The sequence below is a fragment of the Clostridium sp. 7_2_43FAA genome, from assembly GCF_000158375.2.
GTDB lineage: Bacteria > Bacillota > Clostridia > Clostridiales > Clostridiaceae > Clostridium > Clostridium tertium.
Genome location: NZ_JH815222.1, coordinates 2,052,472 through 2,110,142, shown reverse-complemented (window position 1 = coordinate 2,110,142; position 57,671 = coordinate 2,052,472). Strand labels below are relative to the sequence as shown.

The window sequence follows — 57,671 nt, the reverse complement described above, 5'->3', positions numbered from 1 at the left end:
TATTGGAATAAAGGGAGAACTGCTGAAATTGGAGATAGAGTGTTACATTTATAAGGAAGGTTTGCTAAATGAATTATTCTAAAATAAGAAAATTTGATGTTAGTAATGGACCAGGTATAAGAACTACATTATTTGTAAGTGGATGTACTAATAATTGTGAGGGTTGTTTTAATAAAGATTTACAAGATTTCAATTATGGTGATAAGTGGACAAAGGAAACAGAAGAAGAATTTATAGGATACGTTAAAAATCCAAATGTAAATGGAGTTAATATTTTAGGTGGAGAACCTATGGAACAAATACAAGATAAAGATTTGTTTAATTTATTAAAAAGAATAAAAGAAGAAACTAAAAAAAGTATTTGGTTATGGTCTGGCTATTTATATGAGGATATAATAAAAAATGAAGATAGATTATCTATATTGTCTTTGGTAGATGTACTTATTGATGGAAGGTTTGAAATAGATAAAAGAAATATATCTTTAAAATATAGGGGATCAAGTAATCAAAGGGTAATAGATGTGTTAAAAAGCCTTGAAAAAAAAGAAGTAGTAGAAATACAATTATAAGTATTAATATTAAAGAAAAGCACTTAGTAAATAGATTCTTTACTAAGTGCTTTTCTTATTTTCTATAAAGTATTTTGACAATTATTATAAAGTTTTGACAATGTTAAAGGAATATTTTGACTATAATGAGATTATAATGGATAATTAAATTGTACAAAATTCAATTATGAACGGGGTGGATATATGATTAAAAACTTAAAAGTTAGAGTGAAAATATTTATCTTAACAACTACGTTAACTTTAATGATGCTTGTTATAGGGGGAATAGGAATATTTCAACTTAATAAAGCTGATGAAAGAATGCAAAAAATGTATAATGAAAATTTTTCATCTGTATTAAGCTTGAATAATAGCATAAATGAAGAACGTAGTATTGAAACAAGTATTTATAAAATTATTTTAAACGTTGGCAATAAGAATTTTCAAGAAGAAGAAAAAGAGAAAGTAATTAAGAGTAAGGAAAACTTTGATAAAAATTTTAGCAATTATAAAAATATATATATTGATGATCATACAAGTAAAGCAATAATAGGAATTGAAACTAAATTAAAACCTTATAGAGATAAGCAAAATGAAATCATTAATTTAGCTATTTCAGGAAATGGGGATGAGGCTAAAAAACAACTTGAATTAGTTGAACTTGATTTTGGTGAAGGGTTTAGATACGAATTAAACAAGCTTGCTAATTATAGTAATACTATAGCAGAAAGTATAAAAATTGAAAATGAGCAGGCTATAAAAAAATTAATTTCATTACTGCTTACAAGCATAATATTGGTATTAATTACTGGAATTATTGCAGCAGCAGCTATAACAAGGAATATAGTTAAACCTTTGAAGGTAGCTGTCAATGAAATGGAGATAATTTCAAAGGGAGATTTCTCAAAAGAAATAGATAAAAAAGTTTTAAATAGAAAAGATGAACTTGGAATTATATTAAAGTATATAACTATAATTCAGAATTCACTTAGTATTTTATTAGAAAATGTTAAAATAGAATCAAAAAATACAGAGTATTCTATTATGAATATTAATTCAAATATATATGATTTAAATATTAGCTTAGAAAATATGGCAGCTACATCTGAAGAAGTAACGGCAATTATGGAAGAAACATCTGCATCAACTCAAGAAATAGGTCATTCAATTGAAGCTATAGAAATATCTGCTGAATCAATTGCAAATAAGGCAAAGGATGGGTCAAAGATTGCAGGAGAAATAAGTAATAGAGCATTAAATAATAAGAATTCTGTTAATTTGGGCCTTAAGAATACAAATGAAGTTTTGGAAAGTACTAAAATAACATTGAAAGATGCCATAGAACAAACTAAAGTAATTAATAAGATATATCAACTATCAGAAATAATTATAGAGATTACAGAACAAACTAATCTTCTAGCTTTAAATGCATCAATAGAAGCTGCAAGAGCAGGAGAGGCAGGAAGAGGATTTGCAGTAGTTGCCGAAGAAATAAGAAAGCTTGCGGAAGCTTCAAAAGAATCTGTTATTAAGATAAAGGAGACAGGAAATGATATATCTGCAGCAGTTAACAGTCTTATAGATAGTTCAAATAGTTTAATTAGTTTTATGGATAAGGATTTACAAAATGAATTTTCTAATATGATAAGAGTAACAGAAACATATAAAGATGATGGAATATTGATAGATAATATAGTAAATGAGTTTGATAAAATTTCTAATGACTTATTAATATCTATTAAGGAGATTTCAGACATTATGAACGGTGTATCTAAAGCAACAATAGAAGGTAGTAGTGGAATAGCTAATATTGCAAATAAAATTGTGGATGCAAGTAGTAAATCAGACAAAACCATAATTAACTCAAATAATGCTATGGAGAGCTCAAAAAAATTAATTGAATCTATCAATGTGTTTAAAATAAGAAAGTAAGTTAAATAAGCAAGGTATTATTAAATATATCTATATTTAATAATACCTTGCTTAAACACTAATTAGATTTAACATCATATTTGTAACTAAGCATTATTTCTTTTTTTGAATTAGATTCAATTGTAGTTTGGAAACATGGATTTCCATTTTTATCAGTTTCATATCTATCAGTAGCAAAAGTCATTTCCCAAGGTGCATATATAGGCTCGCATATTTTTATATGAATGGTCTCATTTTTTGTATTAGTAACTATATATTGTACTTCTTTAAGAATATAATCTGCATATTTTTGATAAGCAATTATTTTTCTTTGTGATGTGACATCAAATGCTTTTCCTATTATATAGGAAACCTCCCTATCCTTGGGGATATCTTTTATTGAGCTTCCTCCTACAAATTCTAAATTACCATCAAAACGAGTAAAAGAATTTATATTGCCAGAAGGAAGTGGAATACCCAAATTGTTTTCAGCTGTATTTTGAAATTTAATTATTATATTAGCATTTATAGAATCATATCCAAAGTCATAAAGTTTACTATATAAAATCCCATTTTTATAAAAGCTTTTTATTCTCTTTAGTGTATTGTTAAGAAAATTATATTTATCTGGTACTGTATAAATATAGTAATCAGCAATTCCGATATCAGCAATAGGAGTACTACTTTCTAATTTAGTAGCTTGAATTGGAGCATTAGAAATATAAAGGTTTTTGTAAGCTAAATTCACATCTCCAGCAATAACTTTTAAAGTAGCATTATTATAATCTATACCAGATTTATTTATAAGATTGAACCAACAGTGAATTTCCAATGTTTTCTCATCTAAAATTATTGTATAGCTACTAGACCATCTAATATTATCAGTTAAATAATATGTTTTTATTTCTTTTGAATCAATGTTATTTCCCTTAATTAATATTGAATTAGGTATTAAATTTTCACATGTATCGCATGGAGATAGATTAGGATTTTTATCATTACAACAAAGATAGTTAAATATCATTATAAAGTCATCCATGCCTGTAATTATAACAGATGTTTCATCTATATAATTGCTTATATCAAAGTATTCAATAGAAATATAAGGATTAGAATCAGATTTATATCTTGGAAGATCTCTAGTTTCATTTATTAAAGCTATATTATTATATACTGTTAGCGAAAGACTTGTAGTTTGTGCACTTGTGGATTTTCCGTACATTAAAACCTCTTAGAATAATTGTTATAGTATTATGATATAAAAATTTATATAATAAGTGAATAGATATTTGATATTAAAGACAAAAAAGATATTATATAAGTTTATTTATTTTGATATTTTTTGTTGGATTAATTTAAAAATTTATTTTTATATAGAAATAAAATAGCCGATAAGATTTAAAATCCTATCGGCGTTTTATTAACTAATTATTTAAGATTTCTTTAACATAATTTGGAATCATAAATGCTCCTTTATGTAGGTCTGTGTTATAATATTTTGTAGTTAAACCTAATGAGTTCCAGTAATTAGCATCAAAATCCTTTAATGGATGCAATTCTTTAGAAGCAAAGCAGAACATCCAATGTCCAGAAGCATATGTAGGCATATGATATTGATATGCTTCACATATATTGAATATTCCCTTTAGTTTACTAAATGATCTTTTCATTTCTCTTGAATTATGAGGGTAATAAGGGCTTTCACATTGGTTTATGAGAATTCCTTTTTCAGTTAAAGCAGAGAAACAATCTTTATAAAATTCACTGGTAAATAAGCCTTCTCCAGGTCCTATTGGATCAGTAGAATCCACTATAATTAAATCATATAAGCTTTGCTTGCCTTTAACGAATTTAATTCCATCTTCAAAAAATAAGTTTACTCTTTCATCATCTAGCTTATTTGATGTAAAAGGCAAAAATTCTTTTGAGGCTTTAACAACAGACTCATCTATTTCAACCATATCTATATTTTTAATGGTTTTATATCTAGTTAATTCTCTAACAGTACCTCCATCACCAGCTCCTATTACTAAAACATTTTTAATATCTTTATTAGTAGCCATAGCTACATGAGTTATCATTTCATGATAAATAAACTCATCTTTTTCAGTAACCATTGTCCAGTTATCAATTACAAGTACTCTTCCAAATTCATAAGTATCCAATACATCAATTTTTTGAAATGGACTTTGCTCAGAATACAAGTGATTTTTAACCTTCATAGAAAAATTTACGTTTTGAGTTTGATTTTCAGTGTACCATAATTCCATATCCATATCTTAACCCTCCATTTTATGCTTTACTTGAATATTATCGTATGCTCCATTAGAAAAAGTTTTAACTTTATCAACTAAACCTCTTGCGACTTCAGTAGATTCACTTCTTTCGGCTTTTAATGCATCTTCAAGATACTTAAATGCAAGCCAAGGATTAACAGTATCACCACAAGTAAATAGATCTACTGATGCATAACCATATTCAGGCCATGTATGAATTGTAAGATGAGATTCCTGGATTATAACAGCACCGCTTACTCCCCAGGGATTAAATTTGTGGAAACAACTTGTAACTATAGTTGCATTAGATACAATAGCAGCTTCTTTCATATGCTCTTCAATGATAGAATGATCTTTTAAAATATCCTTGTCACAGTTATAGTATTCCACCAAAATATGTCTTCCTAGTTGTTCAATTTTCATAAAAATCCCTCCATAAATTGTAAAATTTAGTTCCATCCAATAGATAAATATTTAATTAGCAAAAATGCTTCACTCATGAAACCTCCTAAAATCACACAAAAGTTTAGTAATAGTAAACTTAGAGTTAAACTATACTAACTATATCATTTTAGCAATAGGGGGAAATGTTGTCAATCAATATTTTTATATAAATAAAGTGCAAATTTAAGTAAAAAATTGAGATGATTATGATATTATATAAGATTTTAATTACTTATTTATTCTTTAAGCTAAATAGAATTATCAGCATTTTCATATAGTTCATTTAAATCCTCTAAATTTTCTAAATTATCTGAGTTTGAATAATATTTATTTTCATTAAAAGAATTTTCAGATTTGCTAATTATAATAGTACATATGCAATCGCCCATTGTATTGACTGTACTTCTACACATATCTAATATTCGGTCAATACCAAGAATTAATCCTATACCTTCAATAGGTAATCCAACTGACTGAAGGACCATTGAAAGCATCACCATACCAACACCAGGTACCCCAGCGGTTCCAATTGATGCTAATGTTGCTGTTAATATAATAGTTAAAATATTTGTGATACTTAAATTCATATTATAAGCTTGAGAAATAAATATAGCAGCTACACCTTGCATTATAGCAGTGCCATCCATATTAATAGTTGATCCTAGAGGAATGGTAAAGGAAGAAATTGAATTATCAACTCCCATTTCATCCATTGCTTCCAATGTAACAGGTAAAGCAGAGTTACTTGAAGCAGTTGAAAAAACTATAGAAGCTGGTTTGATAAATTTTTTTAAGAAGGGTTTTATACTTAGTTTAGTAAATACCTTAAACAATCCTCCATATATGAAAAAGGAGTGTATAAGTAAAGATAGAAGTATAACTATCATATATTTAATAAGTGGGATCATTGCATTAAATCCAATAGTTGCAAAAGTATTTGTCATTAATGCAAAAACACCAAAGGGTGCAAAATTCATAATTAATTGAACTAATTTCATTATTACTTCATTTAATGAATCAAAAAAGTTTTTTACTAAAGAGGATTTTTTTCCAACCATACTTATAGATAAACCAAATAAAATTGAAAAGAAAATAACCTGAAGCATGTTACCTTTAACAAATGATTCAAATGGATTAGTAGGAACTATTTCAATTATAATATCTATAAAAGATTTATTTTGTGAAATTACTGGTTCATTTACTAATAGATGAGACATATCAAGTCCAGTACCAGGTTTTATTAATATAGAAAAAAGAATTCCTATAGTTATTGCGATACATGTTGTAGTGATATAAAAGAAAAATGTTTTTCCACCAACTCTTCCAAGTTTTTTTATGCTTTCAATTGAAGCAGCACCACATGTCAATGAAACAAATACAAGAGGAACTACCATCATCTTTATTGATGATAAAAATACACTAGATAAAACCTTTACAAATCCATTTAAAATAATAGTGTCCCGAATGAATTCAGATTTTAAACTTTGTACTAAAATTCCAAATAGTGCACCTAATAACATTGAAATAAATATTTTTTTTGTTAAACTATAAGTTTTTTTCATAAAATACCTCCTAAATTTTCCCTTTTAAATACCATAATAATATTATGATAGATATAAATAAAATTGACAAGCTATTATAAAAAATAAGTTGTCAGAATTAATATTATTTAAGTTTGTACTAATATACAAAAAAAATAAAATCTATAGAAAAAAATGTAGTAATCATTTACAATTGGGGTAAGAAATGTTTCTATAATTATTTTTATATAAATAAAAGTAATTACAAGCTTATTGGAAACGTTTCCGAAATAGATCTTTGATAATTTAATAAAAAGGAGGATTTTTATGAGGGTAAATAGTGTTTTAAAACACAAAGCTAAGCTAAGCATATTTACAGTTATACTATTTTGTTTAACATTAATACCTATTCCAAACAATGTAGTTAAAGCAGAAACTACTGGAGATCAAAAAGTTAAAGTTAGATTTTTAAAAGAAGATAATGATTATTCAGGATGGAATATTTGGACTTGGTGGCCAAGTAAGGATGGACATGTAGTTGAATTTACACATAAGGATGAAAAGGGTGTGTATGCTGTAATTGATGTACCTAAATCAGGTGAACTTGGAATGATTATAAAAAAGGGAGAGTGGGAAAATAAGGCTACAGGAGATGTTAAATATGATTTATCTAAAGGTGAAAAAGAAATTATAATAACATCGGGAGTTCTAGATAAAGGCAATCCAGAACCGAAAAGTATTGAATATGAAGAATTATACAAGAATTTTTCAAATATTAATATAAAAGTAAATTATAATAGACCTAATAAAGATTATGAAGGGTGGTCCTTATGGAATTGGATTACAGGTGGTCCAGAAGGTAAAGAAGGACTATTTAATAAAGAAAATGAATTTGGAGTAGAAACAACAATTTCTTATACAGGAATTACTAGTGATTCAAGGACAATAGGTACAAAGGGGAAATATGGTAATTGGGAAAAAGAGGATAGTTTTGAAAGAATAATAGATTTAGCATATCTTGATTGTAATGGAAACTTAGAAGTTTATTATAAAAAAGATGATAGTAAAACATATTATGTAAAGCCTGTTACAAATGTTGAACCTCCAAAGGAAGAGTCTCCAGAGACTGGAGAAATAATAGCTGATGAATTAGTTAATCAGCCAGGAGGAAAAAATAAGTGGTTTATAGCAGGATCATTTCAAAATTGGAATAATAGTAACCCTGAAACTCAATTAAAACATTTAGTAGATGGATTTTTTGAATATTCAACAGTTTTAGAAGCAGGTAAGCATGAATTTAAAATTGTTAAGAATGGAACTTGGGATGGATTTAGCAATAATGGAGATAACTTTATTTTGAGTTTAACTGAAAAGACTAAAGTTAATTTTTATGTTAATGAAGAATTAAATCAAGTTAAGATAAATGTACCTGGAGTTAATGGAATACCTCAATATATTTCAGAATTAAGTAATGACAAGTGGCCAAGATTAGTTGGAGATATTCAAGAAATATTTGGTGAAGGAAAATGGTCTCCAGAGAACGCTAAGCAAATGTTTGTAGATTATAATTTTGATGGAAGTGTATATAAGCTACAAAGAAATCTGCCAGCAGGAAAATTTGAAACAAAAGTAGCTTTTGGGGCAAATTGGGATGAGAGTTATGGAGTAGATGAAGGTGGAAGTAATTTAATAGTAAATACTTTAGACCCAGCAGATGTTATATTTACCATAAATTATAAAGGTGATAAAAAGTTAACTCATAATTATAAGGTAGCAGAAGGAAATTTTGATGGGCTCATAAATAAATCAGCAATAACATTTGATTCAAGAAGTATTACTTATAAAAAGCCATTTGGAGCAATAAAAGAGGAAAGTGAAGATTTAACTCTAAGAATTGGAGTAGCAAAAGATGATGTTCAAGTTGCAAAGGTTGAACTTATAGATGGTAACGGAGTAGCAAAAAGCTATGATATGAGAAAAGCAACTACAATTAATGAAACAGATTACTATGAAGTAATAGTACCCAAAACAGATTTTAAGGGGATTGGAATTTGGGGCTATAAATTTATATTAGTCGATGGAAAAGCAAAGCTAGAATATGGTGATGATGGTTTGAGTGGAGGAAATGGTACAACAGCAGAAGAAGGTGCATTGCCATATAATCTAACAGTATATGATAAAGATTATAAAACTCCAGATTGGATGAAGGAATCAGTTGTATATCAAATATTCCCTGATAGATTTTTTGATGGAAATGAAGAAAATAATAGAGCTAAACTATTAGATGGATATAGAGGTTATATTGATGCTGATGGGAATCTTAAGTCATATGATATTCAATATTATGATGGAGGAGTAAAAAATGATCCAGCATCATCAAAGGTATGGGGGGAGTGGAGTGATTATCCTGAAAATCCAAGACATGCAACTCCTGAAAATAAACCATATTATCCCAATTCAAAAACAGATAATATATGGACTAATGAATTTTATGGAGGAGATATTCAAGGAATAGAAGAAAAACTTCAGTATTTAAAATCAATAGGAATATCAGCTATATATTTAAATCCAGTGGCTTGGGCTGCATCTAATCATAAATATGATGCAACTGATTATAAATCATTAGATCCAATGTTTGGACAACCTGTTTATAATAAAGAAGGTGATCCTACTTCAGGATTAAATTATGAAGCAACTAGAGCATCTTCAGATAGAGTATATCAAGCTTTTGCAAAAGCTGCTGAAGAGAATGGAATTAAGTTAATAGCAGATGGCGTATTTAACCATGTTGGCGATGATTCTATATATTTTGATAGATATGAGAAGTATCCAGAAATTGGGGCTTATGAATATTGGAGAAAGGTATGGGATAAAGTTAATACAGGAAAATCTCAGGAGAAAGCAGAAAAAGAGGTTATTAAGGAATTTGAAAATACAAAAAACCCTTTAACTGATAAAAATTATTCTTATCCAGAAGACTTTAAGTTTACAACTTGGTTTAAAGTAGAAAATGAATGGGTTATAAGAGATAAGGATGGAAATGCTTTAGATGCAAAAGATCAGCATTATAAATATGAAGGCTGGTGGGGATATGATTCATTACCAGTAATGGAGGCAAAAGCGCCTCAAGAAGGTGATGAGTTAGCGATTTCTGGAAATCATGAATGGAATAATGTTGATTATAGAGAAAATGTTATTGGATACGATTTAACAGGTATGAGTGATAGAGAAGCAGAAAAAAATATGGAATATGCAGCATCTCAAAGATGGATGTGGATGGGTGCAAGAGGTTGGAGATTAGACGTTGCACCAGATGTATCAACAAGTACATGGCAAAAATTTAGAGAAGCTGTAAAATCAACTGCTGGAAGACTAGATGTTAATGGGAATGTAATAGATGATCCAGTTATATTAGGAGAAGAATGGGGAGTTGCAACTCATTATTTACTAGGAGATCAATTTGACTCAGTTATGAATTATCAATTTAGAGCTGCCCTTCAAAATTATATAATAAGTGGTAATGCAGTGAATTTTAACAATGCATTAGAAGTAATAAGAGAAAACTATCCTAAAGAAGCATGGCAAGCAATGTTAAATTTAGTAGATTCTCATGATACTATACGTAATATAACTAAGATAGATAATCCTACATGGGAAGAAGAAAACACTAAGATTGCTCCAGAAGCATCAGACAATGCATTAAAACTACAAGCACTAACAGCTATATTCCAAATGGGATATGCAGGAGCACCTACAATTTACTATGGTGATGAGGTTGGTGTAACTGGAACAAAGGATCCGGATTCAAGAAGATCATTCCCATGGGAAAGAGTTTTAGAATCTAATGGAGAGTATTCTGCTGTAGGTAGATATTCAGAATTATTCGATGTTTATAAAAATGCAGCAAGAGTCAGAAATGAAAATCTTGATTTGTTTGCAACTGGTGAACTTCAAACTGCTTATGCAAATGATAATGTTATTGCTTATGCAAGAAAGAATTCTGAAAAGGGAGCATTATTAGTTTTAAATCAATCAAACTCAGATAAAACTATTGAAGCAGATGTAACAGGATTCTTACCAGAAGGCTTAATTTTAAAGGATGAGTTATATGGAAATATATCTGCAACTGTAAAAGATGGAAAAGTAAAAGTAAAAATTCCAGCTCAAACGGGATTAATGATGGTATCTAACAATAAAATAGTAACAGTTGATAAGGTACAAGGACTTAAGGCAAAAGCTGAACAAGGAAAGGTTACTCTTACTTGGAATGAAGTTTCTGGTGCTACAAAATATAATATCTATAGAACTAATCTTGAGGGTCAAAAATCTGAAAAGGTTGGAGAAGAAACTAATACAAGTTTTATTGATGAAAATGTTGTGGATGGAACAAGATATTATTATTATGTTACAGCTATTAAAGAAGGTGGAGAAAGTGAATTTAGTGATTCCGTAACTGCATTACCATCATTTAATATTAAATCAATTAGTAAACCTAATGTCGTAAAAGATTTAACTATTGGTGTAGGCAATAAAACTGATGAAATAGTTGTTAATATTAATATTCCGGGATTAACTGACAATAGTGAATATAGGGGAAAAGAAATTCCAAACTTTGAAGCTAGACTTATGTATTATAATGATGAAACATCAAAAGATAATGCCAATAGTACTAAGTTAAGATACAGAGCTGATTTAGATGATGGATCAAAAGCTTATTATGCAACATTTGAACCAACAGAATCAGGAATATATAAATACTATGCTAAAGCAACAACAAATGCTGGAGATAATTATACAGAGTCAGATGAAGCATCAATGAATGCAATAATGAATAGTGAAGATAATACTGCACCAAAATCACCTATACTTAATGATATTCTTGTAGAATCTAATAGAGCAAAACTTAATTGGGAATCAGATGGAGTTGATGTCGAAGGATTTGAAGTATATCGTAAAGAAGGTAATGGTGAATTTGTAAAAGTTTCTGTAGAAGATAAAGCTTCTAGAGAATTTGTAGATTTTACAGTAAGTAATGATAAAAACTATACTTATAAAGTTACAACATATGATAAATTCTATAATAGAGCGTATTCAGAAGAAAAATCTGTTACTCCAACACTAGTTATGGTAGATGTAACATTAAGACTTCATATTCCAAACTATACACCAGCTACAGATGATATTTATATTGCAGGAGATTTAAATGGGTGGAATGCATCAGGTGGAAGACTTACAGTACCAAGTGGAGCAACATCTAGAGATGTAGTAGAATATAAATTTAAAATGATGGCAGGAAAGAGCATTCAATATAAGTATACAAGAGGTTCATGGGGTACAGAAGCATTTACAAGTCATAATCGTGTTCAAAATGACACTGAGGATTATGGAAATTGGGCATATAGTTCAACTGATACTAATATGAAGTTAACAGTTAAGAATCAAGGTGGAAATTCAATGATTGTAGATGATTATGTACTTCGTTGGGTAGATATGCCTATGATGGTTTCTATGCCAAGAATATCTTATGGAGATAGTATAGAATATGAAACTGATAAAAAGGAATTTACATTAAAAGCTACAGTGCCATATGGAGTAGAGTTTACAATAAATGATGAAGATATTAATAAATTATACACTGGTGCTATGGACGAATATGGCAATGTATATGTAGAGAAAATAGGGTTAAAACCAGGAATGAATGAATTTAAGCTTCATATTGAGCCTACACAAGAAACTATTGATTTACCTTGGTATACCGATGACGGTAGAGCTGGACAAGCGACTAAGACAATAATAATGAAAATTAATTGTACAGCAGAGCCAGAAGAGGAAAAGCCAGAGGATGTGAAGGTAACAGGAATAAGTTTAGATAAGACATCAGAAGAATTAAATATAAATGAAATCTTAGAATTAAAGGCAAGCATTTCACCATCAGATGCAACAAATAAAGAAGTTACTTGGACTTCAAGTGACGATAAGATTGCAAAGGTTGATGCAAATGGAAAAGTAATAGCAGTAGGAGCAGGAAAAGTAACAATAACAGTAACAACAAAGGAGGGAGGCTTTAAAGCTACATGTGATATCACTGTGAAAAATGAAGAAGTACCAGTAGTAAAAGTAACAGGAGTAAGCTTAGATAAGACATCATTAGAGTTAAAGATAAATGAAAGTTTAAGGTTAAAAGCTAGCATTTCACCAGCAGATGCAACAAATAAAGATGTAACATGGACATCAAGTGATGAAAAGATTGCAAAGGTTGATGCAAATGGAAAAGTAATAGCAGTAGGAGCAGGAAAAGCAATAATAACTGTTACAACAAAGGATGGAAACTTTAAAGCTACATGTGAAGTTAATGTAAAAACTGACAAAGAAGATAATGGAACAACTAATCCTATAGAAAATATAGTAGAAAAAGTAGAAAATCCTAATGGAAAGAATGAAGTAGTTATAAAAAATCCATCAAATGAAATTAGACTTGAAATAAAAGATATTGAATCTATAAAAGCTGGAAATGGATATTTTGAAATTAAGAATGGAGAAAATACTATAGTAATACCATTTAGTTTAATTGATAAAGATCTATTAAAAGAAGGGTCAAGTATAATTTTTGAAATGAAAGCTAATGAAGATGCAACTATTATGGCTGGAATTAAAGGAGTTAAAAAAGTATTTGAATTTAATTTATTTGTTAAGACTGGCGATAATTTAGTTAAAATTCATAATTTCAAAAATGGAGTTGCAACTGTAACATTAAAGTTAACAGATGAAGATTTAAAAGGATTAAATAGAGGCAACTTAGCTGTATTTTACTATAATGAAGAAACTAAGACTTTTGAACAATTAGAAACAACTATAAATGGAAATGAAGTAACATTTAAAACATCACATTTTAGTAAGTTTATAATTGCAGAAAAAGTTAATAATGAAAGTGGAGTAACATTACCAGCTACTGGTGGAAATAATCCTATAAGTGGAATAATATTCGGATTTCTATTAGTACTAGCAGGAACATTTTTTGTATTTAATAAAAAGAATAAATTAACAATAAAATAATCAACTTGAGAAGGGTTATATTTAATAATAAAAATATAATCCTTTTTTAAATTTCTTTAATATATTTAACTGAAGATTTACTTAACATAATAAATCTAAATTGATTAACATAATGTAGAAAAGTTTAATATAGGTTGCTGTATAATAAATAAATAATAAAAATAGTATAATATTTTAAGAATATTAATTAAAATACTAAATATTATGTCGATATATGAATAAAAATAATTATTATATATAATCATATTCGACTTGAAGAACAGAAACTAAATGATAAAATTAAATTAGTAAAAGATGGAGGGAGGAGTTTTTTGGGGGAGGTACAAAGAAATTCTATTTAAAATTTGCATTATAAGTTTGACATAATTAATCAGAGGTATAAGTAGAAATACTTATATCAAGAGCTTATTAAAATATTTTAAGGGGGATGAATATGAAAAAGCTTTTAAAAAGCAGAATATTAAGCTCATTTATGACACTTACAATGATAGTAGGACTAATAACTGTACCAGTAAAAGAAGTTAAAGCAGAAAAAGCAAGTGGCGTAGTAATAAGTGAAGTATATGGCGGCGGAGGAAATTTTGGGTCTAAATATAAAAACGATTTCATAGAGCTTTATAATCCAACAGATAGTGATATAAATATTGATGGATGGAAATTACAGTATGCAAGTGCTACTGGAGAATTTGGAAATAATAATTGTGAGTTAAGTGGATTAATTAAAGCAAATAGTTATTTTTTAACTCAACAAGCAGCTGGAACAAGTACTGATGGTGGAAAAGAACTCTTACCTGATCCAGATATTCTAGGAAACTTAAATATGGGAGCTACAAACTTAAAGGTTAGATTAGTAAATGCAGAAGGGGCATCTATAGATTTTGTTGGAGTTGGAACAGCGACAACTTTTGAAGGAGATAAGGCTGCACCTGCAATTAGCGCTAGTTTGAGTGCTCAACGCAAAGATAATGATGGTTCAAATAATGGAATAACTAATGGTTGGGATACTAATAATAATGGAAGTGATTTTTACGCAAAAGAACCAACTCCTAGAAATTCAAAATATTCATCTGTGGACATTGCATTAATTGGATTAAGAATTGATGAAAGTATATCTCTTGAAGTTGGAGAAAATAAAAGTTTAACACTTGCTTATATCCCTGAAAATACAACAGAAAAAGGTGTTGAATATACAAGTTTGAACCCTGAAATAGCAACTGTAGATAAAGATGGAAAAGTGGTTGCTATTAAAGAAGGGGAAACAACTATAAAAGTAAAATCAACAATAAAACCTGATATAAAAGCAGAATGTATCGTAATAGTAAATAAAGCTACAGACAAGGTTGGACCAACAGTTAATGATTTAAAGCCAGCTAATGGAGAAAATATAGGAAGTTTAAGACGTCCTGAAATTAGTGCGACTTTTAATGATGAATCAGGAATAGATAAGGATTCAATTAAGGTATCACTTGATGGAAAAGATGTAAGCGCTAACATATCTAAAGATGATAAAACTATAAAATATTCTGTAGGAGAAGATTTAGCTGATGGTATTCATACTGTTTTAGTTGAAGTGAAAGATTCTTTAGGAAATTTAACATCTCAAGAATGGAAGTTTACAATTGGAGAAGTTAAGAAAAACTTATATTTTGGACAACTACATTCACATACTAATATATCAGATGGTACTGGTACAGTTGATGAGGCATATCAATATGCAGAAAATAATGCAAAGGTAGATTTCTTAGCTGTAACAGATCACTCAAATTGGTTTGATAATGATAAATTAGCGAGCATAGCTGATGGATCAATGAGTGAAGCTTGGAAAAAGGGTTTAAATGCTGCAGATAGGTATAATAAAAATGGAGATTTCGTAGCTATTTATGGATATGAAATGACTTGGTCAGGTTCTACTGGTGGATATGGTCATATTAATACTTTTAATACGCCAGGATTTGAGACAAGAACAAATAGCAAAATGGATTTGAAAAATTACTATAATGCTTTAAAAACCCAAAAACAATCCATGTCACAATTAAATCACCCAGGAAAAACTTTTGGAGATTTTAGTGACTTTGCCTATTATGATGCTGAAATAGATAAGCAAGTTACATTAATTGAAGTTGGAAATGGTGAAGGAGCTATTAGAGGATCAGGATATTTCCCTTCATATGAATATTATACAAGAGCACTTGATAAAGGATGGCACGTTGCACCAACTAATAACCAAGATAACCATAAAGGTAAGTGGGGGAATGCAAATACTGCAAGAACTGTTGTAGAAGCATCTGATCTTTCAAGGGAATCTGTTTATGATGCAATAAAAGAAAGAAGAGTTTATGCAACAGAAGATGAAAATTTAAAAATTTCTTATGAGGTTAATGGAAATACCATGGGATCAATAATACCACAAACCGATTTATTAGAGTTTAATGTTAATGTGGAGGATATAAATTCTGGAGATAACATTAAAAAGATTTCAATAATAGGTGATGGTGGTAAAGTTGTTAAATCAATTGATAATATAAACTCTACAACTAAGAACTGGTCATTTACATTAGATAAATCAACAAGTTCATATTACTATGTAAGAGTAGATCAAGCAGATAGTGATATAGCTGTTACATCTGCAGTTTGGGTTGGAGAAAGAGAAAACTTTGGAATTTCTACAGTAGATTCTGACACAGAAGTGATTATTGCTGGTGAAGAATTTAATATAGGAACTACTATATATAACAATGAAGCGACACCTATAAATAATATTAAAGTAGAATATTATTTAAATAATGGAACTGAAGCTATAAAAACTGAAACTATTGAAAAAGTAGATGCAGGTTCATCAATTGTTGCAAAGTTACCACATAAATTTGAAAAAGCGGGAGATTATTCTTTCCAAGTAAAAGTGACAGCTACTATTAACGGACAAGTTAAAGAGTTTAAAGGAGCTATTGAAGTTGAAGTTTTAGGAGTAAATGAAGTTTCTAAAGTTGTTATAGATGGCGCACATCAAAATCAATATGTTTCAGGAGATTATTCAGGAAAAGTTACAACTTTAACTGCATTAATGGCTCAAAATAATATTAAGTCAGTAATAAATACTAAGCCTATAACAGATGAAGTACTAAAGGGAGCATCACTACTTATAATGTCAGATCCTCAAAGTACAGTAAAAGATACTTATGGATTGACGCCACAAAAATATACTGAGGATGAATTAGCTGCAATAGCTAGATTTGTTCAAAATGGTGGAAATATTGCAATAACTTCTAAGGCAGATTATGGAGATGCTAAGGATGAGTATGGAAATGCAAGGCAAGGAAATTCTGTACTTGAAGCAATAGGTGCAAAAATAAGATTTAATGATGATCAGGCAACTGATGATAACGAAAATGGTGGGCAAAATTATAGATTGTATTTTGATGACTATAACACAGAAAGTAGCTGGATGAACGGAATAGACATTACTAAAAAATATAGTTTTTATAGTGGATCAACACTTATAATGCCATCTGATACAACAAATATTGATATTTTAGTAAGAGGACATGCAACTACTTATGGAAATGATGCTGATAAACAAGGTGATAATGCAGCTGTAGGAAAAGGAGAAGTTATTGGATTAGCTGTTGAGACATTAAGTAATGGATCTAAAGTTGTAGTATCAGGAGCTACATTCTTCTCAAACTTTGAAATGGATGGATTAGATTATTCAAACTATCAAATAAGTGAAAAAGTACTTAAAGAACTTGCTCCAGCTCCAGAACTTAAAGTTAGTAAAATTGCTGATGTTAGAATAGATAATAATAACGATAACATTCCAGATAGATTTGGTGAAACAGTAGTAGTTGAAGGGTATGTAACAGCAGCCTCTAATGTAGCTGCACCTGGAAATTCATTCTTTGATGTTATTTATGTTCAAGATGAAACAGCAGGGTTAACTATATTCGGTGTTTCAACAACAGCAGTAAAATTAGGTCAAAAAGTAAGAATTAAAGGAAAAGTTTCATCATATTTAAATGATGCCCAAGTAGCTCTTAAGAATGAAAGTTTAGGATTACAGATAATTGATGAAAATATTAATTTAGTACAGCCGATAAAACTTTCAACAAAAGATAGTATGCTAGAAGGAAAAGAAGGTCTTTTAGTTAAAGTTGAAGGAAAAGTAATTAGGATTGAAGGACAAAGTATATTTGTAGATGACGGTTCTGGAGAATCAAGAGTATATGTTGAAGGTTATGTACGAAGTAGTAAAAATCCAGGTGTAGATGATGAATGGAAAGCTAGAATTAATGTAGGAGATAAAATTTCTGCAATAGGACTTGCATCTGAAGATCCAGAAGGTCATAGACTAAGAGTTAGAGACTCAGCAGAAATAGAAAAGTTACAAGATAATGAGGATGTGAATGTAACAGGAGTAAGCTTAGATAAGACATCAGCAGAATTAAAGATAAATGAAAGTTTAGGATTAAAAGCTAGCATTTCACCAGCAGATGCAACAAATAAAGATGTAACATGGACATCAAGTGATGAAAAGATTGCAAAGGTTGATGCAAATGGAAAAGTAACAGCAGTAGGAGTAGGAAAAGCAACAATAACAGTAACAACAAAGGATGGAAACTTTAAAGCTACATGTGATATCACTGTGAAAAATGAAGAAGTACAAGTAGTAAAAGTAATAGGAGTAAGCTTAGATAAGACATCAGTAGAATTAAAGATAAATGAAAGTTTAGGATTAAAAGCTAGCATTTCACCAGCAGATGCAACAAATAAAGATGTAACATGGACATCAAGTGATGAAAAGATTGCAAAGGTTGATGCAAATGGAAAAGTAATAGCAGTAGGAGCAGGAAAAGTAACAATAACAGTAACAACAAAGGATGGGGGCTTTAAAGCTACATGTGAAGTTATTGTAAAAGATGATAATGGAACAACTAATCCTATAGAAAATATAGTAGAAAAAGTAGAAAATCCTAATGGAAAGAATGAAGTAGTTATAAAAAATCCATCAAATGAAATTAGACTTGAAATAAAAGATATTGAATCTATAAAAGCTGGAAATGGATATTTTGAAATTAAGAATGGAGAAAATACTATAGTACTACCATTTAGTTTAATTGATAAAGATCTATTAAAAGAAGGGTCAAGTATAATTTTTGAAATGAAAGCTAATGAAGATGCAACTATTATGGCTGGAATTAAAGGAGTTAAAAAAGTATTTGAATTTAATTTATTTGTTAAGACTGGCGATAATTTAGTTAAAATTCATAATTTCAAAAATGGAGTTGCAACTGTAACATTAAAGTTAACAGATGAAGATTTAAAAGGATTAAATAGAGGAAACTTAACTGTGTTCTACTATAATGAGGAAACTAAAACATTCGAGCAAATGGAAACAACTATAAATGGAAATGAAGTAACATTTAAAACATCACATTTTAGTAAGTTTATAATTGCAGAAAAAGTTAATAATGAAAATGGAGTTACTTTACCAGCTACAGGTGGAAATAATCCTATTTATTTAATAATTATAGGTATGATTATAGTTGGAGCTGGAGCATTTATGTTATTAAACAAAAAGAAAAAAGAAGAAAATAAATAAATTATATTAAAAAATTGAGGCTGCTAAATTATTTTTAGCAGCCTTTAAAATGCTCTTAAAAAAGCTAAAATTATAAGCATTGCACCTGACAGCCATGAAAGATTTATATTTGTAGTTTCAACAAATTTCTTTCCAATAAAAGCACCAAGTAAAATAGCGACTATACCAATTAAAAGAGCAACTGCAAAAACTTGTATATAATTGATAGATATAAGACTACTACCAAATCCAACAGCTAAACTATCTAACGATAGGGCAAATGCAAGGTATAAAGCTTCCTTTGATGTAAGTATTTTAGATTTATCGAAGTCAGCTTTTGTTTCGTCAGCATATACTTGCAGAACAACATTAAAATCAAATAATTTAAAAGTTAATGGAGATAAATTATTTGATTTATTTTTTATATAAGATTTTAATAAGCTTTCAAAAAGTCTATATACTCCTAAAAGAAAAAGTACAAGAAAACTTATAATTCTTGCAACACTAGCAGATATATAATTTTGAAGGAATCCACCAACTAGAAGGGAAAATCCTAGCATGCTAGCTGAGATTATATCCACTATAAAAGCAGAGGTCAGTGGGATTTTGATTTTACTAGTTCCATATGCAATACTTGCTAGGAATGAATCTATTGATACTGATAAAACTAATAATATTGTTTCTAGCATAAATTTGTCCTCTGAAATTATTATTACTTCATAATATGAAAAAAATATGCATATAGTTACAAAAGTTGATTGTATATAAAATAATAAAGTAAAAAAATAGTGGTAAAAAATCTTTTTTAAATATAAAATATTATTTGATAATTAAATTAAAGGAGAACAAAATGGATAATAAAGAACTAAATTTAGATGATAATGAAAAGAAGATAATGAGCTTTTTAGATGAAGATGGTAATAAAGTAGATTTTGAAGCTGTAGCAAGAATTTACTTAGAAGAAATAGAATATTTATTATTAGCCCCAATGGATGAAAAGAGCGAAGATGTATATGTCTTTAGAGTAGATGATGTAAATGGAAAAGAAGAGTTAAACTTAGTAGAGGATGATAAGGAGTTTTTAGCTGTTAAAAAGGAATATAAAAAATTGTTATATTAATTGGAGGAAATTATGAATTGTAGTAAGATTATAGAAATATTAGATGAAAATTTTTTAACTGAAATTGAAGAATTAAAAAAAGAAGATGGTATATTCCTAGTAAAATTCTTTTTAGATTTTGATGAAGATGTTTTAAAGGCAGCAAGAAGTTATTCAAATGAAGAAAGCGATTATGAAGAAGAAAGTATTCAATGGTATAAAGAATACTTCATTCCTTACCTTTATGAATATGGAAATGATGAAGTAGTTGATATAATTGAAGAAATAGTTGAAGAGTTAGAAATTTCAGGAGAGGTTATGGCTTTTCAAATTGATTCAGTAAATTGTGAAAGCATTCAATTTATGGCATTATTTACTGAGGAAGATAGTGATTTATCTATTGAGGATGTTGCCAAAGAATTTATTTGCTAATTGATAGATACATATGAAAAAAATTCTATTGCATATGAAATAATCTATGATATAATAAAATCATAAAATAAATCCTGAGATGTGCGCTAAGCTTATAATATTCAACCTACATTATTGATACGGGATTTGCAACAACTAAAACAATGTCAGGCTTCAGTAATTCACTTTATGTGGCAGGAGAAGGCAGCGAATTAGTGAGCTTAACCCACCTGCGAGCCGCAGGTATGAATATTTAAGTGAACGGCATGTTGGGAATATATTTGTTAATGACACCTTATTTGATAAGGTGTTTTTTTATCGAAAAAGTATAGAAACTTTTTTTAGCTATTAGCTTAAAAAAGTTTCTATATTTTTTGATTTATAAGGAATTATATTTAACTAATTTATAAATAAAGTAATCATGAAATTTACACATAATAAATATTTAGTAGACTATTTAAGCAACCTTTTTCAAAGGGTTGCTACCAATGTGTTTTCTAATATATCTTTTATAGATATTCTTTTGTGATTTACTTATTAGCTTGTCCAAATCTTGTGAAAGATAAATTATTAATTTGTTGCTTGGAGAAAGATATCCTAACAAGAAGTTAAGTATAGCTTTCTTTAGTAATATTTGTCTTCTACATTTCTTTATCATTTTTAGTAGCACCTCCATCTATTTACAAAATACATCGCGTTATAACAATATTATACCAAAAAGTGTAAAAATGTAAAATGAATTCATAAAACAAATAACAACAAATTTGTCTAATTTTTTACTGTAATTTTTATCATAATTTGTAATATTATATAAGGAAATGAAAATCATGTAAAAAATATTGATTAAAAATAAAAAATGTTAAGAAAGTAATTTGTAAAATAATGGTAAGTGAATTGTCGAAATTATATAAGTTGATATTGATTTAAATAGAGGGTAAAATATAAGAAAGAGTTAAATTAAAATTAAAATAAAAGGAGAACTAAAGATGGATTATCAAAACATGAAAATTGATGATGTAATAAAAAGAATTAATGAACTTTATAAGAAGAGTAAGGAAGAGGGATTAAACGATTTAGAAAAAGAAGAACAACAAATTTTAAGAAGAAGATATATAGATAGTGTAAAAAATAATTTTAGAGCTCAACTAGAAACCGTAGAACCAAAAAAAAGAAATTAAAGGGTGATAAATTTGTCAGTTACAGTTGAAAAGATAATAAAAGATTTTGATATGGAAGTATTAGTCGAAGGGGAAAATGATATAGAAATATTTGTCAATGATATAAATAGACCAGGATTACAGCTATCAGGATTTTATAATTACTTTGCTCCTGAAAGAATACAGGTCATAGGAAAAGCTGAATGGAGTTTTTTAGAGGCTATGGCTCTTGAACTTCGTAAGAAAAGAATAGACAAATATTTTAGTTTCAATTTAAAATGTTTAGTAATTACAAGAGATTTAGAACCTCAAGAGGAGTTATTAAAAGCAGCTAAGAAAAATAAAATTTGGCTCATGAGAACTAGGCTTGTTACAACAAAGTTTATTAGTAAATTAACAATTTATCTTACAGGTCAATTAGCACCAGAAACTAGACTTCATGGAGTGTTGGTTGATGTGTATGGAATAGGAATATTAATAACAGGCGAAAGTGGGATTGGCAAGAGTGAAACTGCTTTAGAACTTATAAAAAGAGGTCACAGATTAGTAACTGATGATGCAGTAGATATAAAAGAAATTGATGGGGAACTAATTGGTAGGTCGCCAAGAATTACTATAGGTATGCTTGAAGTAAGAGGAATTGGAATAATAGATGTTGCATCATTATATGGATTAAGTTCCATATTACCTGAAAAGGACATACAATTGCTTATGCATTTTGAGCATTGGAAAGATGATGGGGATTACGATAGACTAGGATTAAATGATGATCGTCAAGATATATTGGGGGTTAAGGTTAAAAAACTTAGAGTTCCTGTAAGACCAGGCAGAAATATTGCTGTTATAATAGAAGCTGCTGCTGTAAATTATAGGCATTCACTTATGTCTGATGTTACTCCAGTAGATATAATTGAAAGTAGAATGGATAAGATAATAGAATAATACTTATATTAATATAGTATAGATTTAAATAATAATTACAATAAATAAAATTAGGAGGGCTAATATGGACAAAAAGGAAGATAAAAAAAATCCTTGGTTAAAATATACAGGAGATAAGAAAGAGGAGTTATTTGATTTTTGTAAAGGATATATAGATTATATGTCTTTATGCAAAACAGAAAGAGAATGTGTTTTAACAAGTGTAGACATGGCTATTGCTCTAGGATATAGAGATTTAGAAGAAGTTATAGAAAATGGGGAGACTTTAAAAGTTGGTGATAAGATATTTATCAATAATAAGGATAAAGCATTAGCACTATTTCTTATTGGTGAGGAGCCAATTGAAAAAGGTATGAGAATAATAGGATCTCATGTAGATTCTCCAAGGTTAGATTTAAAGCAAAATCCTTTATATGAAGATTCTAACCTTGCTATGATGGAAACACACTATTATGGTGGAGTAAAAAAATATCAATGGGTTACATTACCTTTAGCATTACATGGAGTTGTTGTTAAGAAAGATGGTACAAAAATTGATGTAGTAATTGGTGAAGATAATAATGATCCTGTTGTAGGAATATCTGATCTCTTAATACATTTATCTGCAGATCAACTTCAAAAGAAAGCTAATGTAGTTATTGAAGGTGAAGATTTAAATTTATTAGTTGGAAATATGCCTTTAGAAGGATGCGAAAAGGATGCTGTTAAAGCAAATATTCTTAATATCCTAAAAGAAAAGTATGATTTTGAAGAAGAAGATTTCTTATCAGCAGAAATAGAAGTAGTTCCAGCAGGAAGAGCTAGAGAATATGGATTAGATAGAAGTATGATAATGGCATATGGTCAAGATGATAGGGTTTGTGCTTATACTTCATTAATGGCTCTTTTAGATTTAGATAAAAGCAAATATACTTCAGTAGTATTATTGGTTGATAAAGAAGAAGTAGGAAGTAATGGAGCAACTGGGATGCACTCAAAATTCTTTGAAAATGTTGTTGCTGAAGTAATGGATAGACTTGGAGATTATTCAAGCTTAAAATTAAGAAGAGCATTAGCAAATTCAAAGATGTTATCAGCAGATGTTACAGCTGCTTATGATCCTAATTATCCTTCTGTAATGGAAAAGAAAAACTCTGCATATTTTGGTAAGGGTCTTGTATTTAGTAAATATACAGGAGCTAGAGGAAAATCAGGATGTAATGATGCAAATCCAGAATTTATGGCATGGCTTAGAAATGTTATGGATAAAAATGATGTTTTATTCCAAACAGCTGAACTTGGTAAAGTAGATCAAGGAGGCGGTGGAACGATAGCATATATTTTAGCAGAATATAATATGGAAGTTATCGATTGTGGTGTAGCGCTTCAAAATATGCATGCTCCTTGGGAAGTAGCAAGTAAGCTAGATATCTATGAAACTATGAGAGGATATAAGGCTTTCTTAGAGGAAGAATTAGAATAAATAGTTTAATAAAGAATAGAGTTAAGACTGTATCAATATTAGTTTTTTACATATATTGATACAGTTTTATATTTTATTCACATAATTAGATTTTAGTGAATAAAATATATCATAGACAAGAGGTGATTTACTATGAATTTTGATTGGTCAAGATTTAAGAACTATGGTTTATGGGTTTCTATTCTTGCATTAATACCAATGATTTTAAGTGCTTTTGGTGTACACATAGTGCCAGAAGAATATCAAACTATAACTAATACAATATTATCTATATTAGTTGCATTAGGCATAGTTAATAATCCTACAACTCAAGCCAAATGGTTTAATGACGATAAAAGAATAGGTAAATAAATTTAAATATAATTATTTATAGAGATATTATTTTTAATAATATCTCTATTTAATTATTAGAAGTATTTGAAAGCCATAATAAATTAATATAAAATTAAGTTATTATATTATTGAAAAGTGAGAGTATATATGAAAATTGGGGAGTTTAGTAAAATAAATAAAATAAGTATAGAAACTGTAAGGCATTATATAGATTTAGGACTTATAATACCGTATAAAAATGGAGCCCAATATGAATTTAATGAAAAATGTCAAAAGGAGCTTGAAAATATTTTAGAGCTAAAATCATTAGGCTTCACATTAAATGAAATAAAGTCTATTTTTGTTTATGAGACATTGGGAAAGCTTAGTGTTACTGAAAAAATAATATATTTCATGATATATTTACTTTAAAGCAAAAGGAAATAAATAAAAAAATAAATGAATTAGTAGAGATAGATAATAAATTGATAAAGCAAATAAAGGATATAAATGAAATAGAGGTAAAAAGAAATTTTAATTTAGGAATAGATATTAAAAATTTGAACTTATTATCATGTATTGTTTGTGGAGGAAATCTATATTTAGAAGAGGGTAATATAAAAGATAACTACATATTAGATGGAAAATTAAAATGCTCTTGTGGTAAGGGGTACAGCGTAAAATCTGGAATATTAATTGTTGATGAATATTTAGAAAAAAGTAGCAATGAAATATATAACAATATTATTGAAGACTATATAAAAGAAACTGATGAAAATTACATTTTAAATGTAAGAAAGGGATTAGATTGGACATGCAATAAGCTTTGTCAAATTAATTTTAGTGATAAGGTAATCTTAGAAATAGGAACTGGATTAGGTTTTTTATTAAGAAATTTATATAATGATTTAGATAATAGTAGTATATATATTGCTATAGATAATAATATTGGAAAGCATATTTATTTGAAATCATTAATTGAAAGAAGTGATTTAAAAAAGAATATAATGTTTATTTGTACTGATTTTAAATATATACCAATAAAGGCAAAATCCATTGATTTATTCTTAGACTATGGAGGTAGTAGTAATTATTGGTTTGAGCAAAATGATTTTTCTATTAAAGATATATTAAAGTATTTAAAAGAAGATTCATATGTTGGTTTATCATATATTTTATTTGAAAAATTTGCATTAAGTAATTTTATACAAGAGGAAAATAGAAAGAATTTTAATATTAATCATATTAAGGAAGAGATAAGCAAATATAACTTTAATATGATATCAGAACAAAAATCAGATTATTTAAATAAACCTAGTATATATGAAGATTATTTTTCAAATAGTGAAGAAGTTTACTCATATTTGTATTTCGGAAAAAGGTAGGGTTGACCCTATCTTTTCTTTTAATTTAAGTAAAAATATAAAAATTAGATACTTGATATGGTGTATAGAAGATATTATATAATTTTCTAGAGGTGATAAGTATGAAACTTATAAAAAATAAAGAAGATAAAAATGCTATCTTATTTTATCTAGGAAGCTTAATATCAATATTTGGGACAGCTATATATACTTTTGCAATAAGTTTATATACGTTAAAGATTACTGGATCTAGTATTAGTTTTTCTACAACGCTAATTTTAAGTATATTACCTATAATTATATTAAATCCAATTGTAGGAGTTATAGCTGACAAATTTAATAAGAAGAAATTAGTAGTTACAGCTAATCTTTTAAATGGAGTATTTCTATTCATAGTATATTTAATTAGTAATTGGAAAGGCCTAAGTACAGGAATTATTTATTTAAGCACTTTTGTTGTTACTAGCATTAATATTATATTTGATGTTAGCATAGATTCAGCAATACCTAACATTGTTTCGAAAGAAAAAATAGTTAATATTAATGCAGGGAATAGGATAATAGATTCCATATCATCGGTGCTAGGTCCAGTATTTGGGGGGATAGCTTTTGCTATATTTAATATAGAGTCTTTTATACTAATAAATTCTATTTCATTTTTAGTTTCAGCTATTCTAGATACTTTAATTGATTTTAAATATAATTCTAATAGTGAATTAGAAGAAAAATCTGATGAAAATATTGCTATAAGTAAGTTGAATTATTTTAAAGAAATAGCAGAAGGTTTTAAATATTTAATAAGTAAAAGATACATTATTGAGATTCTAGCTATATTTATAATATTTAATTTCTTCATATCCTTCTCAGTTACGATTCCAATACCAATTATATTAAATAATATATTAAAAATTCCAACTAAAAGTTTTGGATTAATTCAAGGAGCAATTCCAGTAGGAATGATAATAGGTGCATTTATGGTAAAGAATATCATAGCTAAATATAAATTAAATAGTATATTTTCAGTAACAGGGATAATTATATCTGTGAATATAATATTACTTTCTATTCCGCTTTTTATTAATACCATAAGCAATATAAATATATATGTTATTTACTATTTAGTTATAATGATTTTTATAGGAGTATGTATATCTTTAGTTGATATTCCATTTTCATATACTTTACAAACCAATATAGAAGAAGAATTTAGAGCAAGATCTTTAAGTTTAACAATAAGTATAGTAAAGGTAGTTGTACCTATATCATATTTAATATCAGGAGTTTTACTTCAAAGTATAGAAGCTTATGTAGTAGTTTTATTTGGGGGAATTTCAGTATTAATAGTAAGTACAATATTCTATAAATGTATATCAAAGAAATAAAGAGATGCCTGAGACATCTCTTTATTTAGAATGTAAAATATAAATTATGTATAGCATTTTACACTAAAATATTTCAATTTATATTATTAATGGGCTGTTGTATACAGATCTTTAATTGTAGGATAGTACCCAATTTAGCATTGAGATTATAGAATCATCTTGAGGAATATTTACATCTCCTACACTTCCGTGCCCTTCATCATTAGGAATTCCGTGACAATCAGATCCGCTTGAAATAAATAAGTTCATATCTTTAGCTAGTTTTAAAAATTTCTCTGTATCTTTTTCTGTATTTTTATAATAAATTGCTTCAAGTCCATCAAATCCTAAATTTAATATATCTTTAACAGGAGTCTTTTTAACTAATACAGGATGTGCTAAAAAAACTAAAGCATTATATTTTTTTAATAGCTCAATCCCTTTTTTAGTAGAGAGCTTAGTTGATGGAATATAAGCAGGACAATTATTACCTATAAAATTATCAAATATAAAATCATGGTCGTAAGGATAACCAGCATCAATTATAGCTTTTGCTATATGAGGCCTTGCAATAGTATCCTTCCCATTAGATAAAACTTTATTTATATCAATTTCAATATTGTGATATTTTTTTAAGTTATCAACTATTTTATATGCTCTAGAAATTCTTTTTTCTTTAAATTCATTTAATATAGTATTAAGCTCTGGATTATTATAATTATCTTTATTAAAAAAGCCTAAAATGTGAATTGATTCTCCATTATATTCTGTAGATAGTTCTATTCCAGGAATTAATTTAACATTAAGAGCTTCTGCTTCACTTAAAGCTTCTTTTATACCAGTTAATGTATCGTGATCTGTTAATGAAACATAGTCTAAGTTTTTTTCTTTCGCCATTTTTACTATATCGCTAGGAGTAAATCTACCATCAGAGCAAATAGAATGAATATGCAAATCGCATTTAAACATATATCTTCTCCTTTCAAATTAATAATATATAACTTAAAATTTTAAAGTTATATATTATTATGATATAATCTATTCATTAAAAATATTTTAACACAATAGATTTACTTTTAATACAAAACATGGAGGATATTTATGCTTTTAATGATAGATAATTATGATTCTTTTGTATTTAATTTAGTTAGATATATAGAAGAGCTAGGAGAAGAAGTTTTAATATATAGAAATGATAAGATAACAATTGAAGAAATAGAAAAATTAGATATAGATGGAATAATAATTTCTCCAGGACCAAAGACACCAATTGAAGCAGGGATATCATTAGAGATTTTACATAATTTCAAAGGAATCAAGCCTATACTTGGAATATGTTTAGGTCATCAGTGTATAGGTCATTATTTTTCTAGTAATATAATTAAAGGAAAAGAGCCTGTACACGGTAAAATAAGTTATATTAATCATTCAAATAAAGACATATTTAAAGATGTAAAAAATCCATTAAGGGTAACAAGATATCATTCACTTATAATAGATGATAAAAATCTTAGCAATGATTTAGAAGTAACTAGCTATACTGAAGATAATGTAGTTATGGGAGTAAAACATAAAAAATATCCTATCTTTGGAGTTCAATTTCATCCTGAAGCTGAAATGACAGAAGATGGACATAAAATAATAAAGAATTTTATTGAAATATCAAAGAACTTTAAGGAGGATATGAATGGTTAAAGTAAGAGAAGTTAAAATAAATTGTAATCCTCTTGAGGTGTATAATGTTTTCAAGGATGAAATAAATACAATACTATTAGATTCATCTAAAGAAGATAAAGTTTTATCTAAATTTTCATTTATAGGAATAAATCCTTTTATGATTTTTGAATCAAAAGGACAAGAGGCATTTATTAACAAAGTAAAAGTTGAAGGTGAACCTTTTATAGTTTTAGAAAGCCTTATAGATAAATATAAAGGTAATGATCATGATTATGATAATATTCCTTTTATTTCAGGAGCAATAGGATATATATCATATGATACAGGAAGAATATTGGAGAAACTTCCAGATACAAGTGATGAAGATTTTAATATAAGCGATATGAAGTTTATTTTTTATAGGAATATAATAGTTTTTGATTTAGAAAATAACAAACAATACATAACATCAATAACTGATTATGGTTATAATGAGGAGCTAGATTGCTTAGAAGAAAAGATAAGTTTGGCAACTATAATAAAAGAGAAAAATTTTGAATCAGTAAATAGTAATTTTAAATCTAACTTTGAAAAAGAAGATTACAAAAATGCAATTACTAAATTAAAAAATTATATTGTAAGTGGTGATGTTTATATTGCTAATATGACTCAAAGGTTTTATACAGAAAATCAAGAAGAGTCTTTTGAAATATATAAGAAGCTAAGAACTATAAATAAGGCACCTTTTTCTGCTTATATGAATTTTGAAGATTTTCAAGTGATAAGTTCTTCACCTGAAAGATTTATAGAAATAAATAAAGGAAAAGTAGTTACAAGGCCAATAAAAGGCACAAGACCTAGAGGCGAAAATGAAGAAGAAGATATAAAAAATAGTTTAGAGCTTATAAATAGTGAAAAAGATAGAGCTGAGCTATTAATGGTGGTAGACCTTGAAAGAAATGATTTAAGTAAGGTATGCAAACCTCACTCAGTAAAAGTAACTGAACTGTTTAAACTTGAAAAATATGCAACAGTATTTCATTTAGTTTCAACTGTAGAGGGAATATTAAAGGATGATGTATCTGCAGTAAAGTGTATAAGAGAATGTTTCCCTGGAGGATCTATAACAGGAACCCCTAAAATTAGAGCTATGGAAATAATAGAAGAATTAGAAGGTTTAAAAAGAAACCTTTATACAGGTTCCATAGGCTATTTTGACTTTAGAGGAAATGCAGATTTTAATATAGCTATAAGAACAATTATTAAAAAAGAAAATAAAGCTTACTTTGGAGTTGGTGGTGGGATAACTTATGACTCTATAGAAGAAGATGAGTATAATGAAACACTAGATAAAGCAAGAGCTTTAATGAGGGTATTATAATGAGAAATGTAATAGTAGGAAAAGATAAGATAACTATAGATAGTGGATATTTTTTTGCAAGAGGTGTATTTGAAACTATACTAGTAAAAGATAAGCCAATATTTTTAGATGAACATATAAATAGGCTTAATAATGGTATTAATACGCTACAAATTGGAGAATTAGTTGAAGTAGAAGATATTAATAATATAATAAAGGATTTTAATATAAAAAATTGTGTTTTAAAGATAGTTGTGACTGAAAAAAATATGGTATTAGAAACTAGAGAACTAGTATATAAAAGTGGAGATTATTTAATAGGATTTTCATTAAAGGTAGCTGGCACATTAAAAAATTCTACATCGAAATTAACATATATAAAATCTATGAATTATTTAGAAAATCTTTTAGAACGAGAAGAGGCTTTAAAAGAAGGATATAATGAGGTTATATTTTTAAATGAAAAAGGATATGTATGTGAAGGAAGTTTATCTAACATATTTATTGTGAAAGATGGCATAATATTGACTCCAGAAGTTAAAAGTGGATTACTTCCAGGAGTAGTTAGAGATTATGTAATTAAAAATTTTCAAGTAGTAGAAAAAGAAATAAACTTAGATGAAGTGATGAATGCTGATGAAATATTTATAACAAATAGTTTATTAGGTATAATGGGTGTAAGTAAATTTGAAAATAGAATTTTGACAGAAAATAAAATCACAATTAAGATTAGAGAAGAGTATGAATCAAAAATTGAAAATAGGAGGGGCGTTTAATGATAGATAGAGAAAAGATATTAGAAGGAGTAAAGTTAATATTAGAAGGTATTGGAGAAGATCCAAATAGAGAAGGGCTTTTAGATACTCCAGATAGAATAGCTAGAATGTATGAAGAAATTTTTTCAGGAATAGGAAAAGAAGCAGAAGATGAGTTGTCAAAAACTTTTACTGTTGAAGGTAATGATTTAGTACTTGAAAAAGATATAACATTTTATTCAATGTGTGAGCATCATCTTGTACCTTTTTATGGTAAAGCTCATATTGCATATATACCAAAAGGAAGAGTTGCAGGACTTTCAAAACTTGCAAGATGCGTAGAAGTTTATGCGAAAAAACCACAATTACAAGAAAGATTAACAACAGAAGTTGCTGATGCAATAATGAAATATTTAAATGCAGAAGGTGTTATGGTAGTAATTGAAGGTGAACATATGTGTATGACTATGAGAGGTGTGAAAAAGCCAGGGACAAAAACTGTTACTACAACATATAGAGGATGTTTTAAAGAAGATTACGAATTAAGAAAAGAAGTAATGAGTTTATTAAAATAGGAGGTAGATTTTTGGAAAATGTTAATAAAATTCTAAATAATCTTAAATATAAAAGCTTATTAAATGAATTAAATAAATTAGAAATAAATAGAGAATTTTGTAATCATACTCTTGAACATTTTTTAGATGTTGCAAGAATTGCTTATATAACTGTTCTAGAAAAAGGATTAAGATATAATAAAGAAGTAATATACTCAATAGCATTATTACATGATATAGGAAGAGTATTACAATATAATGAAGGAATAGATCATCATAAGGGAAGTGCTATAATAGCAGCAGAAATATTGGAAGATACAAATTTTTCTGATGCAGATAAAACATTAATTGTTAAATGCATAAAAGAGCATAGAAAGGAAAGTGATGATGAGCTTTCAAAAATAATATATAAAAGCGATAAGCTTTCAAGAAATTGTTTTAATTGTAAATCTTATAATGATTGCTATTGGGATGAAAATAAGAAAAATAAAATTATAATATTATAAAACCATAAGCTAAAGGGGAGAGAAATATGAAGATAGGAAATAAAATAGTAAATTTAGATGAAAGAACTTATATAATGGGAATATTAAATGTAACTCCAGATTCTTTTTCTGATGGTGGCAAATATAATGAAACTCACGAAGCTGTAAAAAGAGCAAAGCAAATGGTAGAAGAAGGTGCCGATATAATAGATATAGGTGGAGAATCAACAAGACCAGGAGCAGAATATGTGTCTGAAGAAGAAGAAATAAAAAGAGTTGTTCCAATAATTAAAGCTATAAAAAGTGAGTTAGATGTTTTAATATCAATAGATACTTATAAAAGTAAAACTGCTGAAGAAGCTATAAAAGCAGGAGCTGATATTATAAATGATGTATGGGGATTTAAAAAAGATGAAAATATAGCTAAAGTAGCAGCAGAATATAATGTTCCATGCATATTAATGCATAATAGAGAAGATAAACCTTATACAAATTTAATGAAGAATGTATTGGAAGATTTAATAGAAAGTATAAATGTAGCTTTAGATGCTGGAGTAAAAAGAGAAAATATTATATTAGATCCAGGTATAGGATTTGCTAAAAATTACGAAGAAAATTTAATTGTAATGAATAATTTGGAGCAAATCGTAAATATAGGATTCCCTGTTTTACTTGCAACTTCAAGAAAATCAATGATTGGACTAGCGTTAGAATTACCAGTAGATGAGAGAGTAGAAGGAACGATAGCAACTACTGTAATGGGAATAATGAAAGGATGCAAAATGGTTAGAGTACATGATGTACTTGAAAATAAAAGAGCTTGCATTATGACTGATAAAATATTAAAAATGAAATAGAGGATAGGCTATGGATAAGTTATATTTAAAAGATGTGGAGATATTTGCAAATCATGGTGTGTTTAATGAAGAAAAATCTCTTGGACAAAAATTTATATTATCTTTAGAATTAGATGTAGATTTAAGTTTAGCATCTAAAAGTGGAGATTTAACAAAGTCTGTTCATTATGGAGAGCTTTGTCATAATATAGAAAAAGAGTTTCAAAAAGAAAGTTATGATTTAATAGAAACTGCCGCAGAAAAGATAGCAGAATATGTGTTATATAATTATGATTTAGTTAAAAATATAAAAGTATTATTAAAAAAGCCATGGGCACCAATAGGAAGACATTTAGATACAGCAGCTGTGGAAATAAATAGAGGATGGCATAAAGCTTATATTGCATTAGGTAGCAATATTGGAGAAAAAGAAGAAAACATAAATATTGCTATAGAAAAAATTAAAAGCAATAAAGAAATAAAGATGATAAAAAAGTCAACTATAATAGAAACAGAACCTTGGGGATATGAAAATCAAGATAGCTTCAAAAATGCTGTAATAGAAGTAAATACTATATTAAACCCAAGAGAATTGATGGCTTTACTTTTAGACATTGAAAAGGATATGAAAAGAGAAAGAATATTTAGATGGGGACCAAGAGTAATAGATTTAGATATTATTTTTTACGATGATTTAGTAACAAGTGATGATTTTGTAACAATACCACATCCTAGGATGGAGGAAAGAGAATTCGTATTAGCTCCATTAAATGAAATAGCTCCTAACATGATACATCCTTTAAATAAAAAAAGAGTGTTTAGAATGTTAGAAGAAATAAAAAAATAAAATAGTAGATAAAATTATAATTAAAATAATTTTATGATAAAAAATAAGTTAGATTAAAATGAGACAGTAGATAGACTTTGGTAAAAACAAGAGTGTATCTACTGTCTTTAAAATTATCCTTCAAATCCACTTGAGACTTTCTTTATATACTCACAAAATTTATATAAATTATAATAATCAGAGACACCTTCCATAGAAATAATATCTTCCTCATAAACTCCATCCCAAGGATGAATTGATATTAATTTATCATTATATGCATTGATTATATATTTTGCATTTGAAAACTCTATAATTAATTTATATTCAGGAGTAAGCTCTTTTTCTATTTCAGCTCCATAGTTTTCATTGTTTAAGGATTCTATAAATTCAGGTAAAATACTGTGTTCATCCTCATTAACACTATAATACTTATATACATTTAAATCGAAAATCTTAATGGTATATGACTCTTTATTATTTAGTTTTTCTTGAATTTCATTCGTATAGTAATTATTACTAGGTTTAGACTTTGGTCTTATGTATTGTGACTTATTAAAATTGCAACCAGTAAATAAAAATATAATTAATACAGAACTAAAAGCAAAAAAATATTTCTTCACGATGTACCTCCTCAAATAATAAGCTATATATAAACTTATTCTTATGAAAAAGACTTTAGAACATTTTCACATAAAAGAGAATAGAATAAACTAATAACAATTTTCCTTGGAGGCAGGGTGAAGTACGGAATAGATATAAATAATACTAGAATTTTAAATGCCATTTCACAAGGATTAAAGGAAACAGGAAATTTTGTTGTAGATTTATCTAAAAATCAAAATAAAAATATGGGGAAAAACTTATTAGAAAAAGTTCTTATTGCCAATATAACTAATATAGATTTTTATGTTGGAATAGAATTTAAAAAGGATATTTCAATATGTGAAATATTCTATGATAGAAATTCAAAAGTTTGCTGTGAAATGGTAGAAAATCTTTTGAAGGATAACCTAAAAAAAACGATTTGTGAAAAAGGTGAGCATCTTTACTTGCTTAAAAATATAAATGCACCTGGGTTATATATAAGGGTACCACTAGAAAATGAAGAGATAATGGAAAAATTAAATATAGAAGGAATAGTTAATATATTAGCTAATTTTAATTTATAATGTGTGATAGTAAAAATAATAGTCTGAATATGGTATGAAATTGCTTGGAAAATATAATTTCATATCATATTTTTATGAAATTATATAAAGAGATTTTAGTAATAAAAATATAGTTTTTGTAGTAGAAATAAGTATTAGTAATAATAGGGAGAGTATGATGCAGATAATAGCTACTATAGGACCAAAATCTACAGATAAATGGATTATTAAAGAACTTATAGAAAATGGAGTAGACATATTAAGGTTGAATTGTTCTCATTTTAATAAAGAAGAATTTGAATATGTAATAAAGTTTTCTAAGGAGATAAAAAGAGATGTACATATACTGGTTGATTTATGTGGGAAAAAAATAAGGGTATCTAAAGAGTTAAAATATATATATAAGATTTATAATGGACAAGAAGTATATTTTTGTGGAGAAGATTTCTATAGTAGTATAGATACTTCAAAGCTTAAAGAAATGAAGCTTATTCCTTTAACAATAGGTACTGAAGAAATAATAAAAAGTGATATAAAAGCTATCTCTATGAAGGATAATACTATGAATTTTGAAATTATAGAAATAGATAAGGGTGTAATAAAGACTAAGGTTCTTAGAGGGGGAATTATACGAGGTGGAAAGGGATGTAATTTATCTAATATATATGATGATAAAGCTTTTTTAAGTGAAAAAGATAAAGAAAATATATTATGGGCATTAGCTAATGACGTAGATATAATTTGTCAATCTTTCGTTGAAAGAAAAGAAGATATAAATATAATAAATAAATTAATAAAAGAAAAGTATCCAAATAATAAGTGCAAGCTATGGGCTAAAGTAGAAACACCTACTGGTATAAATAATATTAAAGAAATTTTAGAATTAACTGATTCTATTATTATAGGTAGGGGAGATTTAGTACCTGAGTCAGGTATATTAAATGCTGTGAACCTTCAAGACCAAGCTATTAAAACTATAAAGGAAAATGATAAAAAGGTGATTGTAGCTACACATATATTAAATAGCATGAAGAACGGACATCCTGCAACTTTACCAGAAATTGAAAGCATTTATAAATTTATTAAATGTGGTATTAATGGATTTTTATTAGCAGGAGAAACTTCTATAGGAAAAGCACCTATTCAAACTGTTAAGTTCTTAAAAAATGCAATAGAGTACTATAGCATAGGTGGTAAAAATGAGTAAGAAGATAGAAAATATCATTTATTCAGTATTATGGGTACTTTTAGGAGTTGCAATGATTTTATTATTTTTATATGTATATAAATGTGTTTACTAATATATATTTTAAAGTATAATATTAATATTTAATATTATACTAGTTTTAATTATATAGATTATTAATTGAAACATATATTTAAAATTAAAATCTTTGAAGTAATATTCAAAGATTTTTATATTTCTTGATGTTAGTTTGGAAGTGTTATATGTGACTTTACTTTGACTTAAAGCAAAGTGATGGAATAGATGAAATTATATTATATTTTTTTTATTATAAAATATTCATAAATTTAAAAGTATTTCGATAAATATAAAGAATCAGATTTAATTTTAATGTATAATTGATTTAAAATGATATAAAAGGTGGGAAGAAAATGTACAATATATTACATATAGAACAAAGTGGTTTTTTCTCTAAATTATTAGAAAAAATTGTTAAAGAAAAGGGACATAAGTATATTAATGTAAGGGATTTTAATGAGGCAAGAGACGTTTTAAATTCACAAAACGTTAGTCTTATAATATCATCATTATATGCTAATGGTGGAGATATTGAAGAATTTGTAGAAGCAATAAACAAAAGATTTGATATTCCTATCTTTGTAGTAACTAGTGAAGATATGGATGATAAAAGAAAAGATTTGGTTAATCTTGGAATAAGCGAGTATATACTAAAGAAAGATTTAGAAGAAGAAGTTAGAAATTATTTAGATAGTATATTTAGAACTGATGAGTATATGAGAGATCTTCAAGAAGCTAATATAGCAATAGTAGAAGATAATGAATTTTTTATAGAGTTAGAAAAAGAAATATTAAGAAGTAGAAGAATATATAACGTAGATTACTATAAAGATGGAAAATCTTTAATAGATAGTGGGAAAAAGTATGATATATACTTAATAGATATTATTTTGAAAAATGAATTTGGTAAGGATATAATTAGAAAAATAAGAAGAAGTAATATTGACTCATCAATAATAGCTGTAACTGCGTTAGATAATAATAAAGCATTATCTAAAATTTTAGATTGTGGAGCAGATGATTTTATAACTAAACCAATAGATGAGGAGTTATTTATAGCGAAGCTAAAGTCTAATGTTAGGATATATAGTCTTCAAAAAAAGCTAGACAAATTTATTAAAAATTAATATTCTTAAGGGAAAAGAAATATTTTCTTATAGTTTTTGTAACAGTACTGACATAAAAACATAGTAATATATGTATATAGTTGTTAGCGCAGCTTAGCAATTAATAATTTATCCCCTTAATAAAAAAATGATATCCGTGGTGGGATATCATTTTTTTTTAATTATATCATTCTCTACAAAAGCTTTCACAATTAGTTTGGCTATATAATTTAGCATCATTTCCGGAAACATTTATAGAGTTTAATGAACATAATTGATTTTCATTATATTTACAACTATTAACTTTGCATACTAAACAACTACAAGGATCTCCTTCATCGTAAACATTATTAGTTAAATTCCCATAGGTATATCTATCTAAGAATGATCCACAACATGTATCAGATTCAATATCTGAATTTTTCCCAACAACGTTTATACGGTTAGCAAAACAAATATTTTCTTTGTTATGAGAACAATTATTTGCGCTACAATAAATTTTTTGCATTGAAATCTCTCCTTCTTAACAAATAATTAATTAAAATATCTATCTAATAAGCCTTTGAATGCACATCCATGTCTAGCTTCATCTTTACACATTTCATGAACTGTATCATGAATAGCATCAAGGTTTTGTTGCTTAGCTAAATCAGCAAGCTTCTTTTTGCCATCGCAAGCACCATATTCAGCTTCAACTCTAGCTTGTAAATTTGCTTTTGTATCAGCAACAACAACTTCACCTAAAATTTCTGCAAACTTGGAAGCATGTTCAGCTTCTTCATAAGCTATTCTTTTATATGCTTCGGCAACTTCTGGATATCCTTCACGATCTGCTTGGCGTGACATAGCTAAGTACATTCCAACTTCAGTACATTCACCTGTAAAGTTAGCTCTCAATGCTTCTAAAATTTCAGGATCAAGATTACTTCCAGTACCAATTTTATGTTGATCTGCCCAGTTCATTTCATCAGTGATCTCCTGGAATTTTTCAGGACCTACCTTACAGACAGGACAAAATTCTGGTGGTGTATTTCCTTCATGGATATAGCCACAAACAGTACAAACAAACTTTTTCATTTAGAATCCTCCTTAAAATAAATTTAGATAATAATCTAAAATGTAATACTAGTATTTACTAAATGCCATAAAAAAATACATAATTAATAAAAAAGTACTATTTTAAAATTATAAATTATAGAATGTGTTAATATTGAATTAAAGTAAATTAGAATACTTAAAAATAAATGTATGATAAACTTTAGGGGAGGGCGGGGATAAGCAAAGCTTGTTTAACAATAATAAAAATAGAAATTATAGTTAATAAATGAAAAAGTTATACTAAGTATTAAATAATAAAACTCAGTATAACTTACTATTTATTTAAAATAACTCATAAATATCAGATAATTCTCTTATAATTTTTTCGTCATCTATGAAGTATTTAAAATCACTATTTTCTAAAGTTTTCTTCTCAGGAAGGGTTGGTAAATTAATTATAAATTCAGTGCCATTAGTATATTCATCATTAACAATAATAAATCCTCCATGCATCTCAACTAGTCCTTTTGTTATTGATAAACCAATACCACTCCCTTCAGTTTTTCTAGATAGAGTATCATCTACTTTAAAAAACTTATCAAAGATAAGGTTTTTTAAATTACTTGGTATTCCTATACCATCATCTCTTACAATTATTTTAGTGAAATTTTTATTAGCATCAATTTTAACTAAAATATTACCATTAGGATTGGTAAATTTTATTGCATTAGATAGAAGATTTAGCAATATTTTTTCTAATGCATAAGTATCTAAATTCATATATAATTTTTCAACGTTTGTATCAAAAGTGACATTAAGCTTCTTATATCTTGTATAGGGAATTATAGATAAGGTTAAGTCTTCGATAAAGGATACTACATCGAGATGTACAAGATTTAATTTAGCTGATCCAGAATCAATTTTAGTTATATCTATTAAATTATTTATTAGTTTCAACATCCTTAAGCAATTTTGTCTTACACTCTTTTCATATTTAAAAAAACATTCTTTTAGTGAATCAGGATCTCTATCTTTTAATGAACTTATAAGCTGAACAGAAGAATAAATTATATTAATAGGAGTTCTAAGTTCATGACTGAGATTAGAAAAGAAGTCGTTCTTAATTGAATCATAGTATTTTAGGTTTTCATAATCATCAAATAATTGAATATAAATATCAGATTTTTTATTTCTAGTATAACTTTCAAGAGTTTCTGTTGAAGCCTTAAGATAACTAAGGGCTTCTTTATAATTTTCAAGAGCTTCAAAATCCTTATAAATTAATTTATATGAACATATTGTATTCTCATTTTTATATTTCTCAGAATAAAGTAATGATTTTTTATGATGGAATAATGCATTATCATAGTCATTTAATTTAAAAAATAAATTTCCATACGTTATTTCTAGCCAATAATCAAAATCCATAAATTTAAACTTTGAAATATTACTTTTATATATATAATATGCATTGTCCAAGTAGTAAAATAAGCTACTTAATGATGAATCGATTATAGATTCATGGGTTTGAGATATCTTACATTGGACTAGTAGTATATTATACTTTATAAGATAAATATCAATATAATAAAGATCTAACTTATAAATACTTTTTTCAATAATATTTAATAATTTAGTTATCTCAGCTGAATTTGCATTAGATTTAATATATATTTTTACTAACTTAATATAGATATCAATTTTAATATTAATAGGCAATAAATGCTCATAATCTTTTAAGATACTTTTGTATAAATTTTTACTATATTTAAATTTATATAATTGCATATTAACTGAACCTATATGATACTTTGCTAAAATTTGTATTTCATTTTGGCCATTAATTTTTGCTATGTATAAAGCTTTACTTAAAAGCTTTATTGATATATTATTTAAATTTAGATATTTATAATATATAATTCCAAGTATTAAATATGCTTGAGATGCATATTTATATTCATGTTTTGCTAAAATTTTAAATGAACTATCAATATTATTATATAAGTAAATATCAAATTTATAGATTTTTAAGTTTACGACAGAAGTATTTATATAAAGAAAAAGTAAAAGTTCAAATTGATTATTATCTTCTAAAAATGATTTGCTTAAATTAAAATATTTCTTTTGTAAATTTATATTATTTATTTTTAAATTAATAAGGGACAAAGAAATATATAAGACACCTATAATAAATGAATCTTTTATAAATTCTTTACTTTTAATCAATTCATTAAATATATTTATGGCATAGAAATATTCTTCTAATTTCTCATTACAAAGTCCAATTATAAGTTTTATTATAAACTGTTCATTTTTATCGATTTTATCATTAATCAATCTATTTTCCATATCCTCAATTAAATCTTTAAGATAATTTCTATTTATAAAGATATTTGGGGTAAAAAGTAAATTGTTTATTATATCTATATAAAAATTATTAGAGTTACGTATTATTTCTTTGTTGATAATTTCCATTAATATAACCTCCATAAAATGACGAATATATAAGATATTTTACCATATATACAATTTTTTGTATAATATTTACTAAAAAAATGATGAAAAAGTTATTATTTTGAAAGAAATTGATATTATTTAGTTTATGGACTTAGCATGAATATAGAGTTGTATAATATTTTACTTATATAATTAATATAAAAGCAGTTTAATTATATAAGTAAATATTAATGATAAAGTAGTATTATGAATAGTATTAATTTGTATTTTTATCTATATTTTGCTAGAATATAGATAAAAACACTTTAATATAAAATGGAGGATTAATATGAAGTTTATTAGACGAATATTTAAAATAGTCAATGATAATTTCAAAATAAAATTAGGAATATGCATAGGATTAATAATGATTTTAATAATTGTGATTACAAGTGGAATTATTTATTCAAATAAAATAAATAACGAAAAATTATCTTTGAAAATGTTTTCTACAAAGAAAATTGAAAAAAATGAACAAGAGAAAAATGTCAAGGATAATAATTTAGAAGTTAAAAAAGGGGAAAAGTTAGAATCTTTAAAAATTAAAATAAAAGAACTAGATAACAACATTAATATAGATGAATCAAAAGGGGATTTGGATAAAGATTTACTATATTATGAGAGATTATATAATGAGTTGTCAAAAAAGAAAGAAGAGGAAAAAGCTGAAGAAAATTCGATTAATACTACAATTGAAGAATCAAATATTCAATTTGATAATACATACGAACAAGGTCAAAGTCCCAATTTAAATTCAAGACCAGAAGATAAACCTATTGTTAATCCAGAAGATAAACCAGTTGAAGTACCAGTTGAAAAGCCTATTGAGAATCCAGAGGACAAACCTGAAGTAAATCCAACGCCTGATAAAGAGGAGAAGCCTACCGATACTCCAGAAGATAAACCTAATGATGCTCCGGAAGACAAGCCTACGCAAAATCCAAATATAAATGATGAACAAAATCCTGAGAATAATCAAGAAAATATCTAGGGTCAATTATATTAAAGTTTGTGATAAAAGGTAGAGATTTAATTTCTATTTATATTTTTAAATACAAGAAAATATATATTTGTAATGTACAATAAAAGATGATGCAATATAGTTATATATTCATATTATAAAGAAAGTGTTAATTATAATATGGAGGATGTTGCTATGAAAAGAATAATATATAGTGTTTTATCTAATATGTTATCTCGTAGTGAAAATGTGAAGAATACAAAAGCTGAATTATCTTCATCAAAAGAATTTCCATATAAAATAGAGGTTATAGCAGAAAACTTATTTGTTCCTTGGGCTATAGACATAAGTAATGAAGGTAAAATATATTTTACAGAAAGATCAGGTACAGTTAGGGTAATTGAAAATGGTAAACTTAAGGAAGAACCATTAATTATGTTTACTTCACCTTTTATTAGTAGAGGGGAAGGTGGCTTGATGGGAATTGCACTAGATCCAAATCATCTGGAAAATAATTATATTTATGTAATGCATTCATATTTAGAAGAAAATAAAATTTATAATCGAGTAGTTAGGTTAATTGAAAGAAATAATAAAGCATTTATTGATAAAATTATTCTAGATAGAATTTCAGGTGGAGAAATTCATAATGGAGGACGTATAAAGATAGGCGAAGATAATAAGTTATATATAACAACAGGAGATGCAGGAAACCCCAATTTAGCACAGGATGTTAGAAGTTTAGCAGGAAAGATATTAAGGATAGAGTTAGATGGAAGTATTCCTGGGGATAATCCAATTAAAAATTCACCAATTTATAGTTTAGGGCATAGGAATCCACAAGGGTTAGAATGGAATTCAAATAATGTGTTATATGAATCAGAGCATGGACAAATAGCACATGATGAGATAAATATTATAAGACCTGGAGCTAATTATGGGTGGCCTTTAGTTCAGGGAGATGAAATTTCTAATGAAATAAAAGCACAATTGCCATTGATTCAAAGTGGAAATATTACATGGGCACCATCAGGAATGACTTTTATAAATAAAGGCCCATGGTCAGGGAAATTACTAGTGGCTAATTTACGTGGAGAACAGTTACTTGTAATATCATTAGATTCAAATGGGACAGCTGTAAATAACATAGACTTATTATTTAAAAATAAATATGGACGATTACGTGAGGTTGTTGAGAGTAAAGATGGATCTATTTATATTACAACAAGTAATAGGGATGGAAGAGGAAGTATTAATACTTCGGATGATAAAATTATAAGATTAATTCCTAGTTAAGTTAGAAAGAACAATTGAATTTCGAACAATAAATTATACATTTTAAATTAAGGGGCGTTTTTATATAGCCCCTTTAGTATTATAATATAAATAATAAATATTTACTGATGTAATATCGATATTATATAATTCAATTAATCAAGAAAATACATTATATATTTACAATATATAGTGATAATTTTACTAAGAGAGGTTAAAATGGGTAGTTTGTTAGAAGATTTTAAAATTGGGCTTGTACTTTCTGGAGGCGGAGCTAAGGGATCTTATGAAGCAGGAGTTTTTAAAACAATATGGGAATTGAATTTGGTAGATAATGTAAAAGTTATATCGGGAACTTCTGTAGGATCTGTGAATGCTTTGTTATTTGCTATGAATGATAGAAAAATTATAAAAGATAGTTGGAGTAGTATAACATATTCTAGGTTTATAAGATTACAAGAAAGAACTAGGAGTATAAAAATACCGGAACTTATAAAGACTATTACTCATGGTAATTATGAGAAGAGTATAATAGAGCAAATAAAAAACAATGATATAGGACTTTTATCACAAATAGGTATAGAAAATTTTATAAAGGAGTATGTAAATATAGAAACTATAAATATGCACAATAGAGATATCTATGCATGTGCATATAATATAGATAAAGAAAGTCCAGAATACTTCAAGTTAAATGAATATAGTAATGAAGAAATATTGAATATAGTTTTAGCATCTTGTGCTATACCAATAATCTTTAGTCCTATAAAAATAGAAAATAATAGATATGCAGATGGAGGAATTAAGTCACCAGAGTACTCTAAAAATAATATTGATAATATTCCAATAGCACCATTAAAGAACTATGATTGTGATTTAATAATTGTTGTAGGCTTATCAAATAAGGATAGGTTAAACAAAGAGGGATTCAATAAAAATAAAATCATAGAAATATATCCATCTAAAAAGATAGAATTAGTTAATGGAGCTGGAAGCGTAATGATGAATAAAAGTAAGTTAATTGACAATATTGAATTAGGTTATAGAGATTCTATGATAAAATTAGCTCCTTTAATTATTAACATTATTAAGGATAAGTATAATAGAGAAAAAGAATAACAACTTTTGATAATAGATTGATAAAAGGGATTCTAGCAAGAGTCCCTTTTTTGTGCATAATAATATAGTCAATAAACAATTTTAAAAATATTTATTTGTATGAAGAAAGCTTATATAGTAGCCCCCAATTATTTAAAAAATAAGATAATTAAATTAAATAGGAAGTTTCACTGCATATTTATATAGTATAGAGTAGTTACTAAAAATTATATTAAAGTAAATACGAGGAAGGGGATATAAAGTGTATTGTGTAATACAAGAAATAAAACTTAAAAAAGAAAATACTTATGGAGAATACAAAGAACTTGAGGCATAATATACATCAGTTAAATATGGTGTTAATTGTGGATATTATGGGTATGAATATACAGGGGGTAGATTTAAAAGATCTATAAAGAAGGCTTACAAAATAAGTATTCATAAGAGTTATAGGGAAAATGGTAAGGTTAAAAAGAAACAATGGAGTATAGGTACAATTGAATATTATGAAATTGCTACTAATTCTGATACATGGATAGGTGATTATTGCAATTTAAATAATAAATATGAATCAATTGGGATAACAGAAGAACAGCTTTGTAAAATGATATATAAAAAACTTAATCCGTTAGTTGAAGGAATAGAAGAAGAATACAAGAAAACAAATGAATATAAAACTCATAAAAAAACACGAAAAAATAATTAATAAATATTTAAAAGATAAAGAAAGATTTCAGAAAATATATGGTATTAACTCTTATGATAAGTGTTATGATGTTTTTGGTGTACTTAGAAATAAGGAAATGCTAGAACAAATAAAAAGACAATATGAATCAGATAAAGAACAACAACGTAGTTACTATGAAAATTTTAAAAGTAACTACAAAAGTTATAATTCTGATAGTAGTTACCATAAAAGTAAACATAGTAACTACAATGAAGAGGATAGGGACAAGTATAAGAAAATATATAAAACTTTAGCAAAGGTATATCATCCCGATATAGCAAAAGATGATGGAGAAATGATGAAAATAGTTAATAAGCTTAAAGTGGAGTGGGGGATATAGTAGTTACTTATTATATTTATGTTGTACCCATATTTATGCAATTTGGTATAGATAATTTCTAAATTTGTTTTATGATGAATTAAATATAAAAAAATAAAGCACTTAAATCTTGAGTTACAAGAGTTTAAGTGCTTATTGGTGCCGGCAGAGGGAATCGAACCCTCACGGTAAAACCGCATGATTTTGAGTCATGTGCGTCTGCCAGTTCCGCCATGCCGACCGGCTGCAAAAACTATTATATCAGAAGTGGATTAAAATAGCAAGTAGTAAAATTTTATGGAACAGAAGGGAAATTTTTTATAATATTATGTTGTTTGAGATTTAGACATCTGGTATTATATAGATAGGATAAATTTGCCCATGGTGGGATGGGATTTGTCCCGATTACTTGTAGTCTACATATTTAAAATGTGTTCATAAACCAATAGGACTATAGCAATCTATAATTAGGGAGGAGATATAATATGATGTATTCAAGAGAAGTGGAAGAAATGTGCGTTGTTGCTAAGGGACCAAATCATGGACCTGCACCAATTCCTGTTGAAGGAAGATGGGTACAAGCTAAAGAGGTTAAAGACATTTCAGGATTAACTCACGGAGTGGGCTGGTGTGCACCTCAACAAGGAGCTTGTAAATTAACTTTAAATGTTAAAGATGGAATAATTGAAGAAGCATTAGTTGAAACAATTGGATGTTCAGGTATGACTCATTCAGCTGCTATGGCTTCAGAAATATTACCAGGAAAGACTATATTAGAGGCATTAAATACAGATTTAGTTTGTGATGCTATTAATACAGCAATGAGAGAATTATTCCTTCAAATAGTTTATGGAAGAAGCCAAACTGCTTTTTCAGAAGGTGGACTACCTATAGGAGCTGGACTTGAAGATTTAGGAAAAGGTCTTAGATCACAAGTTGGTACTATGTACGGAACCGTTGCAAAGGGAACAAGATACCTAGAAATGGCAGAAGGTTATGTAACTAAGATTGCTTTAGATGCAAACAATGAGATTATTGGATATAGATTCGTTCACTTAGGAAAAATGATGGAAATGGTTGCTAAGGGAATGGATGCTAATGAAGCTATGGAAAAAGCTACAGGACAATACGGTAGATTTGACGAAGCTGTAAAAGTTATCGATCCAAGACACGAATAGTTTGAAGGGGGAAAAGTATTATGCCATTATTTGAAAGTTATGAAAGAAGAATTAATCAAATCATTCCTGTATTAGAAAAGTACGGAATGACTAAAATAGAAGATGCAAAAACAGTTTGCGATGAAAAGGGTATAGATGTTTACGATATCGTAAAATCAACTCAACCAATTGCTTTTGAAAATGCTATGTGGGCTTATACTTTAGGTGCTGCTATAGCTATTAAAAAAGGATGTGTAAAAGCTGCAGATGCTGCTGAAGCTATTGGAGAGGGCTTACAAGCTTTTTGTATCCCAGGTTCAGTTGCAGATGATAGAAAAGTTGGTTTAGGACATGGTAACTTAGGAGCTATGCTTTTAAGAGAAGAAACTAAATGTTTTGCTTTCTTAGCAGGACACGAAAGTTTTGCAGCAGCAGAAGGTGCTATAAAAATAGCTGAAAAAGCTAATAAAGTAAGAAAAGAGCCATTAAGAGTTATATTAAATGGTTTAGGAAAAGATGCTGCTTATATTATATCAAGAATCAATGGATTTACTTATGTTGAAACAAACTTTGATTTCTTCACAGGTAAATTAGAAATAGTTAGAGAAGTTCCATATTCAAATGGACCAAGAGCAAAAGTTAAATGTTATGGAGCAAATGATGTTAGAGAAGGGGTTGCTATAATGCATCACGAAGGAGTTGACGTATCAATTACTGGTAACTCAACTAACCCTACAAGATTCCAACATCCAGTTGCTGGAACATACAAAAAAGAATGTGTTGATCAAGGAAAGAAATACTTCTCAGTAGCATCAGGTGGTGGTACAGGAAGAACTCTTCACCCAGATAACATGGCAGCAGGTCCAGCTTCATATGGTATGACAGATACAATGGGAAGAATGCACTCAGATGCTCAATTTGCAGGCTCTTCATCAGTTCCAGCTCACGTTGAAATGATGGGATTAATCGGAATGGGTAACAACCCAATGGTTGGAGCTACTGTTGCAGTTGCTGTTGCTATAGAAGAAGCAATGAAGTAAAAAATAATATAATAGATATATTAAATTAAAGATTGTGGTAATGATGACGAAAAGATTTCGTTATTACCACAATCTTTTTTATTTCAAAATCAAGTATAGAATTTAAAACAAATTAATAAAAATATATTTTTATAAAATAGTAATTAGAATTTAATAAATAAAACTTGAAATATTATCATCAAATTGATATACAAGATGTGAACTATATTAATAAATTTGTAAGTCTAAAATTATTATAATATATACAATCAGATAGGAAAACTTGTGAAATTTATATTATATTAATTTCACAAGTTTTCCTATCTGTATTCAAAGGTCTGTATTATAATTATTATCTTTAAATAAAAGAAAAATTCATTTTTTTATAAAATAAAGTTAATGATATTTATTAATATATGAAAAAATAATATATTTAAAGAAATAAGGATTATTAATTTACGAATTATAACGCTGAAAAAAATATAAAAGTATACATATGTAAATATTATCACAGAAAATAATAATAAAAAATAAAATAATATTCGTTTAATGCTTGGAATTTATCTAAAAATGATGTATTATAGTCCATGGATTTATAAAATAATACGAAAGAGTGATAAAATGAGAAAAGAAACAAAAACTAATCAACTTATAGACAGATATTTTGGTATAACTGAAAAGGGGTCTAATATAAAAAGGGAAATGTTAGCTGGAGTAACTACATTTATGACAATGGCATATATATTAATCGTTAATCCTTCTATACTTTCACAAGCTGGAATGGATAGTGGAGCCGTGTTTACAGCAACTGCAGTTTCGGCTATTGTTTCTACATTAATAATGGGATTATATGCAAAGCTTCCATTTGCTCAAGCACCAGGTATGGGATTAAATGCTTTCTTTGCATTTACTATAGTTATTGGAATGGGATATTCATTTCAATTTGCACTAACAGCAGTATTTTTAGAAGGTCTAATATTTATTTTACTTACTGCCTTCAATGTTCGTGAAGCTATAGTTGACTCTATACCAGCAAATATTAAAAAAGCAATTTCAGTAGGGATAGGCTTATTTATCGCACTTATAGGTTTAGAAGGAGCAGGCGTTATTGTTAAAGGTGAAGGTACACTAGTTTCACTTGGAGATATAACAAAGGGACCTGCATTATTAGCAATTATAGGTATAGTTATAACAGGTATATTAATGGCTAGAAATGTTAAAGGTGCTTTATTTATAGGGATGATAATAACTGCAATTATAGGAATTCCAATGGGAATTACTAATTTACCTGATTCAGTTATAAGTGCACCACCTTCAATTAGTTCTGTGTTTATGAAATTTGAATGGCATAATGTATTTTCTATAGATATGTTAATAGTATTATTTACATTATTATTTATGGATATGTTTGATACAATTGGAACATTAGTTGGAGTTGCTACAAAAGCAAAAATGTTAGATAGTGAAGGAAAAGTTCCAAATATTAAAAAAGCTCTTTTTGCCGATGCAATTGGAACTACATTAGGAGCCTGTTTAGGGACTAGTACTGTAAGCACATTTGTTGAAAGTGCATCAGGAGTAGCTGAAGGTGGAAGAACTGGTTTAACAGCCGTGTCAACAGCAATTATGTTTACATTAGCATTGTTCTTTGCACCATTATTTGGAGTTATTACACCAGCAGTAACATGTTGTGCGTTAGTATTAGTAGGATTATTTATGTTAGAACCTATTAAGGAAATAGATTTAGAAGATTGGACAGAAGCATTACCAGCATTCTTAACTATTATAATGATGCCACTAGCTTATAGTATTTCAGATGGTATGGTATTTGGTGTTTTATCTTATATAATAATTAAATTATTTACTGGAAAATATAAAGATATTACTATCCCAACAGTAATAGTGGGAATTGTGTTTGTTTTAAAATTTATAATATAACTTTATATAATAATTAACATAACTAAGAAAGCTTAGGAATAATGAATATATTCCTAAGCTTTTTTAGTGAAGGTAAAAGTAATAAAAATTGTAAAATAATTAAAAAAATGGTATATTGTATAATGAATAAATTAAATAGATATTATGGGGGAATTATGGAGAATAATAATACTAAAAAAGAAAGAACTGATGATTTAAAAGTTAGAATAATTGCAGGGATAATTATTGTTCTTATTATATCAGGGTATTATTTATATGCAATTAACTATACAAGCAGAGGAATAATAAATAATTTTCTAAATAAAAGAGAAGGAAAAATATTAAATAATGAATTTAATGAAAAAATTAAATCAGCTAACCTTTCAACAGATTATACAGTAGAGCAAGCAATGAATGATATTGGAACTCTAGAATTAAACACAATAAATTTACCAATTGTTATAAATATAGATGATATAGATTCAAGTACTATGAATGTAGATAATAACAGTCTGGAAAGAGCAAAGTTATTATTAAAAGAGCTTAAAGGAAAAAAGATAAATGTAATTTTGGAGCCTTATCCATGGATTGCAAATGGTAGCAAATATGAAACAGATTACAATCCTTCTGATAAAGAAAGTTTTTTTATAAATTGGAAGCAAAATGTATTAAAACCTATAATAGATGAAATAGCCATTCCTTATAGAGTAGACGCAATAAATATTGCTACAGGATTTACTCATTTAGAGGGAATGGAAGATGAATTTTGCGATATGATTGATTTTACAAGAGAGTATTATAAAGGATTAATTACATATAGAACAAGCTTTTGGACAACAGCTAATTGGGATGATGAAATTACCAAAAATCAAGTAAATGATTTAAATAAAAAATATAATGCAAAATTAAATAATAAAATATTTTCGAAAGTAGATTTTATATCTATTGCTTCATATTTTGAGTTAACTGATAATGATGTAAATACTGTTGCTAATCTTGAAAATGCACTGATTTCATCTCAAAGATATAATAGAAAGCAAGAAATTAAGGAGCAAGTTAAAAACTTTTATGATAAGTGGAACAAACCAATTTTCTTTGGTGAATTAGGATTTCCAAGAACTAACAAGGCGTCAGTAGAACCATGGAATCCTTATCTTTCAAATGAAATAAACACACAAGAGCAAGCAAATGGTTTTGAAGCATACAGAAGAACTTATGAATCAGAGCCGTGGCTTTTAGGTTTTTCAATTTTTGCAGTAGGAAACAAAGATGGAGATAAAATGTATTATCCAAGTGAAGAGACAATAGAGGTTATAAATAGATGGTTTGATTTAGATTAATTATTTGTATAATAAGAAGTACTTTAGTATAAAGTAGAATAATTAATCAATGTAAAATGTTAAAATATCTAAGATATATTTAGTTTTGTATATTTTATAATATAATAAGAATTTTTAGGGAAATATAAGAATATATTATGAATAATTAATAAAATATTTAATATTATCAATAAAATATTAAAAAAATACTAATATAATAAAAATATGTAAATGAATAAAATATTTATTATTGTCGGAATATATTGGTGTTGGTAAAATAATTATGGATTAATGATTTAATACTTAAGAGTTTAAGGAGGCGCGTTATGGGAGAAGACGCTAAAAAAATTAGGTGGTACAACCTGGCATTAATGGCCTTTGTATCAGTTTGGGGATTTGGAAATGTAGTAAATAACTTTGCAAATCAGGGTTTAACTGTAGTTGTATCATGGATATTAATAATTGCTTTATATTTTGTTCCGTATGCCTTAATGGTTGGTGAATTAGGATCAACTTTTAAAGATGGGAAAGGAGGAGTAAGTACATGGATTAGACAAACTATGGGACCAACTTTAGCATATTTTGCAGGATGGACTTATTGGGTAGTACATGTACCTTACTTAGCTCAAAAGCCTCAGGCTGTTTTAATAGCACTTGGATGGGCTGTAAAACAAGATGGGACTTTTATAAGCAATATGAACACACTTTTAGCACAAAGTTTAACATTAGTTGTATTTTTAGTATTCTTGTGGGTAGCATCAAGAGGTATTACATCTCTAAAGAAAATTGGGACCATTGCAGGTACTTCAGTTTTTGTAATGTCTATGCTATACATATTATTAATGGTAGCAGCACCAGCTATAAGAGGAATAGAAATTGCTACTACAAATATAACATTAAAATCAATTATACCTAATTTTGATTTTACGTATTTTACAACATTATCAATGCTAGTTTTTGCAGTTGGAGGTGCTGAAAAAATATCTCCATATGTAAATAATATGAATAAGCCTAGTAAGGAATTTCCAAGAGGAATGATAGTACTAGCTGCTATGGTTGCTGTTTCGGCTTTACTTGGATCAATGGCTATGGGAATGATGTTTGATGCCAATAATATTCCAAAAGATCTTATGATGAATGGGCAATACTATGCATTTAAGATGTTAGGTGAATATTATGGATTAGGTAATTTATTCTTAATAATTTATGCAATAGCAAATATGCTTGCACAAATATCAGCATTAGTATTTTCAATAGATGCACCGCTTAAGGTTTTAATTGGTGATGCTGATAAAAATTATATACCAAGAAAATTAACTAAGACTAATAAATATGGTGCTCCTATAAACGGATATGCTATGACTGCAATATTAGTTGGTATATTAATTATGGTTCCAGCTTTAGGAATTGGGGATATGAACGCATTATTTGATTGGTTATTAAAACTAAATTCAGTAGTAATGCCATTAAGATACTTATGGGTATTCTTAGCATTTATAATGCTTAAAAAGCTGTCAGATAAGTTTAATTCAGATTATAAATTTGTAAAGAATAATAAAGTAGCTTTAGGCTTTGGAATTTGGTGCTTTATATTCACTGCTTTTGCTTGTTTAATGGGGATGTTCCCAAAAGGTGTTGAAACATATTCAGGTGAATGGTGGTTCCAAATTTCTCTTACAATAATTACAATAGTTGTATTATTAGGATTAGGAGCTATTTTACCGAAAATTGCAAAGAAAGATAAAACTATATCAAAATAATATTAAGAGTTATAACAAACCTTTTAAAGAAATAAAAGTTATCTTTTATTGAAAAAGTTTTTTCCATATGGTATAATACCTTTATTGTAGCGGAAACTAATAATATAAAATATAAAGGTAGGTTTATTATGAGTAGTGGATTAAAAACAGGATTATACTTAGTGGGTGGAGTTTTACTAATTGGATTAGTTGCAGCTTTAGCTATCCAACTTTTAGTATGGATATTACCTTTTATAGTAATTTTATATATTGTATTTAAGGTAAAAGGATACTTTGATAGTAAGAGGGGTAAGAGTACAACGAGTAATAGTTATAGATACGAAGCTAAATCAAACTTTGATAATGATTATTCAAATAAAGTTGATGATTCTGTTGGTGAAGTAATTGATGTAGAATATGAAGATTTAAATAAATAAATTATTTTAGAACTCAGCAGTTGCTGAGTTCTTCTGTTTATGATAAAGGGGTGTGAACTGTGAATTTTAGAAAGCTTAAGATATTTTATGAAACTGCTAGGCACTTAAATATGACTAAAGTAGCAAGAGAAATGTATATAAGCCAGCCTTCAATTAGTCAAAGTATAAATGAATTGGAAGCTGAACTTGGTGTAAAGCTGTTTGATAGAATAGGTAAAAAGTTATTTTTAACTCATGAAGGAGAAGTTTTTTTAAATTATACAAGGAGAATGTTAAACTTATATGATGAGGGAGTTAAAAGTTTAAGGGAGTTTACAGATAATAAAAAAGGTAAAATTATTATTGGAGCGAGTACAACTATAGGAATATACATACTTCCAGATATAATTAAGGATTTTTCTAGTAATTTTAAAGATATTGAAATATCTTTAATTATTGAAAATACAAAAAATATTGAAAAGTTGATTCTCGAAAATAAAGTGGATTTTGCATTTGTTGAAGGTGAAATCAATTCAGAAGAAATAATAAAAGAAGTTGAATGGAAGGATGAATTAGTATTTATTTGTGGAGATGAAAATAAATTAAGAAATTTACAAATAGTATCAGGTAAAATGTTAGAAGATCAAAAATTAATAATGAGAGAAGTAGGAAGCGGAACAAGAGAACACACAGAAATATTTTTAAAAAAGAATAAAATAAAGTTTAACACTTTTTTAGAATTAGGGAATACAGAAGCTATAAAAAGAACTGTTGAGGCAAACCTTGGTGTGGGGTGTGTTTCGTATAGAGTAATAGAAGAGCAAGTTAATACAGGAAAATTATTTTATTTTAGACTTAAAGAAGGGAAAATCGAGAGAGATTTATATCTAATAATGCATAAAGATAAATTTATATCTAACAATATGAATATGTTTATAGAATATACTAGGGATAAAAAGTATATAAGTAAATAGTTATTATAATAATAAAATAATAGTATTTTACCTTTAAGCAAATGATATCTATAATAATGTCATAATAACGATATATAAAATTTATAGATTTTGAGGTGAATACATAATGAAAAAAATAAAGAGTATATTACCTGGGCTAATAATTTGCTTAATTATAGGTATTATTTCAGAAATATTAGGGAAAAGATTTTCTACAGTTGGAGCTGCGAGCTTTGCTATATTTATAGGTATACTAGTAGGAAATACAATATTTAAAGGAAATAAATATGATAATGGTACTAAATTTGCAGAGAAGGATCTTTTAAATTATTCTATAGTTCTTATGGGGGCTAATTTAAATTTAGGAGAGATATTGGAGCTTGGATTTAATGGACTTATATTTGTTATTTTACAAATGACATTAACAATTACTATAACATATTGGATAGGAAGAAAACTAAAATTTAATAGAAAATATTGTTTGCTTATGTCGTCAGGAAATGCAGTTTGTGGCTCATCTGCAATAGGTGCAACAGCTCCAGTAATAGATGCTGATGATTCTGATAAAGTAATAGCTATAACAATAGTAAATGTTATAGGAACTATTTTAATGATTTTACTTCCATTTATAACTGCAGCTCTATATAATAATGAAACACTTCAAACATCAGCGATGATGGGAGGGATATTACAATCAGTAGGTCAGGTAATAGGTTCAGCAAAATTTGTTTCAGATGATGTTGTAAAATTAGCAACAGTATTTAAAATTATAAGAATAATATTATTAGTAGCAGTTGTATTAGTTTTTGAAAAAATAGATTTATCTAAAGAGTCTTCTACTAAGAAAGAATCAAATACTGAAGGTATTAAAGAAGGAAATGGGGATAATGGAAAGTTAAGCAAAAAGAGAAAAATTAATATTCCATGGTTCATAAATGGATTCTTTATAATTTGTATATTATATACTATAGGGGTTGTACCACAAGTTATATCTTCTATGTTTAAATGGATTAGCAGTAATTTTGAAATTATAGCATTAGCAGGAATTGGAATGAGAGTTAAAATAAATGATTTAATAAAAGAAGGACCGAAAGCAATGTTATATGGAGGAACAGTAGGCGTTTGTCAGATAATATTTGCTATAGTCTTAATATCAATTTGCTTTTAAAAATAATGATTAAATAAAACAATAATCTGATACTAAAAATTATAAATAAATTAGTATCAGATTTTTTTTATAAATGATTTTTATATTATTTGAGTTGTTAATATTTAATAAGATAAATATTCTGTGTAAATAGACATAAAAAATAAACTTAATTGTAAAAAACTAACTTATAATGTATAATTAGCTTATTAAAAAATTAAATATTGGGGGGCTATATATGAGCAAAATAAGGATGACAAAACCATTAGTTGAAATGGATGGAGATGAAATGACAAGGATTCTATGGGGAATGATAAAGGATGAATTGTTAAATCCATTTGTTGATTTAAAAACAGAGTACTATGATTTAGGATTAGAGTATAGAAATAAGACTAATGATAGTATTACTGTAGAGGCAGCAGAAGCAATAAAAAAATATGGTGTAGGAGTGAAGTGTGCTACAATTACTCCTAATGCAGCAAGAGTTAAAGAATATAACTTAAAGGAAATGTGGAAAAGTCCTAATGGAACTATAAGAGCTATTTTAGACGGTACAGTTTTTCGAGCACCGATAATAATTGATTCTATAAAACCCTATGTGAAAACATGGAAAGAGCCTATAACTATAGCAAGACATGCTTATGGAGATGTATATAGGGATGTAGAAATGAAGGTTGAAGAGAAGGGGAAAGTAGAATTAGTTTTTACTAATGAATCTGGACAAGAGACTAGAGAGCTTATCCATAACTTTGATGGTAACGGAGTAGTTCTAGGAATGCATAATTTAGATAAATCTATAGAAAGTTTTGCTAGAAGTTGCTTTAACTTTGCAGTTGATACAAAGCAAGATTTATGGTTTGCATCAAAGGATACTATTTCTAAAAAATATGATCATACTTTTAAGGATATATTTCAAGATATATTTGACAAAGAGTACAAAGAGAAATTTGAGGAGCTTAATATAGAATATTTTTATACATTAATTGATGATGCAATAGCAAGAGTGATAAAATCAAAAGGAGGGTACATATGGGCATGCAAAAACTATGATGGTGATGTTATGAGTGATATGGTTGCAACAGCCTTTGGATCTCTTGCAATGATGACTTCTGTATTAGTATCGCCAGAAGGTTATTATGAATATGAAGCAGCTCATGGAACTGTACAAAGACATTATTACAACCATCTAGCAGGAAAAGAAACATCTACTAATTCTATAGCAACAATATTTGCTTGGTCAGGTGCATTAAGAAAAAGAGGGGAACTAGATAATTTAAATGAATTAGTAGAATTTGCAAATAAGCTGGAAGAGGCATCTATAAAGACAATTAATGAAGGGTATATGACAAAAGATTTAGCACTTTTATCCGACTTGGAAAGTATTACTGTAACTAATTCTTATGATTTTATAAAGCAAATAAGAATTAGGTTAGAGGATTTTTATAAAAATAAATAAATGATACTGATATAAGCTGCTTATTTTTTTAGGCAGCTACTATTTTTTAGTTTTATAAGTGATATAATTTTATTGTGGTAATTAATGGTTTTAAATTTGAATATGAGGAGAAAATTTATGAAGAAAAAAATAATTATAATTTCATCTATTGTTTTGGGAATAGTATTATTATGTTTAATAAGTCTATTTTTATTAACTAAAGCTACGCCAATAGAAGATGGAAGTTTAGAGTGGGTTAAAAATACTAAAATATCTCATAGAGGTCTACATAATAATGATGATATACCTGAAAATTCTTTAAAAGCATATAAAAAGTCTATTGATAAAAATGTGGCTATAGAATTAGATGTTCAATTAACTAAAGATAACAAAGTTGTTGTCTTTCATGATTATAATTTAGAAAGAATGACAGGGTCAAATAAAAATGTAAATGAGCTAGAATATATAGATATTTTAGATTTAAAACTTTTAAATACAAATGAGTATATACCTACTTTAAATGAAGTTTTGGAGCTTATAGATGGAAAAGTTCCACTGCTTATTGAAATAAAGAATGAGGATAAAGTTGGAATCCTTGAAAGTGAAGTTTATAATATAATAAAGGATTATAAGGGAGATATAGCTGTTCAAGCATTTAATCCATTTGTTTTATCATGGTTTAAAAAGAATGCACCAGAAATACCAAGAGGACAATTATCTGGATCTTTTGATGATTCTGATTTACCTAAATACAAAAAGTTTTTATTAAAAAACTTACTTTTAAATTTTGAAAGTAAACCAGCTTTTATAGCCTATGAAGTTGATTATTTACCAAAAGCTGTAGTTAAATTTCAACGTAATAGAAATGTACCTATTTTAGGATGGACGGTAAAATCAACAACTGATTTAGAAAAAGTCAAAGAAAATTGTGATAATATAATATATGAGGAATAACTAAAATTTCTAATTATTACTTAGCATAAAAGTACCTTAATATCTTAAAAATATATAAGATAGGAGGTGTTTTTATATGGCACATAAAAATAATAAGAATTCTAAAAAAAATAAGAAGTCAGGACAAAAAACTAGAACAGAACTAAAGAAAATGCAAATGGAAACTGCTGACGAAGTAGGCTATTCTAAGGAATCTAGAAAACTTGGAAAAAATAAACCAAGATCTGAAGATAAAAGTTAATTACTATAAAAAATAAAAGGATTACATCCTTT

General features: G+C 27.4%; 50 protein-coding genes, 1 tRNA gene and 1 other RNA gene (1 of these 52 running past the window's edge). 40 read left to right on the top strand and 12 right to left on the bottom strand.

The annotated features are described in order from the left end of the window. The 3 genes from nrdD to CSBG_RS11580 all read left to right on the top strand — a co-directional run. A protein-coding gene (gene nrdD, locus CSBG_RS11590; protein WP_008679701.1) for an anaerobic ribonucleoside-triphosphate reductase crosses the window boundary here: on the top strand, positions 1 to 54 show its final stretch. It extends 2,067 nt beyond the left edge of the window; only the last 54 of its 2,121 coding nucleotides appear in the window; the start codon falls outside the window, past its left edge; its stop codon occupies positions 52 to 54. A gap of 14 nt (positions 55 to 68) precedes the next feature. Continuing rightward, complete coding sequence (gene nrdG / locus CSBG_RS11585; protein WP_008679700.1) at positions 69 to 569, top strand: anaerobic ribonucleoside-triphosphate reductase activating protein; 501 nt, start codon at positions 69 to 71, stop codon at positions 567 to 569. A gap of 183 nt (positions 570 to 752) precedes the next feature. After that, on the top strand, positions 753 to 2,480 hold the full coding sequence (locus tag CSBG_RS11580; protein ID WP_008679699.1) for a methyl-accepting chemotaxis protein: 1,728 nt from the start codon (positions 753 to 755) through the stop codon (positions 2,478 to 2,480). Positions 2,481 to 2,538: 58 nt separating this feature from the next. Here the strand turns inward: CSBG_RS11580 and CSBG_RS11575 are convergent, their stop codons facing one another. From CSBG_RS11575 to CSBG_RS11560, 4 genes are all read right to left on the bottom strand, one after another. Beyond that, positions 2,539 to 3,681 carry a hypothetical protein gene (locus CSBG_RS11575; RefSeq protein WP_008679698.1) on the bottom strand — a complete coding sequence of 381 codons (1,143 nt, stop codon included), beginning with the start codon at positions 3,679 to 3,681 and terminating at the stop codon, positions 2,539 to 2,541. Between the two features lie 202 nt (positions 3,682 to 3,883). After that, positions 3,884 to 4,729 carry a polyamine aminopropyltransferase gene (speE, locus tag CSBG_RS11570; RefSeq protein ID WP_035285892.1) on the bottom strand — a complete coding sequence of 282 codons (846 nt, stop codon included), beginning with the start codon at positions 4,727 to 4,729 and terminating at the stop codon, positions 3,884 to 3,886. Between the two features lie 9 nt (positions 4,730 to 4,738). Continuing rightward, on the bottom strand, positions 4,739 to 5,152 hold the full coding sequence (gene speD / locus CSBG_RS11565; protein WP_334203793.1) for an adenosylmethionine decarboxylase: 414 nt from the start codon (positions 5,150 to 5,152) through the stop codon (positions 4,739 to 4,741). A gap of 275 nt (positions 5,153 to 5,427) precedes the next feature. Further along, positions 5,428 to 6,741, bottom strand: a complete 1,314-nt coding sequence (locus CSBG_RS11560; RefSeq protein ID WP_008679695.1) for a dicarboxylate/amino acid:cation symporter — start codon at positions 6,739 to 6,741, stop codon at positions 5,428 to 5,430. A 285-nt stretch (positions 6,742 to 7,026) separates the two neighbouring features. Here CSBG_RS11560 and CSBG_RS11555 point away from each other — a divergent pair, with 285 nt between their 5' ends. Next, a complete protein-coding gene (locus CSBG_RS11555) occupies positions 7,027 to 13,752 on the top strand; it encodes an Ig-like domain-containing protein (protein ID WP_008679692.1) in 6,726 nt (2,241 codons plus the stop codon). Positions 13,753 to 14,185: 433 nt separating this feature from the next. After that, positions 14,186 to 19,348 carry an Ig-like domain-containing protein gene (locus CSBG_RS11540; protein ID WP_008679691.1) on the top strand — a complete coding sequence of 1,721 codons (5,163 nt, stop codon included), beginning with the start codon at positions 14,186 to 14,188 and terminating at the stop codon, positions 19,346 to 19,348. Between the two features lie 44 nt (positions 19,349 to 19,392). Here the strand turns inward: CSBG_RS11540 and ytaF are convergent, their stop codons facing one another. Continuing rightward, the gene (ytaF, locus tag CSBG_RS11530) at positions 19,393 to 20,016 is read right to left on the bottom strand and encodes a sporulation membrane protein YtaF (RefSeq protein WP_008679689.1); all 624 of its coding nucleotides are present in this window, start codon (positions 20,014 to 20,016) and stop codon (positions 19,393 to 19,395) included. Between the two features lie 161 nt (positions 20,017 to 20,177). Between ytaF and CSBG_RS11525 the strand changes: the two genes are divergently transcribed. The 3 genes from CSBG_RS11525 (at position 20,178) to ssrS (ending at position 21,117) form a co-directional block, all read left to right on the top strand. Continuing rightward, the gene (locus tag CSBG_RS11525) at positions 20,178 to 20,447 is read left to right on the top strand and encodes a DUF1292 domain-containing protein (RefSeq protein WP_008679687.1); all 270 of its coding nucleotides are present in this window, start codon (positions 20,178 to 20,180) and stop codon (positions 20,445 to 20,447) included. Positions 20,448 to 20,459: 12 nt separating this feature from the next. Next, the gene (locus CSBG_RS11520) at positions 20,460 to 20,858 is read left to right on the top strand and encodes a hypothetical protein (protein WP_008679685.1); all 399 of its coding nucleotides are present in this window, start codon (positions 20,460 to 20,462) and stop codon (positions 20,856 to 20,858) included. A 68-nt stretch (positions 20,859 to 20,926) separates the two neighbouring features. After that, positions 20,927 to 21,117, top strand: a non-coding RNA gene (ssrS, locus tag CSBG_RS18020) — 6S RNA. 177 nt (positions 21,118 to 21,294) lie between these two features. Here ssrS and CSBG_RS11515 read toward each other — a convergent pair. Continuing rightward, on the bottom strand, positions 21,295 to 21,495 hold the full coding sequence (locus CSBG_RS11515) for a hypothetical protein (RefSeq protein ID WP_035285334.1): 201 nt from the start codon (positions 21,493 to 21,495) through the stop codon (positions 21,295 to 21,297). A 328-nt stretch (positions 21,496 to 21,823) separates the two neighbouring features. Between CSBG_RS11515 and CSBG_RS11510 the strand changes: the two genes are divergently transcribed. The 7 genes from CSBG_RS11510 (at position 21,824) to CSBG_RS11485 (ending at position 27,456) form a co-directional block, all read left to right on the top strand. Then, positions 21,824 to 22,015 carry a DUF896 domain-containing protein gene (locus tag CSBG_RS11510; RefSeq protein WP_008679684.1) on the top strand — a complete coding sequence of 64 codons (192 nt, stop codon included), beginning with the start codon at positions 21,824 to 21,826 and terminating at the stop codon, positions 22,013 to 22,015. Between the two features lie 12 nt (positions 22,016 to 22,027). Continuing rightward, complete coding sequence (gene hprK, locus CSBG_RS11505) at positions 22,028 to 22,936, top strand: HPr(Ser) kinase/phosphatase (protein WP_008679683.1); 909 nt, start codon at positions 22,028 to 22,030, stop codon at positions 22,934 to 22,936. Between the two features lie 64 nt (positions 22,937 to 23,000). Then, positions 23,001 to 24,398 carry an aminopeptidase gene (locus tag CSBG_RS11500; RefSeq protein ID WP_008679682.1) on the top strand — a complete coding sequence of 466 codons (1,398 nt, stop codon included), beginning with the start codon at positions 23,001 to 23,003 and terminating at the stop codon, positions 24,396 to 24,398. Between the two features lie 132 nt (positions 24,399 to 24,530). After that, positions 24,531 to 24,749: a phage holin gene (locus CSBG_RS11495; RefSeq protein WP_008679681.1), complete on the top strand. Its 219-nt coding sequence runs from the start codon at positions 24,531 to 24,533 to the stop codon at positions 24,747 to 24,749. Positions 24,750 to 24,878: 129 nt separating this feature from the next. Next, on the top strand, positions 24,879 to 25,142 hold the full coding sequence (locus tag CSBG_RS18015) for a MerR family transcriptional regulator (protein ID WP_083854768.1): 264 nt from the start codon (positions 24,879 to 24,881) through the stop codon (positions 25,140 to 25,142). A gap of 53 nt (positions 25,143 to 25,195) precedes the next feature. Next, positions 25,196 to 26,095, top strand: coding sequence for a class I SAM-dependent methyltransferase (locus CSBG_RS11490; protein WP_083854767.1), 900 nt, complete (start codon positions 25,196 to 25,198; stop codon positions 26,093 to 26,095). Between the two features lie 101 nt (positions 26,096 to 26,196). Next, positions 26,197 to 27,456, top strand: coding sequence for an MFS transporter (locus CSBG_RS11485; protein ID WP_008679680.1), 1,260 nt, complete (start codon positions 26,197 to 26,199; stop codon positions 27,454 to 27,456). 111 nt (positions 27,457 to 27,567) lie between these two features. On the opposite strand, the gene CSBG_RS11480 is transcribed toward CSBG_RS11485, so the two are convergent. Further along, positions 27,568 to 28,404, bottom strand: coding sequence for a PHP domain-containing protein (locus tag CSBG_RS11480; RefSeq protein WP_008679678.1), 837 nt, complete (start codon positions 28,402 to 28,404; stop codon positions 27,568 to 27,570). Between the two features lie 132 nt (positions 28,405 to 28,536). Between CSBG_RS11480 and CSBG_RS11475 the strand changes: the two genes are divergently transcribed. The 7 genes from CSBG_RS11475 to folK are packed head-to-tail and all read left to right on the top strand — an operon-like array spanning position 28,537 to position 33,928. Continuing rightward, positions 28,537 to 29,130 carry an aminodeoxychorismate/anthranilate synthase component II gene (locus tag CSBG_RS11475; RefSeq protein WP_008679676.1) on the top strand — a complete coding sequence of 198 codons (594 nt, stop codon included), beginning with the start codon at positions 28,537 to 28,539 and terminating at the stop codon, positions 29,128 to 29,130. Next, complete coding sequence (pabB, locus tag CSBG_RS11470; protein ID WP_008679673.1) at positions 29,123 to 30,472, top strand: aminodeoxychorismate synthase component I; 1,350 nt, start codon at positions 29,123 to 29,125, stop codon at positions 30,470 to 30,472. Before CSBG_RS11475 ends, pabB begins: the two co-directional genes overlap by 8 nt. Continuing rightward, positions 30,472 to 31,227, top strand: coding sequence for an aminotransferase class IV (locus CSBG_RS11465; protein WP_008679672.1), 756 nt, complete (start codon positions 30,472 to 30,474; stop codon positions 31,225 to 31,227). The genes pabB and CSBG_RS11465 overlap by 1 nt, the downstream gene beginning before the upstream one ends. Further along, positions 31,227 to 31,781 (top strand): GTP cyclohydrolase I FolE, encoded by a 555-nt coding sequence (gene folE, locus CSBG_RS11460; protein ID WP_008679671.1) that lies wholly within the window; start codon positions 31,227 to 31,229, stop codon positions 31,779 to 31,781. The genes CSBG_RS11465 and folE overlap by 1 nt, the downstream gene beginning before the upstream one ends. Before the next feature lie 11 nt (positions 31,782 to 31,792). Further along, a complete protein-coding gene (locus tag CSBG_RS11455; RefSeq protein ID WP_008679670.1) occupies positions 31,793 to 32,266 on the top strand; it encodes an HD domain-containing protein in 474 nt (157 codons plus the stop codon). Between the two features lie 26 nt (positions 32,267 to 32,292). After that, positions 32,293 to 33,102 carry a dihydropteroate synthase gene (gene folP / locus CSBG_RS11450; RefSeq protein ID WP_008679669.1) on the top strand — a complete coding sequence of 270 codons (810 nt, stop codon included), beginning with the start codon at positions 32,293 to 32,295 and terminating at the stop codon, positions 33,100 to 33,102. A 10-nt stretch (positions 33,103 to 33,112) separates the two neighbouring features. Then, positions 33,113 to 33,928, top strand: coding sequence for a 2-amino-4-hydroxy-6-hydroxymethyldihydropteridine diphosphokinase (gene folK / locus CSBG_RS11445; protein WP_008679668.1), 816 nt, complete (start codon positions 33,113 to 33,115; stop codon positions 33,926 to 33,928). A 113-nt stretch (positions 33,929 to 34,041) separates the two neighbouring features. Here folK and CSBG_RS11440 read toward each other — a convergent pair whose 3' ends face one another. Next, entirely contained in the window at positions 34,042 to 34,530 is a 489-nt protein-coding gene (locus CSBG_RS11440; RefSeq protein ID WP_008679667.1) for a DUF4883 family protein, read from the bottom strand. 117 nt (positions 34,531 to 34,647) lie between these two features. Here CSBG_RS11440 and CSBG_RS11435 point away from each other — a divergent pair, with 117 nt between their 5' ends. The 3 genes from CSBG_RS11435 to CSBG_RS11425 all read left to right on the top strand — a co-directional run bounded on the left by CSBG_RS11435 (position 34,648) and on the right by CSBG_RS11425 (position 37,449). Further along, entirely contained in the window at positions 34,648 to 35,079 is a 432-nt protein-coding gene (locus CSBG_RS11435; protein WP_008679666.1) for a hypothetical protein, read from the top strand. Between the two features lie 157 nt (positions 35,080 to 35,236). After that, the gene (locus tag CSBG_RS11430; protein ID WP_008679664.1) at positions 35,237 to 36,265 is read left to right on the top strand and encodes a pyruvate kinase; all 1,029 of its coding nucleotides are present in this window, start codon (positions 35,237 to 35,239) and stop codon (positions 36,263 to 36,265) included. A 410-nt stretch (positions 36,266 to 36,675) separates the two neighbouring features. Continuing rightward, complete coding sequence (locus CSBG_RS11425; RefSeq protein WP_008679660.1) at positions 36,676 to 37,449, top strand: response regulator; 774 nt, start codon at positions 36,676 to 36,678, stop codon at positions 37,447 to 37,449. A gap of 166 nt (positions 37,450 to 37,615) precedes the next feature. Here CSBG_RS11425 and CSBG_RS11420 read toward each other — a convergent pair whose 3' ends face one another. From CSBG_RS11420 to CSBG_RS17770, 3 genes are all read right to left on the bottom strand, one after another. Then, positions 37,616 to 37,936 carry a DUF1540 domain-containing protein gene (locus CSBG_RS11420; protein WP_008679659.1) on the bottom strand — a complete coding sequence of 107 codons (321 nt, stop codon included), beginning with the start codon at positions 37,934 to 37,936 and terminating at the stop codon, positions 37,616 to 37,618. A 26-nt stretch (positions 37,937 to 37,962) separates the two neighbouring features. Further along, positions 37,963 to 38,505, bottom strand: a complete 543-nt coding sequence (locus CSBG_RS11415) for an NADH peroxidase (RefSeq protein WP_008679657.1) — start codon at positions 38,503 to 38,505, stop codon at positions 37,963 to 37,965. A 303-nt stretch (positions 38,506 to 38,808) separates the two neighbouring features. Next, complete coding sequence (locus tag CSBG_RS17770) at positions 38,809 to 40,941, bottom strand: HAMP domain-containing sensor histidine kinase (protein WP_008679655.1); 2,133 nt, start codon at positions 40,939 to 40,941, stop codon at positions 38,809 to 38,811. Positions 40,942 to 41,251: 310 nt separating this feature from the next. Between CSBG_RS17770 and CSBG_RS18315 the strand changes: the two genes are divergently transcribed. The 4 genes from CSBG_RS18315 (at position 41,252) to CSBG_RS18590 (ending at position 45,363) form a co-directional block, all read left to right on the top strand. Further along, positions 41,252 to 41,953, top strand: coding sequence for a hypothetical protein (locus CSBG_RS18315; protein ID WP_008679653.1), 702 nt, complete (start codon positions 41,252 to 41,254; stop codon positions 41,951 to 41,953). Positions 41,954 to 42,118: 165 nt separating this feature from the next. Then, entirely contained in the window at positions 42,119 to 43,219 is a 1,101-nt protein-coding gene (locus CSBG_RS11400) for a PQQ-dependent sugar dehydrogenase (protein ID WP_008679652.1), read from the top strand. Between the two features lie 198 nt (positions 43,220 to 43,417). Beyond that, positions 43,418 to 44,317: a patatin-like phospholipase family protein gene (locus CSBG_RS11395; protein WP_008679650.1), complete on the top strand. Its 900-nt coding sequence runs from the start codon at positions 43,418 to 43,420 to the stop codon at positions 44,315 to 44,317. A gap of 644 nt (positions 44,318 to 44,961) precedes the next feature. Beyond that, positions 44,962 to 45,363, top strand: coding sequence for a hypothetical protein (locus CSBG_RS18590; protein ID WP_197736398.1), 402 nt, complete (start codon positions 44,962 to 44,964; stop codon positions 45,361 to 45,363). A 136-nt stretch (positions 45,364 to 45,499) separates the two neighbouring features. On the opposite strand, the gene CSBG_RS11385 is transcribed toward CSBG_RS18590, so the two are convergent. Beyond that, positions 45,500 to 45,583: transfer RNA gene (locus CSBG_RS11385), tRNA-Leu, on the bottom strand. A 244-nt stretch (positions 45,584 to 45,827) separates the two neighbouring features. Here CSBG_RS11385 and CSBG_RS11380 point away from each other — a divergent pair. The 11 genes from CSBG_RS11380 (at position 45,828) to CSBG_RS18005 (ending at position 57,639) form a co-directional block, all read left to right on the top strand. Further along, a complete protein-coding gene (locus CSBG_RS11380) occupies positions 45,828 to 46,520 on the top strand; it encodes an iron-sulfur cluster assembly scaffold protein (RefSeq protein ID WP_008679647.1) in 693 nt (230 codons plus the stop codon). A gap of 20 nt (positions 46,521 to 46,540) precedes the next feature. Next, positions 46,541 to 47,539: a GGGtGRT protein gene (locus CSBG_RS11375; RefSeq protein ID WP_008679645.1), complete on the top strand. Its 999-nt coding sequence runs from the start codon at positions 46,541 to 46,543 to the stop codon at positions 47,537 to 47,539. A gap of 600 nt (positions 47,540 to 48,139) precedes the next feature. Further along, complete coding sequence (locus tag CSBG_RS11370; RefSeq protein ID WP_035285329.1) at positions 48,140 to 49,456, top strand: NCS2 family permease; 1,317 nt, start codon at positions 48,140 to 48,142, stop codon at positions 49,454 to 49,456. 155 nt (positions 49,457 to 49,611) lie between these two features. Further along, positions 49,612 to 50,775, top strand: coding sequence for a hydrolase (locus CSBG_RS11365; RefSeq protein ID WP_142418875.1), 1,164 nt, complete (start codon positions 49,612 to 49,614; stop codon positions 50,773 to 50,775). Positions 50,776 to 51,080: 305 nt separating this feature from the next. Next, entirely contained in the window at positions 51,081 to 52,514 is a 1,434-nt protein-coding gene (locus CSBG_RS11360; protein ID WP_008679642.1) for an amino acid permease, read from the top strand. Positions 52,515 to 52,642: 128 nt separating this feature from the next. Further along, on the top strand, positions 52,643 to 52,930 hold the full coding sequence (locus CSBG_RS11355) for a hypothetical protein (protein WP_008679641.1): 288 nt from the start codon (positions 52,643 to 52,645) through the stop codon (positions 52,928 to 52,930). Between the two features lie 59 nt (positions 52,931 to 52,989). After that, entirely contained in the window at positions 52,990 to 53,883 is an 894-nt protein-coding gene (locus CSBG_RS11350; protein WP_035285326.1) for a LysR family transcriptional regulator, read from the top strand. Between the two features lie 106 nt (positions 53,884 to 53,989). Next, positions 53,990 to 55,030 (top strand): putative sulfate exporter family transporter, encoded by a 1,041-nt coding sequence (locus tag CSBG_RS11345; RefSeq protein WP_008679639.1) that lies wholly within the window; start codon positions 53,990 to 53,992, stop codon positions 55,028 to 55,030. 217 nt (positions 55,031 to 55,247) lie between these two features. After that, positions 55,248 to 56,465: an NADP-dependent isocitrate dehydrogenase gene (locus CSBG_RS11340; protein ID WP_008679638.1), complete on the top strand. Its 1,218-nt coding sequence runs from the start codon at positions 55,248 to 55,250 to the stop codon at positions 56,463 to 56,465. A gap of 117 nt (positions 56,466 to 56,582) precedes the next feature. Continuing rightward, positions 56,583 to 57,398 carry a glycerophosphodiester phosphodiesterase gene (locus tag CSBG_RS11335; protein WP_008679637.1) on the top strand — a complete coding sequence of 272 codons (816 nt, stop codon included), beginning with the start codon at positions 56,583 to 56,585 and terminating at the stop codon, positions 57,396 to 57,398. A 76-nt stretch (positions 57,399 to 57,474) separates the two neighbouring features. After that, positions 57,475 to 57,639, top strand: a complete 165-nt coding sequence (locus CSBG_RS18005) for a hypothetical protein (RefSeq protein WP_008679636.1) — start codon at positions 57,475 to 57,477, stop codon at positions 57,637 to 57,639. Positions 57,640 to 57,671: the final 32 nt, after the last annotated feature.

Coding starts and splice junctions, on each gene's coding strand:
- nrdG (WP_008679700.1), top strand. CDS start 69: ATGAATTATTCTAAAATAAGAAAATTTGATGTTAGTAATGGACCAGGT.
- CSBG_RS11580 (WP_008679699.1), top strand. CDS start 753: ATGATTAAAAACTTAAAAGTTAGAGTGAAAATATTTATCTTAACAACT.
- CSBG_RS11575 (WP_008679698.1), bottom strand. CDS start 3,681: ATGTACGGAAAATCCACAAGTGCACAAACTACAAGTCTTTCGCTAACA.
- speE (WP_035285892.1), bottom strand. CDS start 4,729: ATGGAATTATGGTACACTGAAAATCAAACTCAAAACGTAAATTTTTCT.
- CSBG_RS11560 (WP_008679695.1), bottom strand. CDS start 6,741: ATGAAAAAAACTTATAGTTTAACAAAAAAAATATTTATTTCAATGTTA.
- CSBG_RS11555 (WP_008679692.1), top strand. CDS start 7,027: ATGAGGGTAAATAGTGTTTTAAAACACAAAGCTAAGCTAAGCATATTT.
- CSBG_RS11540 (WP_008679691.1), top strand. CDS start 14,186: ATGAAAAAGCTTTTAAAAAGCAGAATATTAAGCTCATTTATGACACTT.
- ytaF (WP_008679689.1), bottom strand. CDS start 20,016: ATGCTAGAAACAATATTATTAGTTTTATCAGTATCAATAGATTCATTC.
- CSBG_RS11525 (WP_008679687.1), top strand. CDS start 20,178: ATGGATAATAAAGAACTAAATTTAGATGATAATGAAAAGAAGATAATG.
- CSBG_RS11520 (WP_008679685.1), top strand. CDS start 20,460: ATGAATTGTAGTAAGATTATAGAAATATTAGATGAAAATTTTTTAACT.
- CSBG_RS11515 (WP_035285334.1), bottom strand. CDS start 21,495: ATGATAAAGAAATGTAGAAGACAAATATTACTAAAGAAAGCTATACTT.
- CSBG_RS11510 (WP_008679684.1), top strand. CDS start 21,824: ATGGATTATCAAAACATGAAAATTGATGATGTAATAAAAAGAATTAAT.
- CSBG_RS11500 (WP_008679682.1), top strand. CDS start 23,001: ATGGACAAAAAGGAAGATAAAAAAAATCCTTGGTTAAAATATACAGGA.
- CSBG_RS11495 (WP_008679681.1), top strand. CDS start 24,531: ATGAATTTTGATTGGTCAAGATTTAAGAACTATGGTTTATGGGTTTCT.
- CSBG_RS18015 (WP_083854768.1), top strand. CDS start 24,879: ATGAAAATTGGGGAGTTTAGTAAAATAAATAAAATAAGTATAGAAACT.
- CSBG_RS11485 (WP_008679680.1), top strand. CDS start 26,197: ATGAAACTTATAAAAAATAAAGAAGATAAAAATGCTATCTTATTTTAT.
- CSBG_RS11480 (WP_008679678.1), bottom strand. CDS start 28,404: ATGTTTAAATGCGATTTGCATATTCATTCTATTTGCTCTGATGGTAGA.
- CSBG_RS11475 (WP_008679676.1), top strand. CDS start 28,537: ATGCTTTTAATGATAGATAATTATGATTCTTTTGTATTTAATTTAGTT.
- pabB (WP_008679673.1), top strand. CDS start 29,123: ATGGTTAAAGTAAGAGAAGTTAAAATAAATTGTAATCCTCTTGAGGTG.
- CSBG_RS11465 (WP_008679672.1), top strand. CDS start 30,472: ATGAGAAATGTAATAGTAGGAAAAGATAAGATAACTATAGATAGTGGA.
- folE (WP_008679671.1), top strand. CDS start 31,227: ATGATAGATAGAGAAAAGATATTAGAAGGAGTAAAGTTAATATTAGAA.
- folP (WP_008679669.1), top strand. CDS start 32,293: ATGAAGATAGGAAATAAAATAGTAAATTTAGATGAAAGAACTTATATA.
- folK (WP_008679668.1), top strand. CDS start 33,113: ATGGATAAGTTATATTTAAAAGATGTGGAGATATTTGCAAATCATGGT.
- CSBG_RS11430 (WP_008679664.1), top strand. CDS start 35,237: ATGCAGATAATAGCTACTATAGGACCAAAATCTACAGATAAATGGATT.
- CSBG_RS11425 (WP_008679660.1), top strand. CDS start 36,676: ATGTACAATATATTACATATAGAACAAAGTGGTTTTTTCTCTAAATTA.
- CSBG_RS11420 (WP_008679659.1), bottom strand. CDS start 37,936: ATGCAAAAAATTTATTGTAGCGCAAATAATTGTTCTCATAACAAAGAA.
- CSBG_RS11415 (WP_008679657.1), bottom strand. CDS start 38,505: ATGAAAAAGTTTGTTTGTACTGTTTGTGGCTATATCCATGAAGGAAAT.
- CSBG_RS17770 (WP_008679655.1), bottom strand. CDS start 40,941: ATGGAAATTATCAACAAAGAAATAATACGTAACTCTAATAATTTTTAT.
- CSBG_RS18315 (WP_008679653.1), top strand. CDS start 41,252: ATGAAGTTTATTAGACGAATATTTAAAATAGTCAATGATAATTTCAAA.
- CSBG_RS11400 (WP_008679652.1), top strand. CDS start 42,119: ATGAAAAGAATAATATATAGTGTTTTATCTAATATGTTATCTCGTAGT.
- CSBG_RS11395 (WP_008679650.1), top strand. CDS start 43,418: ATGGGTAGTTTGTTAGAAGATTTTAAAATTGGGCTTGTACTTTCTGGA.
- CSBG_RS18590 (WP_197736398.1), top strand. CDS start 44,962: ATGAATATAAAACTCATAAAAAAACACGAAAAAATAATTAATAAATAT.
- CSBG_RS11380 (WP_008679647.1), top strand. CDS start 45,828: ATGATGTATTCAAGAGAAGTGGAAGAAATGTGCGTTGTTGCTAAGGGA.
- CSBG_RS11375 (WP_008679645.1), top strand. CDS start 46,541: ATGCCATTATTTGAAAGTTATGAAAGAAGAATTAATCAAATCATTCCT.
- CSBG_RS11370 (WP_035285329.1), top strand. CDS start 48,140: ATGAGAAAAGAAACAAAAACTAATCAACTTATAGACAGATATTTTGGT.
- CSBG_RS11365 (WP_142418875.1), top strand. CDS start 49,612: ATGGAGAATAATAATACTAAAAAAGAAAGAACTGATGATTTAAAAGTT.
- CSBG_RS11360 (WP_008679642.1), top strand. CDS start 51,081: ATGGGAGAAGACGCTAAAAAAATTAGGTGGTACAACCTGGCATTAATG.
- CSBG_RS11355 (WP_008679641.1), top strand. CDS start 52,643: ATGAGTAGTGGATTAAAAACAGGATTATACTTAGTGGGTGGAGTTTTA.
- CSBG_RS11345 (WP_008679639.1), top strand. CDS start 53,990: ATGAAAAAAATAAAGAGTATATTACCTGGGCTAATAATTTGCTTAATT.
- CSBG_RS11340 (WP_008679638.1), top strand. CDS start 55,248: ATGAGCAAAATAAGGATGACAAAACCATTAGTTGAAATGGATGGAGAT.
- CSBG_RS11335 (WP_008679637.1), top strand. CDS start 56,583: ATGAAGAAAAAAATAATTATAATTTCATCTATTGTTTTGGGAATAGTA.
- CSBG_RS18005 (WP_008679636.1), top strand. CDS start 57,475: ATGGCACATAAAAATAATAAGAATTCTAAAAAAAATAAGAAGTCAGGA.